Origin of the sequence: Microbulbifer rhizosphaerae, assembly GCF_014191725.1 — a bacterium.
GTDB classification, from domain to species: domain Bacteria; phylum Pseudomonadota; class Gammaproteobacteria; order Pseudomonadales; family Cellvibrionaceae; genus Microbulbifer; species Microbulbifer rhizosphaerae.
In genome coordinates this window covers 1-57,671 of record NZ_JACHWZ010000009.1, presented here as the reverse complement: position 1 = coordinate 57,671, position 57,671 = coordinate 1, and the positions used below count along the sequence as shown (strand labels likewise).

Genomic DNA, 57,671 nt, shown 5'->3' with positions numbered 1-57,671 from the left:
GTTTGAATTCCAACCACTCTGCACGATCCCAGTCGCGTATTTCCTCTTCGCGGGCGTCGGGAATATAGCGTCGAATCGACGCCTTCAGTGCCGCGTAATCCTGCGGAAAATCCCGTTCGATCCGGCGCATCCGTTCGGCTTCGAACGCCAGTTGCCTGCGCAATGTGGGGGCTTCAGCGGTTTGCAGTAATTTTTCAATCTGTACTTTGGCATGGCGGTACCGCCCGGCATCCACCAGCGCCTTTACAGCCTCGAGCCGGTCCGGATTATTCGCTTTGGCGTATAAAGCAACGCAGAGGAACAGGACCGGGGAGAGAAGGCGCAGGGAATGCATGGAAAGCTCCGGTTAAATAAATTATTCGGAATTTTTGTGCGGAGGTGAGAATAAAATATATTTACATCGCAATCACGTATTGATAAATTATTCTGAAGAGGTCGCTGCGTCAAGCGGTTGGGGCGCAGCCAAGCCCGTTCCCAACCTTCAGAGGACCGCACTAATGATAAGAAGAAACTTTAAAAGGCAGCTTCTCACCGCAACCATCGGGGCTGTAATCGGCAGCGCCTCTACTCTCGGAAACTTCGCCTACGCACAGAACAACGACGGTGCGGTGAGTGGCCTCGTCAGGGAGGGGGGCAGTGGAATTCTCGTTGGTGCACAGATCACCATCATCAACAAAGAGACCGGCGCTTCCCGCACCGTAACCGCCGGCACCGGCGGCCGTTATCGCTTTTCCCGCCTGCCTATCGGCAATTACCAGATTCGCGCGAGAAAAGAAGGCTTCGACAGCGTGCTGGTGGAAAATGTACGTGTAACCATCGGTGCCGTTACCAACGTGGACGTGGACCTGTCCACCGGCTCTCTGGAGGAAGTGGTTGTAGTTGCGGACCGGGGCTCCCATCGCATCGATCTAACTTCGTCCGAATCCGGAATGACCATCAACAGTGCGGAACTGGAATTCCTGCCGGTGGGCCGCAGCCTGGAATCCGTGGCATTGCTGGCTCCCGGAGCGGTAGGTGGTAGCAGCGCGTTTGGTGGCGTTTCGTTTGGCGGCGCCTCGGTGGGTGAAAACGCGGTTTTCATCAACGGCCTGAATGTCAGTGACGTGGAAACCGGCATCGATGCGGCCAGTGCCCCCTATGCATTCTATGAGGAATTTCAGGTAAAGACCGGCGGCTACTCGGTGGAGTATGGGCGTACCACCGGTGGGGTGGTCAATGCAGTGGTCAAGCGTGGGACCAATGAATTTCAGTTTGGTGCGGAAAGTTATTATTCCCCCGATTCCCTCCGCGGCACCGGCGAGGACTCCTATAACCGCAATGGCCAGCGGATTTTCCACAGTTCTGACGACGAGAGCGACAGCTGGTCCACCAGCCTTTACGTCTCAGGTCCGATCATCCAGGACAAGCTTTTCTTTTTCGCCCTGTACGAACCGCGCAACAATGAACAGGTTTCCTATAACAGTTCCGGTGATACCCGCAGTGAATCCAAGGACGACTCGGGATTCTGGGGCGGCAGGCTGGACTGGTTGATAGCGGAAAACCATAGCCTGGAGCTGGTTGCTTTTTCCGATAAGGGCGAAGAGGAGACCGACCGTTTCGTGGACGATGTCTTCAACGATACCGCGGTGGAGGAAACCGGAGGCGAAAACGCTATCGCCACCTATACCGGTTACTTCGGGAACAACCTGATGGCGCGGGCGCTGTACGGACACAGTGAAACCCGCTATGTGACCGACAATACCACTGGCCTGGAGTGCAACCGGGTGTACGACAACCGTGCCGATGAGGAGATCGGCTGCACCACCGATAGCCGCTTTGACGGCCGGCTGAACTCCCGCGATGCTCTGCGCCTGGACTTCGAGTATGCAGTTGGGGATCACCTGATCCGTTTTGGCCTCGACAACGAGACCCGAACCACGGAAATGAGCCGGCTGACCACCGGCCCGGACGAAGTCTACTATTCGATCTACGGCATTAATCCCGGCGATGAAGTCAACGGGGCCGTCGTTCAGGGGGACGCCTATGTGGTCGCCCGTACCCGCAATTCCATCGGAACTTTCGACCAGGATACCTCCGCTTACTACCTGGAGGATATCTGGAGCCTGAACAGCGAGATGACCCTCACTCTTGGCCTGCGCTTCGACGAGTTCGATACCAAGGACGCCGCCGGCAACTCTTTCCTGAAAATCGACGATATGATTTCCCCGCGCGCCGGTTTCGCCTGGGACATCAACGGCGACGGCCAGTCCAAACTGTTTGCCAATGCCGGTCGCTACTACTTTCCTATCGCCAACGGCCTGGCCGCCCGCGAGGGCGGCGGTACCCTGGACGTGCGCAATTACTACGAGCTGGCCGGCCTGGAGACCAACACCACCGGTGCGGGACTGACCAACGTCACACCGATTCTCGGCGACAAACTCGGGCCCACCGAGCAGTTCGGCGCCGCCGGTGACGGCCTGGAAAATACCGAGGAGTTCGTGGACAACGATCTGGAAGCCAGCTACCAGGACGAATTTATTCTCGGCTATGAGCGCCTGCTCAACGACGAGTGGAAAATCGGCGTACGGGGGATCTACCGCAAGTTCCACAACGCCATCGAGGATATGAAAATCAATGTGGACACCGCGAGCTGTGGCAATATTTCCGGCTGGGTATTCGCCAACCCGGGCCGCGAGCTGACCCTCACCCGCGACTGTGGCAACGGCCCGGAAAGAGTCACTATCGACCTGGGCGAGGCGCAGGACTTCGACGTCAACGGCAACCCCATCGGCGGGCCGGAGGCGGAGCGGGAATACAAGGCCTTGGAGCTGGTTCTGAAGCGGGAGTGGTTCGACAACTGGTCGATGGATGTTTCCTACACCCTGTCCCGCAGCGAGGGCAATTACGAGGGCGGTGTCAACTCGGATACTGAAAATAATATTCCCGGATGGACCGAAGCGGGTGACAACGTGGCCTACCTGCTCGGCAACGACGGCCGAACGCCCAACGACCGCACCCATGCCTTCAAGCTGCGCGGAGCCTATCAGGTCAATGAAAGTCTTACACTGGCGGCCAACTTCAGCCTGATTTCCGGTCGTCCGATCAACGCCCGCGCCCAGGGTAATCCGTTTACCGAGAACACCTCCTACGACTACAACTACATCTGTGTGGCCAACTGCAATGCGGACTCCAACGGCGACCGTGTGTTCGAGCGACTGGACAAGGGAGAGTACGGCGATACCGACTGGGTGACCGCCCTGAATATGAGTGCTTTCTACCGTACGCCGCTGTACGAATCTGACCTGGTGTTGGGCCTGGAAGTCTTCAACCTGCTCAACAGCCAGAGCGTCACCGGTGTGGATGAAATTGTTCGCTACGGCATGGCCACGCCCAACGACGATTTCCTGACCCCGACGGACTATCAGGAGCCCCGTCGGGTGCAGTTGAGTGCGCGGATAGACTTTTAAGTGGAGACTGGTTCGATCTGGACAAAATAAGCTGCCTTCTCCCACAGGCAATATCACCCCAATTGCCGCAGGTGTTTCGGGCCCCTCAGGGGCCCATTTTTTTCGGAGTGAACCCGGTGCGATATTATAAAGCTTTTATTCTACTGATCACCACGTTGCTGCTGGCCTGCGACGGACCGGGAAAGGAATCCCGTGGCGATATCCCCAAACACATACCGCTTCCCCATGCGGCGCTGGAAACGCTGATAGAGCGGATCATGATGGAGGAAAAAGTCCCCGGTATGGCGGTGGGCATCTGGCAGGAGGGGAAGCCACAATTCCTGCGCGGCTTCGGTATCACCAGTGTGGACCGGCCGCGGCCGGTGGATGAACACACCCTGTTTAAACTGGCCTCCACCACCAAGGCGTTTACCACCGCGGCCCTGGCGTTGCTGGTGGAGGAGGACAAACTCAAATGGGACAGCCGGGTGGTGGATTTCCTGCCCGGGTTCGCCTTGGCCGATCTCTGGGTTACGCGGGAGTTCCGGGTGGAAGACCTGCTCACCCACCGCTCCGGACTGGGCCCCGGCGCGGGAGACCTGATGCTCTGGCCCCAGCCGAATTCTTTCTCCCGTGAAGATATTCTCGCGGGATTGTCGCATCTGCCGCTGTCGGGGAAGTTTCGCGCCGACTACGCCTACGACAATCTGCTCTACATAGTCGCCGGTGAACTGATCGAATCGGTTTACGGTCAGCCCTTTGAAACCTTTGTTGAAGAGCGTTTGTTGAGACCGCTGAATTTGCGCGACTGTTACGCGGGTCCAGTACCGGAAACGGCGAGGGACAACCTGGCGGATCCCCATATATTGATTTCCGCAAAAATCACGGTGGATACCGCCAACCTGGCACCCGACACACGGATCATCTCCGCCGCCGCCGGGGGAATGCACTGCAATGCCGCGGGTATGTTGCGCTGGTTGCAGACCCTGCTTGCCGGTGGCGTGTCCCCCGAAGGTCGGCGGCTGTTCAGCGAAGAGACTCGTGATCGCCTGTGGAAGCCGGTTACCCTGATGCCCCTGTCGCAGGCGCGGACACAGCGGGACGGAGGTCATTTCTACGCCTATGCGCTGGGCTGGCGAGTGCAGGATATGTACGGCAAACGCGTGATCCATCACACCGGTTCCCTGTCGGGCATGTACGCCTGGACAGCAATGGTCCCGGAACTGGACCTGGCGATGGTGGTGCTGATGAATCGCAGCGCCGGCACCGCGCGCCAGGCGATGATCTACAGCCTGCTGATGCCTTACCTGGATGCGCCGGAGCGGGACTGGCTGGCGTATTTTCAGCGGGAAAATACCGTACAGCCTGCCAGCCCGTCACAAATCTCAATTCCCGAAAATGATTCCCCGCTCGTCGAGTCGGACCTGCCCGGCCTTTACCGCGATGCCTGGTTTGGCGATGTGGAAATTGAAATGGGTCCGGATGGCCTGTATCTGAGCGCGGTGAAATCCCCGAGGCTTTCGGGCAGCCTGCACCGGCAGGCCCCGGGGGTCTGGCAGCTCCGCTGGGGAGATCGTATCCTGGATGCGGATGCTTGGCTGGTGGCCCGCAAGTCGCAGGATGGAAAAGAAACCTTTACCCTGCAACCGCAGTCCGCGAATATCGATTTCAGCTACGATTTCGCGGATCTGTACTTTGTGCGGACAGACAAAAGTAGGGCGCGCCGCGCACACCGGTAGCCGGAGTTATTTTTGGAGGAGAGGGAATGTATAGGCGCACCTTGATCAAATCCCTGGTGGCCGCGCCATTGCTGGGCGGTCTCGCGACGGGTGCTGCGGCGGAGGAATCGCAGCCGAAAATCCAACGGCCGGCGCGGTTGCGGGCGGGGATGACCATAGGCTTGGTAAGCCCTGCCAGCAATGTCTGGGAGAACGAGGATATCCGTTTCGCCATGGATGTGGTGAAGTCGCTGGGGTTTGAGGTGAAGGAGGGCACCCACCTGTACCAGCGGGATCAGTATCTCGCCGGCAGTGATGAGGACCGGGCCGCGGATCTCAATGCCATGTTCGCCGATAGCAGGGTGGATGCGGTGTTCTGCCTGCGCGGTGGCTACGGCAGTGCGCGTATCCTGCCGTTGCTGGACTACCGGACGATCGCCGACAACCCCAAGGTGCTGCTGGGTTACAGTGATATCACTGCGCTGCTCAATGCCATTCACCGGCACACCGGCCTGATTACTTTTCACGGCCCCATCGCCGCGCAGAATTTTACCGACTATACCCTGGAGGAATTCCGCAAGGTGCTGGTCAACAGCAGAGCACCGGTACCGCTCGGCGCGCCCCCGCCATTCGACGGCGGCCCCGGGCGGGCGGAACGGAAAAACCGTATCACCCGTTTCCGCGGCGGCAAGGCCAGGGGCCGGCTGGTGGGCGGCAACCTCAGCCTGGTAGCCAGCCTGCTGGGCACACCCTACGAACCGGATTTTCGCGGCAGAATTCTGTTTCTGGAGGATGTGGAAGAGGCGCCTTACCGCATCGATCGCATGCTTACCCAATTGCGACTGGCAGGGAAACTGGAACAGGTGGCGGGCATCGTCTTTGGAAAATTCACCGAGGCGGATACCGATGAGAACACTTTCAGCGTGGAACAGGTACTGCGCGACCGCACCGCCGGCCTGGCGGTGCCGGTAGTGCGTGGACTGATGATCGGGCATGTGGAGGACCAGACAGTGGTTCCCGTCGGGGCCATGGCGGAGCTGGACGGAGACAAGGGCAGCTTGACCCTGCTAGAGTCCCCTCTTGTTTGATATTCCCACTTGTAGGAGCCTGCTTGCAGGCGAATGGCTGAAATAACAAGAAAAAAGCAGTATGAATGAACCGAGCTGGCTTTCCGTACTCCCCCCCTTCCTGGCTATCGGCCTGGCGCTGCTCACCCGCCAGGTTTACCTGGCGCTTTTTGCCGGTATCTGGCTCGGTTATTTCCTGCTGGGCGACGCCGGTATGGTCGCTTCCCTGGCCGAGGGCATAGACGGCGTTATCGCGGTGCTGGGCAACGCGGGGGATGCCCGCGTGGTGGTTTTCACCCTGGTGATCGGCGCTTTTATTTTTACCCTGGAGCGCAGTGGCGCGGTCAACGGCTTTGTGCACTTCCTTGAGCGCAGCCGCTGGGTGACCAACGGCAGACGGGCCCAGTGGCTGGCTTGGCTGGTGGGTGTGGGAATCTTTATCGAATCCAATATCACCGTGCTGGTGTCCGGCACAGTGTCGCGGCCGTTGTTCGACCGTTTCAGGGTCGCGCGGGAAAAACTGGCCTATATTATCGACTCCACCTCCGCGCCTATCTGCATGTTGATCCCGCTGAACGCCTGGGGCGCATTCAACCTGGGCCTGCTGGAGGGGTTGGGTGTGAACGATCCGCTCGCGGTACTGCTGGCGAGTATTCCGCTCAACCTCTACGCCATTGCCGCAGTGGCGATGACCGCGTTCACCATCACCCGCAACTACAATCCCGGCCCAATGGCCGCCGCCGAGGCGCGCACCGCTACTGGCGAGATCGACGGCATAGAGATTTCTACCGGTTTGGAAAAGGACAGCGCGAGACCGCGGCTGGTGAATATGCTGCTGCCGGTAACGGTATTGATTGTAGCGATGCCGGCGGGACTTTGGATTACCGGAGGAGGAGAGATCTTCGCCGGCTCCGGCTCCACCAGCGTGCTCTGGGCCAGCCTTGCGGCGCTGGCCACCATCTCGCTGCTGGTGCTGCTCCAGCGCACCATGAGCCTGGACAGACTGACCCATATGTGGATGGAAGGCGCGGGCCATATGCTGCCGATCGCGGTGATCCTGGTGCTGGCGCTTGCGCTGGGTGCAGTGGCCAAGGCGCTGGGCACCGGCATCTATGTAGCCGGCCTGGTGGGTGACACGATACCGCTGGCACTGCTGCCGGTGGTTATTTTCCTGGTTTCCGGTGTGATCGCCTTTTCCGTGGGCTCCAGTTGGGGCACCTTCTCGATCATGCTGCCGATTGCGATACCCATTGCCACTGCGCTGGGTGCGGAGCCGGCGCTGTTTGTGGCCGCGGTATTGTCCGGGGGGATTTTCGGCGATCACTCGTCCCCGATTTCTGATACCACCATCGTATCGTCGCTGGCGGCGGGTACCGAGCATATGGACCATGTGAAAACCCAGCTGCCCTACGCATTGCGCGCGGGAGCGATCAGCGCCTTGGGTTTTGTCCTCCTGGGGTTCCTGCTGTTGTAGGAGCGGCCGCTGGCCGCGATCGATGTTGGTTGAATCCACAGATTCGATCGCGGCCAGCGGCCGCTCCTACATAATGGTTACAAAGCTCAGAACTGGTAGCTGATTCCCAGTCGGGCGTGCCAGAAAGAGGGCTCCGAAACCCGTGTTTGTCCAGCCGGGTCCAGGAATTCCTCGAAAACATAGCGGCCCTGGTCGTCCACACTGGCGCTTACCGCCGCTTGGTAGCGGGGGAAGCCGGTCTGGTGCATCACCCCCCAGTCGTCGTTGAGCAGGTTGCCCAGGTTCGCCACTACAAAATAGGCCCGGGCGCGGTCGTCGGGGCGGAAACCCGGCAGCTCCTGATCGATACGGAAGTCGAACTTGGTCCACCAGTCGCTGTTCAACTCGTTGCGCTCCGTAATGCCGCCGCGGTCCAGGTCCTCGGAATCCACCCAAGCGAAGAAGGCTTCGGTATCGAAGTCCTCCCCGAACACCACATTGGGATCATCCGCGCCGCTGGGTACGTACAGCAGGTGGCGGGATACCCAGCCGGTGGAGTCGCCGAACATAAAGCCGCTGTCAAACGTATAGCTGTAGGGGCGGCCCTGGTTGGCGGATCCGAACAGGCTGAAGCGGGTCTCGTAACCGGAGAAGAACTCTCTCGCGTAGTCCAGCTTGAGGGTGAAGCGGTGGGGAATTGCGTAGTTGGAGGTCGCGACACCGGGGTCTTCCGGATCGGCGGTGGCGATATTGGTGTAGTTGGAATAGGCCACCGAACTGGTCATCGGATTGACGTCTTCAGCGTCGGTATAGGCGTAGCCCAGGGCCACGTCCAGGCCGAAGTCAAAGGACTTGCTCAGGCCCAGCGACAGGACGTTGGAGTAGCCGGAATCGCCGTCCACATTGGTCAGCATAAAGTCCTGGTCGCGGCCGTTGGCGCTGTCGTAGATCGAGCGGCCGTCGATGGCGGTGCCCACCTGTACTCGGGAGATGTCGCGGACGATCGCCGCATCCTGATAGTCGCTGTACAGCCAGTCCGCGGAAACCAGGTAGCCGTTTTCAAACTGGTAGCTGCCGCCCACTGCGTACTTCCATACCGAGGGGATTTCGAAATCCGGGTCCAGCAGGTTGACGCCGCCGGCACCGCTCTCGGCATTGGCCACCGCGTCGTACAGATGTTGGGGGACACCGTAGATGGGCTGGCCGGACCCGGTCCATTCCATATCGGACAGGGGCGTGTCGCTGGAGTCGCTCACTTCCAGCTGGGTGACACCGTTGTTGGAGTAGTTGTTGGAAATCCACACATTGGGATTGCCGCCGGAGTAGAGTCCGATACCACCGTGAACTTCCAGGTTGCCATCGATATTCCAATTGAAACCCAGGCGCGGTTGTAGCAGGTCCTGGCCGTCCATGTTGTGCTGGTTGGAGAAACCGTATAGCGCCTCTATCTCCGGGTTTTCCGTCGGCTTGTCGCCGCTGGTATACCAGTCGTAGCGCAGACCTCCCACGAGGGTCAGGTCGACATTGGCGAAGGTGTATTCGTCCTGCAGATAGACGGTATTGATGTCGTAGCTGAACTCGGCCGCTGCATCCTCCGGGTTATTGGTACCGGCGGCGCTCTCGTAGATGACGCGCGAGGCAATGCCCTGCTCGAAATCCTCGATGCTGGCGAATCGGTACTCGCCCTCGGCCTCTTGAACGAACATATTGAAGACGTCAAAGGTGTCATGCTCGTAACCGAACAGCAACTGGTGATCCTGTAGCTGCAAGCGGCCGGCCAGTTTCAGGTTGAAGGTCTCGTAGTAAAGCTTATTGGCGTGACGGGAGTCGTCAGCCCCCAGGTAAACAGTAGCACGGGAGCTATTGCCGTCGCCGTCGTGGTCGTTCTCGGTGCTGATCTGCACCTCGCCGTAGTCGGTGCCGCCCAGGGACAGCTGGCGGTTGTCCAGCTCCGAATAGCCGATTTTTACTTCGGTGGAGAAGATATCGCTCCAGTCGGAAAACAGCTGGCCCACATAGGAAGTCAGCTCGGCTCCTCGCTCGTAGTAGTGATTGGACAGTTCCAGTTCATCCGGATCTCCGTCGGACTGGGCGATATGGAAACCGTCGTTGTAGTTGTAGCTGAAGGCCGCGCGCTGGCCGTCGGCGATATTCCAGTCCAGTTTGACCAGCAGCTTCTCGTCTTCCACCGGCAGGCTGGAGGGCAGGCCGCCCGGCTCGTAGCCGTATACATCGCGGGAGATGCGCAGGATTTCATTCAGTTGTGCCTGTGATACCCCTTGTACTTCGGCGACTGCGCCGGCGCCAGCGGGGCCGCGGTCGAAGGTGTCCACGCCTTCGAGTTTTTCGTAGGAGGCGAAAAAGAACAGCTTGTCCTGAATAATCGGGCCGCCCAGGGTGGCGCTGTAGCGCTGTTCATCAAAGGATGCGATATCGAAGCTTTCGCCTTCCAGCGAGTCTCCGCTGAAGCCGTCGTCGGTGTAGTCGTAGAAAACGGAACCGTGCCAATCGTTGCTGCCGGACTTGGTTACCGCGTTGATATTGCAGGCGCTGAAGCCGCCGTACTGCACGTCAAAGGGTGCCAGTTCAACGGCTACCTGCTGAATGGCATCGTAAGAGAAGGGCATACGCTCAGTTGGATAGCCATTGCCGTTCAGGCCAAAATTGTCATTCATGCGCACGCCATCGACGGTGAGGCTGTTAAAGCGCGGATTGGCACCGGTACATTGGATAGCATCGCCGAAGGATTCGTCGATATAGATCCGCGGGTCCATGCGCACCAGAGACTTGATGTCGCGGGTGGTGGAGGGGGCGCTTTCAATATCATCCAGGTTGAAGTTCGAGGAGGGGCCCAGGGCGGTGACCCGCTCCAGCATGCGTGCCACTACGGTGACTTCCTCGAATTCGCTGGAACTGAGGTTGACGGGAAGATTCAGGGGGTCGCCCAGGGTCAGATACAAATCATCGATTACCTGCTCGCCTTCGTCAGATTTTATCGTGACGACATAAGGGCCACCCACACGCAGCCCTTTCAGGTTGAAGCGGCCGGATTCGCTGCTCAGGATTTCGCTGCGGCTGTTGGAGGGGGTATGGACGACGGTGACTCTGGCGTTGTCGATGGGATTGCCATCGGCACCAGTGACGACACCGCGAATGGCGGCGGAAGTTTCCTGTGCGTAGGCCGCGGGCGTCATGCCCATCGCCGAGATCACCGCTGCGGACAAAAGTGCACGCGGGAAAAAGCAGCGTTTCATGAAATTCTCCTCGTCTTGAAGTGGCCAAAGAGCAGGGCCATCGGTGTGGTGTATGATTTATTGTTTCCTCGGTTCTGTTCAATGCTTCCGAGAATTAGCGCCGGCGCTATTCTCAGGGAGAAAAATGACACTGGGATGAAAATTTTATTGATGTTGTTTGGTGCGGAGTTTGAGTAGGGAAAGTCGTTGTACTCAACAGTTAACCACTTTCGCTCTTTTTCTGTAACATAGAGGCAACAATTATGCCAAAAGGTTTGTGTATGGTTATGTTTTGGTTGTCGGTTTTTATGCCGCGGAAGTGCCATTCAAATTAGAACCATCTGGCACCAATATCGGGCGTCCGCTTCATTACAGTGAAGCACACTGCATCAAAATGGGCTCCCGGAAATACGCCGGAAATAATTTTTGTCTTCAAGTTCAAGTTTGTCATAAAGTCCAGATAGGATAGGCCGGGACGGAAAAATACAATGAGGCATGAAGTGAAACCAGATAGAAATATTTTTGTAAAAGTAATCTTCTGCTTTTCCATATTACTGACATCGGTCAATACAATGGCCTGGGGAGAGGACGGTCACCGGGTGGTGGGAGAGATCGCCTGGGGCTATTTGCGTCCGGAGGTCAGAACCCGGGTGGGAGAGCTGCTGGAGAGTGCCGGGGAGCCGAACCTGGCGGAGGCCACTACCTGGGCGGACCGTATTCGCAGCGACAGCCGCTACGACTGGGCGGCGTCGATGCACTACATCAGCCTGCCGCGCCAATGGGATGGATATAAGGAAGAGCGCGACTGCCCGCCGGCCGGGTGCATCCTCAAGGCCATTGACCACTTCGGGAAAATACTCGGTGACCGCAGTGCGACGAAAAGCGAGCGGGCCGAGGCATTGCTGTTTGTCGCCCACTTTGTCGGCGACCTGCACCAGCCGCTGCACACCGGCCTGTCCGAGGATCGCGGCGGCAATGATATAAAAGTCGAGTTCTTCGGTTTTCCCACCAACCTGCACGCGCTCTGGGATGTCTACCTGCCCGCGGGCTTTGTGCGCGATTGGAAGCAGTACGCCGAAGAACAGCGGCGGTCAATCGGCGAGCGGGAGCGCAAACAGTGGCTGGACAGCACGCCGGAGGACTGGGCCGCTGAATCCCAGCGCCTGGTGCACAGCCATGCCTATACCAGCCAGGTTGAGTTGGGGGAGGATTACTACCGTCGCAACCGGGAGGTTGTCGCGCAGCGCCTGCGCCGGGGCGGTGTTCGCCTGGCGGGTCTGGTCAATCAGGTACTGGGGCAGCAGTAATCATTGCTGTAACAGCTGGTGCGCGGCGCGCCCTACGATGGGTGGTGTCGTGGTAGTCCCAGTGAGAGTACCGCTGCCAGCAGCAGAAATACCGCCGATATCCACAGGCAGGCCTCCAGTCCGGCCGTCTGGTAGACCCAGCCGGACAGCACTGTCCCCGCCAGCCTTCCCATGGCATTGGCCATATAGTAGAAACCCACATCCATGGACACGCCATCCTCCCGCGCATAGCTGACGATCAGGTAGCTGTGCAGGGAGGAATTGATTGCGAAGAGTGCGCCGAACAGCATCAGCCCCCCGAGCAAACTGGCCGCGGGGTGAATGCCCCCGAGCAGGGCCATTGCTATCAGTGCGGGAACCAGCGCCAGTACTCCGGCCCAGACAAAAGCGGTTCTGCCGTCCGGCAGTTTGCCCCTGCCGGTAAAGTGCGGAGCCAGGGACTGGACAATGCCGTAGCCGATAATCCACAGCGCCAGGAAGCCGCCCACTTGCCAGTAATCCCAGCCGAAGCGGCTGGCGAGAAACACCGGCAGTGCCACCACAAACCATACATCCCGTGCGGCGAACAGGAACAGCCGCGCCGCGGACAGCAGGTTGACCGCGCGGCTCTTGGAGAAAATATCGCGGAATTTGCTTTTCGCTTTGGCCTTGCCCAAATCCCTTTTCAGCAGCAGGACGCTCGCCAGCCACACCAGCGCCAGGGCCGCTGCCATTATCCCCACGGTACCCCTGAACCCGAGTAGGGCCAGCAGAGCGCCGCCGAGAAAAAAGCCCACGCCCTTCAGGGCATTTTTCGATCCGGTGAGTATTGCCACCCATTTGTACAAGGTGCCCTGGGCTTCCGCGGGTACCAGCAGTTTGATGGCACTCTTGGCGCTCATCTTGTTGAGATCCTTGGCGATGCCGGAGAGCGCCTGGGCGGCCATCACCCAGGGAACCGTCAGCAGCGCGGCGGGAACCAGAAGCATGGCGAGGGCGATTACCTGCAGCGCCAGGCCGATATTCATGGTGCGGTTCAACCCCAGCCGCGCGCCCAGCCAGCCGCCCACCAGGTTGGTCACCACGCCGAAGAACTCGTAAAAGAGAAACAGCAGGGCGATCTGCAGCGGGCTGTAGCCCAGGTCGTGGAAATAGAGCACCACCAACATGCGCAGGGCGCCGTCGGTGAGGGTGAAGGCCCAGTAGTTGCCGGTGACCAGCAGATACTGGCGGACTTGGGATGGTAGGGAGGATAGAGAAAGCATCAGGATCTCGATGACCGATGTAGGAGCGGGCCATGCCCGCGATCAGCCGGTGGGCTTAACCTCTGCTGATCGCGGGCATGGGCGGATGGCCGCCCCGCCGCTCCTACGGGAGATTGATCAAAGCTTTTACAAATTCCGGTCCATGGAGCCAACCATTCGCGCTAACTCCGCAGTGCGGTTGGCATAGCCCCACTCGTTGTCGTACCAGGCATAGATTTTTACCTGGGTATCGTTCACCACCATGGTGGACAGGGCATCAATGATGCTGGAGCGGGGGTCTGTTTTGTAATCGATGGAAACCAGCGGGCGCTCCTCGTAACCGAGGATATCCTTCAGCTCAGTTTCCGCCGCGGCTTTCAGAAAACTGTTGACCTCGTTGACGCTGGTGGCCCGTTCCACTTCGAATACGCAGTCGGTGAGCGAGGCATTGGCCAGGGGTACGCGCACTGCATGTCCATTCAGCTTGCCCTGCAGTTCGGGAAAAATTGCCGTGATCGCGGTGGCGGAACCGGTGGTGGTGGGGATCAGGCTCATACCGCATGCGCGGGCCCGGCGCAGATCCTTGTGCGGCGCGTCGAGAATGGTCTGGGTGTTGGTGAGATCGTGGATGGTGGTGATGGAGCCGTGTTTGATCCCCAGTTTTTCATGGATTACCTTGACCACCGGCGCCAGGCAGTTGGTGGTACAGGAGGCGGCAGTCACGATACGGTGCTGATCCCTGTCGTAAAGCTGGTGGTTGACGCCCATTACGATATTGAGCACGCCCGGCTCCTTGACCGGTGCGGAGACCACCACCCGTTTGACACCCTGATCGAGATAGGCCTGTAGCAGGGCGGTGGATTTCATCTTGCCGGAGGCCTCGATCACCAGGTCGCACCCGGACCAATCGGTATCGGCGATGGCGCTATTCCGCGAGCAGGCCAGGCGTCGGCCACCGATGTCGATGGTATTGCCGTCGGCCTCGGCGGTATGCTGCCAGCGGCCGTGCACCGAGTCGAAATTCAGCAGGTGCGCCAGGGTTTCCGCATCGCCGGCGGGATCGTTGACCTGCACGAATTCCACCTCTGGCCAGTCCCAGCCTGCGCGCAGAGCCAGGCGGCCGATGCGGCCGAAGCCGTTGATACCAATTCTGATTGCCATATTTTTCCTGCTCCGTTAGCAACAGGAGCGCAGACGTTCCGGCCTGTCTCCCATGGAGGATAGCTTCTTCAGGTTTTCGTCGAGGAACTGCCGGTTGTGTTCGGCAGTTTGCTCCAGGACCGCCTTTGTCCAGAGGGGCAGGGCGGGATTGATACGGTAGAAAACCCACTGGCCCTGACGGCGGTCAAGCAGCAGGTCGCATTTGCGCAGTTGGGCCAGGTGGCGGGAGATTTTGGGTTGGATTTCTCCCAGGGCACCGGTCAGCTCGCAGACGCAGAGTTCTCTCTCCATATGGATCAGCAATATGCAGCGCAGGCGGGTTTCGTCGGCCAGGCATTTGTAGAATTGGAGAGGGTTCATTTGTGGGGCTGCTTTTGGATATGCGCTGAATCATATATATGGTTTTCCGTATGCGCAAGGTCGAAGAGCGAGCGTTGGTGGACTGGCGAGGGGCTATTGGAGGGGGAATGGGAGCGGGCCTGTGGCCCGCGGGCGGAGCTGGAGCTCCGCGGTCCCGGGGATCAGAGCTTGAATTCGGCCCACACTGGCGCGTGGTCGGAGGGGCGGTCCATGGCGCGGATCTCGTAGTCCACCCCGGTGCCCACACAGGCCTGGGCCATGGAGTCGCTGGCCAGGATCAGGTCGATGCGCAGGCCCCGCTTGGGGTCGCGTTCGAAGCCGCGGCTGCGGTAGTCGAACCAGCTGAACACATCGTTGGTGTCCGGGTTCTGTTCGCGGAAGGTATCCACCAGTCCCCAGCCCTGGATTTTTTCCAGCCACTCGCGCTCCTCGGGCAGAAAGCTGCACTTGCCGTCGCGCAGCCAGCGCTTGCGGTTGGGTTCGCCGATGCCGATATCCAGGTCCGTGGGGGAGATATTCATATCGCCGATCACCAGCAGGGGAGCGCTGGGTTTGCAGTGCTTTTGCAGGTATGTGTCCAGGTCCGCATAGTATTTGCGCTTGGCGGGGAATTTGATCGGGTGCTCGCGGCTTTCCCCCTGGGGGAAGTAGCCGTTGATCACTGTTAGCGGTTCCCCCTTGCCGATATCGAACTGGCCGATTACCGTGCGTCGCTGGGCGTCGGCGCCATCTTCGGGGAAGCCGTACTCCTCTTTAACAAACGGCAGGCGGGAGAGCAGGGCGACGCCGTAGTGGGTCTTCTGGCCGGAAAAAATAACTTCGTAACCCAGGTCGCGCACCACATCCACGGGAAAATCCTCGTCGGTGACCTTGGTTTCCTGCAGGCCGATAATCTCCGGACTGTGGCTCTGCACCAGCGCCTCCATCTGGTGCAGGCGCGCGCGGATACTGTTGACGTTGAAGGATACGACTTTCATATTTTCCCCCTGAAAATAAAAAGGTTGGGCTCAAGCCCAACCTGAAAACAATGATCGCGGCCGCGGGCCGCTTCTGCAATCTGTCCCGGGCACATGAAGCGGGCCTCCGGCCCGCAGGCGGAGCTGGCGCTCCGCGTTCCCGGGGTTTAGAAATTCGCCACCTGCGGTGGCGCCTTGGAGGCCTTTTTATTCAGGCCGATAAAATCCGCCATGATGTAGCCGGCCTCGTTCAGGATCGGATCATCTTCCAGCTTGATTTCCACTGGCCCACCCAGGGCTGCGACATCGTCCGATTCGCTTTCCTCCAAGGCCTCAAAGCTCTCGTAGGGCTCCAGGCCCTTGGCGTTGCGACGGCGGTTTTCCATGGTGAGTAGCCGCTCGTTCAGCGCTTCGCGCTCCTCTTCCCGCGCCTTTTCGTTCAGGGAAATGGACTCTTGGTCGGCCCGTTCCCGCTCGAACCGGAATTGCTCGCGCAGGTAGACAAAGTCCGGGTCGGTCGCGGTGCGCTGATTGTGTTTGCTGACCAACGCCGGCAGCAGTTCCTTCAGGTCGAAGTACTTGGCGTGCGGCACCGCGTGGATGCGATCCCAGGGCAGGGCGGTATCGTAGGCGCTCTCACCCACGCTCTCGGTATCGATCAGCTGTGGCATGGGAATATCCGGAGTCACCCCGGCATGTTGGGTGCTGTCGCCGGATACCCGGTAGAACTTGGACTGGGTGATCTTCAGCTGGCCTTCCTTGAGCGGCGCCATGGTCTGTACCGTGCCCTTACCGAAGGATTGGTTGCCCACCACCAGGCCGCGGTTGTAATCCTGGATGGCGCCGGCAAAAATTTCCGAGGCGGAGGCGGACAGGCGGTTGATCAGCACCATCAGCGGCCCGCGGTACATAGCGCGGGAGCGGGAGCGGTTATGTCTGGAAATCTGCTCGTTGGCGTGCCGGATCTGCACCACCGGGCCCTGGTCGATAAACAGGTCGGTGAGCATGGTGGCCTCCTGCAGGGAGCCGCCACCGTTGTTGCGCAGGTCCAGGATCACGCCATCGACGTTCTCCTCTTCCAGCTCGTTGAGCAGCCTGGCCACATCGCGGGTGGTGCTCTTGTAGTTCGGATCGCGGCGGCGATAGGCCTCGAAATCGATATAGAAGGTCGGCAGGTTGATCACGCCGATCTTGTAGCTCTTCTCCCCGTCGGAGAATTCGAATATCGCCTTTTTCGCCGCCTGGTCCTCGAGCTTCACCTTGCTGCGCTTGATCAGGATGGTCCGGTGGCTGCCGTCGCCGCCGGTGGGGATTGTCTCCAGGCGAACATAGGTGCCGGCGGCGCCGCGAATCAGTTCCACCACGTCATCCAGGCGCCAGCCGACAACGTCGACCATCTCGCCTTCTTTGTCCTGGCCCACGGCGACGATCTTGTCGTTGGGTTTGAGTTTGCCGGTGCGATCCGCGGGACCACCGGCGACAAGGCGGGCCACCTTGGTATATTCATCCTCCATCTGCAGCACGGCGCCGATGCCCTCCAGGGAGAGAGACATGCTCATATTGAAGTTTTCCAGTGAGCGCGGCGACAGATAGTTGCTGTGGGGATCGTACAAGCGGGTGAGTGAGTTCATATAGAGTTCGAATACATCGTCGCTGCTCTGCTGCTTCACCCGCTTCAACTGGCCCGTGTAACGGCGGGTGAGCAGATCGCGGATCTCCTCGTCCTTTTTACCGGTGAGGCGCAAGTTGAGCACACTGGATTTGAGGCGCTTACGCCACAGCTCGTCGGCGGCGCTGATGGAGACGGGCCACTGGCTGTCCTCGCGGTCCACCTCCAGGGATTCGTCTCTATCGAAGTCGAACTCGGGCAGGCCCTTATCCAGTTGGGAAAGGATATTGTTCAGGCGATCGGTTACCCGCAGGCGGTAGCGGTTGTAGATCTCGAAACCATGGTTTACCTGGCCGGTGCGTAATTCGTCGTCCAGCTTGGTGCGCCACTGGCGGAACTCGTTGATGTCGGAAGCCAGGAAATAGCTCTTGGTGGGGTCCAGGGCCTCAATATATTCGTCCCACAGCTCCTCGGACATCTCGTCGCCGAGCTTCAGCTTGTTGTAGTGCAGCATCTCGAGTTTGCCGACGATCTCCCGGGCGGTACTGCCCTGGTCCTCCTCCGGTTGCAGGGCATCCGCTTCGGCCAGGGTGGCCACGGGCAGCAGGGTCAGGGTGAGGATTAAGAGGCCGGAAAACAGGGCGGCGATCCGATTGGTCAGCATAGGGGGTCTCTTTAATACGTCCTACTTCACAGTTCACCACCGCCCGGAGTGGCGGCGGCGAGATATAGCTTAGGACAAGTATAAAGGCACAAAGCTCCAAAAGGCATGAAATGTGTCCAATCCGGGACAGTTGGTGCCCCCAAAAAGCCCTCAGAGGAACAGAATTCCTTTTCCCGGCAGCGATTTGCTTTTGCGTACCACGATTTGCGAACTGATCGAGGCGAAGCCTGGTCTGCCTCAATAGTTTTTACTTTAAGTTATTACAGTAAGTTTTTGATTTGACGATAATTCACTGCTCGGTCAGAAGGCCCGGGCAGGCGAGGGAGCTTGACAGTCCCCCCGGAGGCACGCCTCTGTCGGTCTGTTGATCCCCGGCGGCGGTATCCTGGGCAGATCCTGCCATGCTGCCGGGGAGCCCGGCGGGTCACGCCGCGACGAGCTGCCGCTCAACTTGAAATCTGGTGCAGTGTCCGCCAGTGCCTGGAAGGTACGGAAAACCCTTAGGCTGGGCTCTGCCGGCAATTGTGTAAGAAAATGGCCCTGGTGCCAGACAAACGTATTGTCGCGGCTGTGGCCCGGAAGTACCGGGGAACTGGCCCGATAGCGGATTGCGGGAAGTTGATTCCAACTTTCCACAACTTACTTTGTCACAACGTTGATTGTGCCTCTCGAGATAACCCGGGCGCAGACCTGGCGGAGTAATCTGTTTATGTTGATAAAGACCAAGAAGCGGGGGGATCTGACGGAAGGCAGTGTCACTCCCGAGACCGCCTACCTGAATCGCCGCACGCTGTTAAAAGGCATCGGCCTCGGCGGCATGCTGGCCGCGGGCGGCGCTCACGCCGGTTTGCTCGATTTCCTGTCTCCGGACTCTGAAGAACGGGAGACGGCCGAGCGCAAGGCATTGCAATTCAGTCCGCACTCTCCCGGGCCCTCACTGACCCTGACGCCAGAAGCCAAGGCCATCAATCACAACAACTTCTACGAATTCGGCACCAGCAAGACAGACCCGGCTCGCAACAGCCAGTCGCTGAAAGTGGAGCCCTGGACGCTGACCGTCGAAGGGGAGGTCGCCAAACCGGGCAAAGTGGATGTGTGGCAGCTGATGGCCGGATCGCAGCTGGAGGAGCGTATTTATCGCATGCGCTGTGTGGAGGCCTGGTCCATGGTGATCCCCTGGATCGGCTTTGAACTGGGCAAATTCCTCCAGCGTTTCGAACCCACCAGCAGGGCCAAATACGTCGCCTTTGAAACACTGTACGATCCCGGGCAGATGCCGGGACAAAAAGACCGGTACCTGGGCGGGGGTATCGATTACCCCTACGTTGAGGGCCTGCGTATCGATGAAGCGATGAATCCCCTGACCATTCTGACAGTCGGTTTGTACGGTAAGACCCTGCCACCCCAGAACGGCGCCCCGATCAGGCTGGTGGTGCCCTGGAAATACGGCTTCAAGGGAATCAAGTCCATCGTCAAAATACGTTTGCTGGAAAAAATGCCGCCCACCACCTGGAATATCCTGGCCCCGAACGAGTACGGGTTTTATGCCAATGTCAATCCGGCGGTGGACCATCCCCGGTGGTCCCAGGCCACGGAGCGGTTTATCGGCCCCGGCGGCCCGCTGTCGGTCACCCGGCAGGAAACACTGTCGTTCAATGGCTACGGCGACCAGGTAGCATCACTGTACTCACAAATGAACTTGAGAAAATACTTTTAGCGTATGGCAGTTCTCGAACAGAAATCCGGAATCCAGCCGCTCCGGTTTCGCAAAACCCTCGCAATTATTTTGCAGCTTGCGGTGCATATCGGCTCGGCGCTGCCGCTGTTGTGGCTTTTTTATGCGGTAAACGCGGGGTTGATGGGCGGCGACCCGGTAAAGGAGCTGATACATTTCCTGGGCATCGGCGCCCTGCGATTGCTGCTGCTGACCCTGCTGGTTTCCCCGCTGGCCCAGTGGCTGTCCACCGGCCAGCTGAACCGATTGCGCCGTCCGCTGGGACTATGGTGTTTTACCTGGGCTTCACTGCATTTCACCAGTTGGCTGGCCCTGGATCTCGCCTTTGACTGGTCCCTGATTGGCGGTGAGTTGATTGAGCGCACCTATATTCTGCTGGGTTTTATGGCCTGGATACTGCTGCTGTCCCTGGCGCTTACCTCGATTCCAAAACTGATGCGGCTGATGGGGAAACACTGGAAAAAACTCCACGGCTTTGCCTATGTGGTCCTGCTGTTGGGCTGCTGGCATTTCTGGTGGTCGGTAAAGAGTGGCTGGATGGAGCCGGCACTCTACCTCGCGGCTGCGGTATTTCTGCTTATATTGCGCCGGCGCAAAGTGGTCCACTGGCTCGGCAGTTTTATCCCCGCTCCCAGCCGGCCACGATAATTCCCATACAAAGAGTGCGGTGGTTTTCAGTAACAGCACGGGATGAATATCCGCTGATTGAGTTGGGGGCAGGGTAGCGCTTTGCTAAAGTCAACGCACTCTATCACCGAAAGCGATCCACATCCGCGATGAACGGGAATGAGGAGGGTTTTCATTAATCGGATGCCTGCTTCGTCAACTCCGTAAACACCACACAGTTGCGGCCCGGGCCGCCGCAGCACGCTTCCTCACACTGGTCGACGAATACCTCAAGACTTTTCTCCAACTCGTGCAATTCCGCCAGCTTCGCGCGCACATCGGCGAGATGCGCGCTGGCGATATCGCGCACCTCGATGCAGTCGCGGTCAGGGCTGATCGCAAGTCCGGAGAGCAGCCTTACCTGTTCAATCGGAAAGCCGAAGTCCCGGCATCGGCGGATGAAGATCAAGCGTTCCAGGTCGGCACCCTGGTAGACGCGCTGGCCGCTCGCGCTACGGTTCGGCGTCGGCAAGAGCCCGATCTCCTCGTAGTACCTGATGGTCGGAGCGGTAACCCCGGCGGCCTTGGCGAGGGCACCTATGCTGAGCCCGCGGACGTGAACACTCATGACTGAAATTCTCCTGTTGCCCTTCAAGTTACTTGAAGGAATAGGATGCTGTCCAGAGTGATGAGGAAGGAGTTCTTAAATGAACATAACGAACCGTACCGCGCCCGAATTCGAGAGGAAGGCATTATGAGCGAGAAACCCGGAACCATCGGCAAGGCCGTCACCACTGGCGGCTTACTGCTCACGGCTTGCGCGGTCTGCTGTGCACCGCCGGTCGCCACAGCCATGATCGCACTCTTCGCCGCAGGTGGAGTGGGCGTGGCGTCGGTAGGGAAGATCGGGCTTGGCATCGCCGTCCTTGGCGTCATCGGCGGCTACCTTTACCTGCGCCGTCGCGCAGCATTGAGAAGGGCCGCTAGTTGCAGTTTGAGAAGGGGTGCTGGTTGCAGTTGTGGCCAGGTCGGCGGATGTGCCGAAGCGGGCGTCGGTAGCCAGAGGCAACGAGATCAGAAGAGATGAGGAGCGCAAGATGATCCAGACATCCCAAACCAGACCTTCCTGGTCAAAAGCGATCAGCATCGGGATTGCCGTATCGATTCTCACCGCCATCGTGATGGTGAGCTTGCTAAAGGCTGGTGTGTCGCCTTTCCCGAAGCCACCTTCATTGGCCTTTGCCGAGACCCTGCTGGGGAGAACCCTGCCAATGCCGGTCGGCCTGCTCTTCCATACGGCCTATGTGACCTTCTGGTCGGTCGTGTTTGTGCGGTATTTCCCGCGCAAGAACCTCCTGACGGCGCTGGGCTTGGCCGCCGTGCTATGGGTAGCCATCCTGCTGGTGTTCTTCCCCGTGGTGGGCTGGGGAATCGCCGGCCTGGCGATCGGTCCCAAGCTGATTCCGGCTTCCGCCCTGCCGCACCTGCTGTTCGGTCTGCTGCTATGGGGACTGGACCGCTACTTCGGCAAGCAAGTTGGCCCATGAAACGCCATGAAAACGAAGACTGACGGTACATACCGTCGAAGTGACAGGAAGAGGAGAGATGCCCATGATGCACAAGACACTTTCGGCCCTGACGGGATATGTGGTGCTGCTGTATTCCCTGATATTGGCACCGGTAGCGATGGCGCAGGGCACCGAGTCATTCAGCATGAAAAGGTTCGAGATGTTGCAGGAGCAGGGAGAAAACGTGCTGGTACACATCAGCGCTCCATGGTGTTCGAGCTGCCGGAAGCAAAAGCAGATACTCACCGAATATCAGCAGCAGTATCCGGACGCCGGACTGCATATCCTCAACGTGGACTACGACACTCAGAAGCAGTGGGTCACCCATTTCAAGGCCCCGCATCAGTCGACGCTGGTACTGTTTTCAGGCACCGAACAGGTCTGGCTCTCCGTCGGGGAAACCCGCAAGGAGAGGATTTTCAGCCAACTTGAAGCCGTGACCGATGAGCCTTGAACTGACGGCGCTCCCCCTCGCCTTCCTGGCGGGGATGGCGGGCATTCTGTCGCCCTGTGTCTGGCCCCTGGTACCGGTGGTCATCGCCTCGTCCGCCACGACCGGCCGATTCGGCCCCCTCGCCTTGGCCGCAGGGCTGAGCTTGTCCTTCGCCGTGGCCGGCAGTGTGCTGATGTTCTTTCTGGTCAACGCGGGGCTGGACCCGGAATTGTTCCGTTACCTCGCCGCCTTCATCCTGTTGGCCGCCGGTATCGTACTGGTGATCAAAACCCTGGCCAACCGCATGACATTGAGCCTGTCGATTCTAACTTCCCGCTTGAATATCGATGCCAGCACAGAGAGCGGCTATGGCCAATTTGGCGTGGGGATACTGCTGGGCGTTGTCTGGCTTCCCTGTGTGGGCCCCACCCTGGGGCGGCGAGGGGGACTCGTGCTCACCGGCTTCGACAAGCTGCTGCAGACCTGGGCAGTGCAGATGCTTCCCGGTTGGTTGACGGGCCTGTAAGGTGTTTCCGCTTTAACTCGCCCTATCGATATTGTCAGAAACTCCATCAGGATAAGTAACGTACGCAATGCGCAAAAAACTGGAACAGCGCCAGGTCTGGATCTATCTCGTTGCCATCCTTGCCGGAATGTCCATCGGTTGGAAGTCACCAGGGCTGACCGGCGATTGGGAGCTATTGCTCTGGCCTGTTCTGGGTGTCCTCCTGTACACCACTTTCACCCAAGTGCCATTGATACACCTGGCCTCGGCGTTTCGCGACCGCCGTTTGATTAACGATATGTAAGTACTGTCGGAAATTTTACCCGTAGACCGCAAGCTCAAGCACCCTTCCAACCGGCAACGATAATCGCCATGCCCAGTAGTGCGATGGCGGCACCCAGCCAATCGTGCATCGACAGTCGCACCCCATCCACCACCCGCAACCACAGTACCGCGGTGGCCACATAGATACCGCCATAGGCGGCGTAGATGCGACCGCTGGCCGCCGGGTGCAACGTCAGCAGCCAGGCGAAAAGCGCGAGACTGGCGGCGGCCGGCAGCAACAGCCAGGGCGAGGCCCCCTTGCGCAGCCACAACCAGGGCAGGAAGCAGCCGACGATTTCCGCCAGGGCGGTAACAAAAAACAGTGCGGTGGTTTTCAGGATCAGCACAGGGGTGAATATCCGCGGGTGGCGTTGAGTATCGGGTTTCGCTTTGCTAAAGTCAGCGCCACTATATCACCCAAGCGATCCACCTCTGCAATGAACGCCTTTCGAGTTTGCTATCTGCTGATCGCACTGCTGGTCTTCCAGACCGCGGTGGCTTTCTACGATAGCCACGAGGAATTGCAGGATGTCGCCACCCATGTGCCGCCGCACCACCTGGACGGCGCCGAAAGCGTACTCGTTTCCGTGGACCTGGAATCGGGTGTAGCCAAGACCGCGCCGCACCCGGACGGACCGGACTTCTGCCATCACTGCTGTCACTGCCACGGTGTCAGTGTTATCGGTATCGTCGGCCAGGCGCCGCGTTTTTTCGATCCCGGCAGCCGCGTGCTGCTGGACGCGAATAGTTCCTCCTTTTCTTCCGGCTATTATTCCGCGCTTTTCCGACCACCCATAGCCTGAGTTACGCCTTGACCCAGCGCGCGCCCGCATTTTGGGCGCGCCTATCACGACGTAATTCGGGAGCAATCTATGTTGTCTTGTTTTGCGCGCGCAATTCGCGCGCTCCTCCAGCGTGCCGTGCTGTTTGCGCTGGCGCCACTGATAATGTGGATGCCGCAGGTTCGGGCCCAACAGCCTGAACCCGCGGCGCAACTTACCCTCACTGAGGCCATCGACCGCACTCTGGCGCAGAACCCGGAGCTGGCGGTGTTCCGCTTTCGCGATGCAGCCCTGGCGGGCAAGGTGCAGACCGCCGCCCTGCGGCCGCCGCTGGAACTCGGCGCCGAGTTGGAAAACTTCGGCGGTGAAGGAGGTTCCGACGAGGCGGAGCTGACCGTGTCCCTATCCTCGGTGATCGAACTGGGCGGGAAGCGCGCGGCTCGGATGGGCGCAGTGTCCGCCCGGCGCGACTTGCTGCTGGCGGAGGCGCAAGCTGTGGCCCTGGATCTCCTCGGCGAGGTGATCCGCCGCTATGTGGAAGTGTTGGCGGCCCAGGCGCGGCTGGCGCTGGCGCGGGACTCGGTCGCCCTCGCCGGCGACACCCTGGGCGCGGTGCAGCGCCGCGTAAAAGCGGCGGCCTCGCCCAGGGCGGAGGCCCTGCGCGCTCGCGCGGCACTGGCGCAGGCGCGCCTCGCGGTGCAGTCGGAGGAGCGCCAGGTGGAGTACCACAAGCTGGCGCTGGCCTCGCTGTGGGGCGGCGAAACCTCCGCTTTCCGCCTGGAATCCGCCGAGCTCTACCGCTTTCCCCCCTCGGCCGGCTTCGCCGAACTCTACAGCCTTGCGCAGCAGAACCCCGCCATCGCCCGCTTTGCCTCCGAAGAGCGGCTGCGTGCGGCCGAGCTGCGCCTGGCCGAAACCCAGTCGAGCCTGGATATCGGCTGGTCCGCGGGTATCCGCCGCTCCCGCGAAATCGACGAGACCACCCTGGTGGCCGGCTTCGAGCTGCCGCTGTTTCCGGCGCGCCGCAACTCCGGCGCCATCGCCACCGCCATTGCCGAGCGGGAGCGGGTGGCCGTGGAGCGCGAGGCGGCACTGCTGCGCCTGAAGAGCGGCCTGTTCCGCGCGGTCAACGGCCGCGAGCAGGCGCTGGCTTCTGTGCAGGTGCTGCGGGACAGCGTGGTACCGACCCTGCGCGAGGCACTGGTGGAGGTGGAGCGGGCCTACCGCCGCGGCCGCTACTCCTACCTGGAATGGGCCTCGGCGCGGGAGGAACTGATCGGCGCCCGCCGCGCGCAGATAGAGGCCGCCGCCGCGGCGCTGCGCTTCGGCGCCGAAATCGAACAGATGACCGCCGCGCCGCTGGTGCCAGCGGGCGCGGAACCAAGCAAGTAGCGAGACCGGATTACCAATGAATAACAGATGGCAAAATATTTTCGCGGCGCTGCCCTTTATCGCGCTGCTGCTGTGCACCGTTGGCCTGGCGATACCGGGTCCGGCCTTCGCCTCCAGTGGTGAGGGTCACGCCGACGAACACGATGAGCACAAAGAAACGCGCGGCCCCCACGGCGGCCGCCTGCTGGAGGATGGCGACCTGAAGGTGGAGCTGCTGATCTTCGAGCGCGGCGTACCGCCGGAATTCCGCGCCTGGATCAGCGACGGCGGGGAGCTGCTCACCGAAGCGGGCGACGCGAGACTGACGGTGGAATTGACCCGCCTGGGTGGCGACGTGGACCGCTTCCGGTTCGCGCCCGCGGGGGGCTTCTGGCGAGCGGAAGGCTCGGTTGAGGAACCCCATTCCTTCGATGTAAAGGTTTCACTGGCGCGCAATGCCGAGCGCGCCGAGTGGAGCTACGCATCCCACGAGGCCAGAGTGAAGATCAGCGCCGAAATGGCCGCCAAGGTGGGGATAGAAACCGCCGTCGCCGGCCCTGGCGAAATTCGCAAATCGCTCACCCTGTATGGCGAAACAGCCCTGGCCCACGGCAGCCTCAGCCACGTGCGGGCCCGCTATCCGGGACCCATCAAATCCGTGGCGGTGGAGATCGGCGACCGGGTGCGAAAGGGACAGACGCTGGCGAAAGTGGAGTCCAACGACAGCCTGCAGGTCTACCCGATCACGGCGCCCATCGACGGACTGGTGATCGACAAGCGGGCGAGTGCCGGCGAATACAGCGGAGAGCGCGAGCTGTTCACCATCGCCAACTACGACCAACTCTGGGCCGAACTGCGGGTATTCCCGGCGCAGCGGGCACAGGTGGCGCGCGGCCAGAAGGTGATCCTTAGTGCCGACGGGCAGGAGGTGGAGGCGGAGATCGCCACCCTGGTGCCGGGCGTAATGGCTCAGTCCTTCGTGGTGGCGCGCGCGCCTGTCGATAACCGCCAACTTAACTGGCCGCCGGACCTGATGCTGGAAGGCAAAGTGGAAGTGGACCGGGTGCGGGTGCCGCTGCTGGTGGAGCAGCGCGCGCTGCAACCGCTGCGCGACTGGACGGTGGTCTTCGTGAAGGTGGGCGACGTCTACGAGGCGCGCCCCTTGGAACTGGGCCGCTCCGACGGCCGTGTTACCGAGGTGCTGGACGGGCTGAAGCCCGGCGAGCGCTACGTCACCGCCAACAGCTACCTGATCAAGGCGGACATTGAGAAATCCGGCGCAGCCCACGCCCACTGACGGAGGCCAGTCATGATTGAAGCCATACTGCGCCTCTCGATAGAGCGGCGCTACCTGCTACTGTCCCTGGTACTGGTGCTGGTGGGTGCGGGACTCTGGAGTTACCAGAGGCTGCCCATCGACGCGGTGCCGGATATCACCAACGTACAGGTACAGATCAACACAGAAGCACCGGGCTATTCGCCCCTGGAGGCGGAGCAGCGCATCACCTACCCGGTGGAGACGGCGCTGGCGGGCCTGCCGAATCTGTCCTATACGCGCTCCCTGTCCCGCTACGGCCTGTCGCAGGTCACGGTGGTGTTCGAGGAGGGCACCGATATCTATTTCGCCCGCAACCTGATCGACGCGCGCCTCGGCGCCATCAAGGGCGCGCTGCCGCCGGGCCTGGAACCGGAGATGGGACCCATCGCCACCGGCCTCGGTGAGATTTACATGTATACGGTCGAGGCGCTGCCCGGTGCGACCCAGCCGGACGGCCGCCCTTACGACGCCACCGCCCTGCGGGAAATCCAGGACTGGATCATCAAACCGCAGCTGGCGCTGGTGCCGGGGGTGATCGAGGTGAATACCATCGGTGGTTTCGACAAGCAGTACCACGTGACCCCGGACCCGCGCAAAATGCTCGCCTTCGGTCTGTCGATGGAAGACGTAACCGGGGCCCTGCGGCGCAACAACGACAACCGCGGCGCCGGCTTCGTGGAGACCAACGGTCGCCGGCTGCTGGTGCGCTCGCCGGGGCAGTTGAAGGATATCGCCGATATCGAAAACGTGGTGGTCACCAACCGCGACGGCGCGCCGGTAAAGATCGCCGATATCGCCGAGGTGGCCATCGGCAAGGAGCTGCGCACCGGCGCCGCCACCCGCGACGGCAGGGAAACCGTGCTCGGCACCGCGATGATGCTGGTGGGGGAGAACTCCCGCGCGGTGGCCCGCGACGTGGCCGCGGCGCTGGAAAAAATAAAACCATCATTGCCCGAAGGGGTGCGCCTGGAGGCGGTTTACGACCGCACCACCTTGGTGGACAAGGCCATTGCCACAGTGCAGAAAAACCTGATCGAGGGCGCATTGCTGGTGATCGCGGTGCTCTTCCTGTTGCTGGGCAATTTCCGCGCGGCGCTGATCACCGCGGCGGTGATTCCGCTGTCGATGCTGGCCACCATCACCGGCATGGTACAGACCGGCGTGTCCGCCAACCTGATGAGCCTGGGCGCACTGGACTTCGGCCTGATCGTGGATGGAGCGGTGATCATTGTCGAGAACGCCATCCGCCGCCTGGCGGAGGCCCAGCGCCGTCACGGCGGCACCCTGCCACTGCAGGAGCGGCTGGAACTGGTATTCCACGCCACCAATGAAGTGATCCGCCCGAGCCTGTTCGGGGTACTGATTATCACCGTGGTGTATATCCCGCTGTTCTCGCTCACCGGGGTGGAGGGCAGGATGTTCCACCCCATGGCGGCCACAGTGGTGATGGCGCTGCTGTCGGCCCTGGTGTTGTCAATGACTGTGGTACCGGCAGCGGTGGCTGTGTTCCTCACCGGCAGGGTGAGCGAGAAGGAGAACCGCCTGATCACTGCGGTGAAGTCCGTCTACCGGCCGCTACTGCTGGCGGCGATGAAAGCGCGCTGGCTGGTGCTGTCCGCCGCCGGGTTGCTGGTGGCGCTGTGCACCTGGCTAGCCACCACCCTGGGCGCCGAGTTTATTCCCCAGCTCAACGAGGGGGATATCGCCCTGCACGCGCTGCGCATTCCAGGTACCAGCCTGGAGCAGTCGCTGGAGATGCAGGAAATCCTCGAGCAGCGTATCAAAGCCTTCCCGCAGGTGGACAAGGTGTTCGCCAAGATCGGCACGCCGAAGGTGGCCACCGACCCCATGCCGCCGAACGTGGCCGATAACTTCGTGATCCTGAAACCGCGCGACCAGTGGCCGGACCGGGACAAGCCCCGGGACCAGCTGATCGAGGAAATCGAGGCGGCGGTGCGCCAGCTGCCCGGCAACAACTACGAATTTACCCAGCCGATCGAGATGCGCTTCAACGAGCTGATTTCCGGTGTGCGCGCGGACCTGGGCATCAAGGTGTTCGGCGACGACCTGGACCAACTGGTGGCATCGGCCAACGAGGTTCTCGCGGTGCTGCGAGGCATCGACGGCGCCGCGGATGCGCGCGTCGAACAGGTGGAGGGGCTGCCGGTGCTGTCGGTGGTGCCGAAGCGCATCCAACTGGCCCGCTACGGCCTCGACCTGCAGACGCTGCAGGAGCTGGTGGCCGCCGCCATCGGCGGCGAGAGCGCCGGGCTTATCTACGAGGGCGACCGCCGTTTCCAGCTGGTGGTGCGCCTGCCGGAAAATATCCGCCGCGACCTGGACCGCCTCGGCGACCTGCCGGTGTCACTGCCGGCCGGCGGTTTTGTGCCACTGGAGGAAGTCGCCAGCCTGGAAATGGCCCCGGCCCCCAACCAGGTCAGCCGCGAGAACGGCAAGCGCCGGGTGGTGGTGACCGCCAATGTGCGCGACCGGGACCTGGGCTCCTTTGTCGACGAGGTCAAGGAGCGCATCGCCAGCGATGTGCAGCCGCCGCCGGGCTACTGGCTGGATTACGGGGGCACCTTCGAGCAGTTGGAATCCGCCAGCCGGCGCCTGTCACTGGTGGTGCCGGTAACCCTGTTGATTATCCTGGGGCTGCTGGTGACCGCCTTCGGCTCGCTGCGGGATGCGCTGATCATCTTCACCGGCGTGCCGCTGGCGCTGACCGGCGGCGTGCTGTCGCTGTGGCTGCGGGGCATGCCGCTGTCGATTTCCGCTGGGGTGGGCTTTATCGCGCTGTCCGGGGTGGCGGTGCTGAACGGGCTGGTGATGCTGTCGTTTATCCGCGAACTCTGGCGCGAGCGCGGCGAGTTGCTCTCGTCCATCGTCGATGGCGCCCTGATTCGCGTTCGACCGGTACTGATGACGGCGCTGGTGGCCAGCCTCGGTTTCGTGCCCATGGCGCTCAATACGGGTACCGGTGCCGAAGTGCAACGGCCCCTGGCCACGGTGGTGATCGGCGGGATCATCTCCTCGACATTATTGACGCTATTTGTATTGCCACTTCTCTATGGAATTGTGCATGGCAGATCGCAGAGAAATAACCCGGTTTAAATTTCTTTCAATAAATAAGCCGTTTCGCGTCAAAAGGTCCGCGGGGAAGCCGTTACTTGAAGGGGATATACACTTCAACCCGCAGCCCGCCGCTGCTGCGGTTGCGCAGAGTGAGTTGCCCGCCGTGGGCCTGGATAATATTTCGGGCGATGGACAGGCCCAGTCCCACGCCACCGGTTTTGCTGCTGCGGGACTTGTCCAGCCGATAGAAAGGTCTGAGTACCGCGGACAGCTCATTTTCGGGAATTCCCGGTCCCCGGTCTTCAACGAGAACAGAGACACCCTGCCGGTCTGCTTCCATGCGAATATGCGCCGAGCCGCCGTATTTGACGGCGTTGTCGATAATATTCTGTAGCCCGCGGCGCAGGGCCACCGGGCGGCAGTCCAGGATATGCGCGCGCTCAGTGTGTGTGCAGCTTACGGGATAGCCCTCTTCCCTCAGGTCCTCGGCGAGGCTCTCGACCAGCGCGGTGAAATCGATGCGCCGGGGTGTCTCGTTCGGCTCTATGCCCCGCACGAAATCGACCACCGACTGGATCATCGACTTCATGTCGTTGACCACCCTGAGCAGGCCCTCGCTCTCCTGTGGATCGCGCAACAGCTCCGCACGCAGCTGCAGGCGGGTTGCCGCCGATCGCAGATCGTGGGAAATGGCTGCCAGCATTTCCGTTTGTCCGTGCACCAGCCTGCGGAGGCGGTGCTGCATGCGGTTGAATGCCCGGGCCGCCGCGGCGACTTCCCGCGGGCCGCTCTCGGGCAGAGGAGGAGCGTCGATATTCATTCCGATGTCGTCCGCCGCCTGAGCCAGCTGCTCCAGCGGGGCCACAGTTCGGCGTATCAGGTACCAGGCCAGCAGCAGGGCGACCGCGCTGGAGAACAGCAGGTAGATGAGCACCGCATCGTGGATCAGGGATTCGCCTTCGGGAAGGATGGCGTGGAAGACGGCCCGCTCATCGTCCGGAAAGCTGATGGACACCAGTACATCGAAACCGCGCCGGGGATCGCCGCGGGCGAGCAGTTGTGCGGCCGCCAGACGGCGCAGGCAAACACGGGCGTCGAATCCGGGCACGTCGGCAAAGGCGCTGTCGAGGGACTCGGACATTCGCGCGGAGAAGTCGTTGTCCCGGCAGCGCTCGTCGTCCAGGCTGGCCGGTTCCGGGAACATGGTGAGAAACTGGGTTTCGGCGGCGGCGAGAATCTGTTCGCGATCCTCTTTGGGAAAGCTCCGCGCGAGGTTCACGACCCCGATAATCCGCGCGGCGAGATCCGTGGCTTCCGTGAGCAGAATGGTCTTCTCGCGATTGATTTCGTAGATCGCCAGGCTGACCGCATGGGAGAGCAGGAAGGCGGCAGAGAGCACCAGTGCAGCCCGAGACTTGATGGAGCTGGGCAGCCAGGCGGTCACATCGTCTCCACCGGGTAGGTGAATATGTAACCGGTGCCCCAGGCGGTCTTTATGATTTCCGGCTTTTTGGCGTTATCCCCCAGTTTGCGCCGCAGGCGGCTGACGTGGGAGTCGATGCTGCGGTCGAAGGGATAGCTGTTCCTGCCCTTTGTCAGGTCCAGCAGCCGGTCGCGGGAGAGGGGAACCTGCGGATTCTGCACGAACGCCAGCAGCAATTCGGTCTCGCTGGTGGAGAGGGGAATGGCGGTGGCGTCCGGGCTGTACAATTCCATCTGCGCCGGATTGAAGCGCCATCCCGCGAATCGGAACTGGTTGTGCTTGTCCCGCGGTGGGCTCTGGTGCGCGCGTCTCAGCACCGCTTTGATGCGCGCGAGCAACTCCCGACCGCTGAACGGCTTGACGATATAGTCGTCGGCGCCCAGTTCCAGCCCCACGACCCGGTCGATTTCCTCGTCCTTGGCGGTGAGCATGATCACCGGTGGCATTTCGTTGTCGGCGCGCAATTGCCGGCAGAGTTCGAAGCCGTCCCTTCCCGGTAGCATCACGTCCAGCAGAATCAGGTCCACCCGCGTCTGCGCAATGCGGGAAAACATCTCGTCACCGTCGCCCGCGGAGAGGGCGGTATAGCCCTCGGCGGTGAGCAGGGCAGACACCAGCGAACGAATATCACTGTCGTCATCCACGACGAGGACACGGGCTTTGGACGCCGACATAATCAATTTATTTTTTATACAGATTGTCGGACTGTAGCAAAGTGGGCATCCCGGGCCAAGCTAGGTGCTACAAAAATTCACATTTCCGAGCGATGCGCTCCCAAGTGGCGCTATTCAAAAATCTGTTTTTCAAGTTCTGCCACACTTTTTCACATATTTGACAATATTTATTACAACAAGAGTGCCACAGTTAACGGCAACCCGAGTATAAATTTGCGTGAACAACAATAAACACTATGTCAATAAGACCGCGACTCTCCGCCTGTATCGGCCTGCTGGGCCTGCTGGTGCTGTGCCCGCAGGCATCCGCGCTGGAGCCTCTGAGCGCGCGTGATTTCGTCGCCGCCTGCAAGGCCTACCGGGAGGGGGGACACCTGATCCCCGGAGCCACCTGCCGGGCATTTCTGCAGGGATTTCTCGCTGCGGTTCCCGCTGCGGTCTCCGAAGAATCCAGGCCTTCTCCCTTTGTGCAGCGCGCACTGCGCACCCGCGGTGTGCGCCTGTCCGAGGAGACCGAACAGCGCCTGCATAGCCCCTACTGCCTTCCCCACGACGAACCGCTGGATACCCTGGTGAACCGGGTGGCCGGTGCGGACTACGACCTGCCCGGCGGGGCCGACGCTTCCGTGGTGGTGCGGAAGCTGCTCGAGGATTTCTACCGGTGTGACCGGGAGCTGTAGAGAATGCGTCACACTGCCAGTGTATTTCTGATTCTCGCTTTTATCTGGCTGTTCAATTCCGGGCATTACACGGCGCTGCTGTTGTCCCTGGGGTTGCTGTCCGTCGCTTTCGTCGTCTGGATCGCGCACCGCATGGATATTGTGGACCACGAATCCCAACCGATTCATTTGACGCTGAAGCTGCCGGGGTATTACTGGTGGCTGTTCCGGAAAATTCTCGCAGCCAACCTGGATGTGGTGATCCGGGCCTGGCGCGGGCCGTCGGCGATCAGCCCCTGTATCGGGAGCATACCGGCAAACCAGGCAACGGAGTTGGGAAGGGTGATCTATGCAAACTCGATCACCCTGACCCCCGGCACCGTGGCGATGAGACTGGAGGGTGACACCATTATCGTACACGCCCTCACCCGGGAGGGGCTCTCGGAGCTGCACTCCGGGGAGATGGAGCGGCGTGTCAGAGGGCTGGAAGAATAGATGCTTATCGCAACGACTGTCGCACTGCTGGTTGTGATGTGCATGGCCCTGGCCAGGGCTTTGCTCGGACCGACCATTTACGACCGCATTCTCGCGCTCAATATGTTCGGCACCAAGACGGTGCTGTTGATCTCGGTAATCTGTTTTCTGTTCGGCAGGCCGGAGTTTCTCGATGTGGCCCTGGTTTACTCGCTGATCAATTTTGTCAGCGTGATCGGTGTGCTCAGGTATTTCGAATACGACGCGGCGGTGCGGGAGCGGGCGGAACATGATTGAGAATGCGGTTGCCGCGATCAGCGGCGTGTCGCTGGCTCTGGGGTGTTTGCTGATGCTCTCCGGCGCCCTTGGCCTGCTGCGCTTTCCGGATTTTTACACGCGGATGCACGCCGCCGGTATTACCGACACCCTGGCCAGCTTCCTGATTATCTGCGGCCTGATGCCAATGGCCGGCTGGTCCCTGGCGCTGGCCAAGCTGGGGATGATACTGCTGTTTATTTTCTTTACCGGCCCCACTGCCAGCCATGCTTTGGCGCGGGCGGCGCAGCTGGGCCGGCCGGCGCTGGCCGTGGACGGGCAGGTGGATGCCGGGGTTGTGGAAGAGGTCGGTTCCGCTGCCGTGGAAGTGGAGCCGGACAGCGGCCGTATTTGAGTTTTTGCGAGGCGCTTGTGATGGAATTGCTGGTTGATATCGCGTTGCTGGGCCTGCTGCTGGTGACCGCCGTGGCGATCGCCTGGGCCAGGGACCTGCTCGCCGCGGTGATGCTGGCCGGCATCTACGGCCTTTTATCGGCGAGTTTCTTTATGGTCATGGGGGCGGTGGACGTGGCCTTTACCGAGGCCGCGGTGGGCGCGGGCATTTCGCCGCTGCTGATGCTCGCGACCCTGTCGCTCACCGGGCGTTTCCAGGCCGGCACCGATACCCGTCGGGTACTTTTTTCCCTGTCGCTGGTGATACTGGTGGGCGCGCTGTTGGTGGCCGCCACCCTGGATATGCCGGCTTTCGGTTCGCCCGAGGCCCCGGCGCAACAGCATGTGGCGCCGCGGTATATCACCGAGTCGATGAATGAAATCGGCATCCCCAATATCGTCACCTCGGTACTGGCCAGTTACCGGGCCTACGACACCCTGGGCGAAGTGGTGGTGATCTTTACCGCGGGCCTGGGTGTGTTGGCCCTGCTGATGTCACTGCCGCCGCAGGGTGAACCGGTGCGAGGGGAGCTTCTGTCGCCGATGCGCGGGCACCGGATACTCCGGGTGATCGGCAAGATACTGATCCCCCCGATCCTGGTGTTCGCCCTGTATGTGCAGTTTCACGGCGAATATGGACCCGGGGGCGGTTTCCAGGCGGGAGTGATCTTCGCCGTGGGATTTATTCTCTACGCCATGCTGTTTGGTCTGGATGTGGTGGCCAGGGTGGTGAGCAACGCGGTTGTCCAGGTGATCGCGGCCGTCGGCGTGCTGCTTTACGGCACCGTGGGCCTGCTGGGAATGCTTACCGGCAACAACTACCTGGATTACCGCGACCTCGCCGGGGACCCGGTGACCGGGCAGCATATCGGCATTATCGCCATCGAACTGGGCGTGGGGATTACCGTGGCGTCGGTGATGATGCTGGTATTTTTTGTGTTCTCCGGGCAACTGGCCGGAAGGAGGGCGGGGTAGATGTTGGTTGCGGCCCTTTACAACTACTGGATTGTCATTGCACTGATGATGATCGGGCTCTTCGTGGTGATCCTCGGGGGCAACCTGGTGAAAAAAATCATCGGGCTGAATATTTTCCAGACCTCTGTTTTTATTTTCTATATCAGCGTGGGGAAGGTGGATGGCGGCAGTGCGCCCATCCTGACCGAAGGAGTGGAACTCTATTCCAATCCGCTGCCCCATGTGCTGATTCTCACCGCGATCGTCGTCGGCATTGCCACCACCGCTCTCGCCCTGGCACTGGCAATACGTATCAAGCAGGCCTACGGCACGATTGAAGAGCGGGACATCCAGACAAGGGACAGCCAGTGTTAGCCCATTTGCCCGTACTACAGGTCATATTGCCGCTGGTAGCCGCGCCCTCCTGCCTGATTATCCGCAAATCCGGGCTCGTCTGGCTGTTCACCTTTCTGGTGAGCCTGGCGGCCCTGACGGTCAGCGCGCTGTTGTTGCAACAGGTGATCGACAGCGGCGTGATCAGCTATCACCTGGGCGGCTGGGATGCTCCCTGGGGTATCGAGTACCGCATCGATATTCTCAATGCCTGGGTGCTGCTGATCGTCAGCGCGCTGGGCACAGTGGTGCTCGCCGCTGCCCACACCAGTATCCGGCGGGAGCTGGAGGAAGGGCAGCAGATACTTTTCTATACCCTCTACCTGCTGTGTTTTTCCGGGTTGCTGGGTATCGTGGCCACCGGGGACGTGTTCAACGTGTTCGTGTTCCTGGAGATCTCTTCCCTGTCCACCTACGCGCTTATCGCCCTGGGACGGGACCGCCGCGCCCTCTGGGCGGCCTTTCAGTACCTGGTGATGGGAACCGTCGGTGCCACCTTTTTGCTGATCGGCATCGGCTTCTTGTATATGGTGACCGGCACCCTGAATATGCAGGACCTGGCGGCGCGGCTGCCGGCGATAGGAACATCGACGACGGTGCTGGCCGCCTTCGCGTTTATCCTGGTGGGGATCTGCCTGAAACTGGCCCTGTTTCCCCTACACCTGTGGCTCCCCAACGCCTACGCTTACGCACCTTCGGTGGTGACGGCGTTTATCGCCGCCACCGCCACCAAGGTGGCTGTCTACCTGCTGATCCGTTTCACGGTCAGTATATTCGGCGTCGACTTCTCCCTCTCGGTACTACCGCTGCAACATTTGTTGATCGGGTTGGGATTGCTGGGCGTGCTGACCGCTTCGGTGGTGGCCGTCTACCAGATGAATATCAAGCGGATGTTCGCCTACTCCAGTGTGGCGCAGGTGGGCTATATGATCGTTGGCATCGGCCTGGGCACCGCCGCCGGCCTGCAGGCGACGCTGTTGCACCTGTTCAACCACGCGCTGATGAAAGGGGCCCTGTTCCTCGCCCTGGCCGGGGTGGTCTACCGTGTCGGCAGCGCCAATATTTCCGCTTTCCGCGGCCTGGGCCGCCGTATGCCCTGGACCATGGGGGCGATCGTCATCGGCGGTATCAGCCTGATCGGCATGCCGCTGACCGCGGGTTTTATCAGCAAGTGGTACCTGATCTCCGCGGCGGTGGACAGCAGCCACTGGCTGGTGGCGCTGCTGCTGGTCGCCGGTTCGCTGCTCGCGGTCGCCTATGTCTGGCGCCTGGTGGAGGCCGCTTATTTCCATTCGCCAGAGACGCCCGACAAACCGGCGGACGAGGCTCCGCTCAGTCTTTTGATACCCACTTGGCTGCTGGCACTGGCCAACCTGTATTTCGGGGTCGATACGCGGTTGCCGCTGGCCGTCACTGAAATGGCTTCCCGCACCCTGTTCGGAGGTGCCCTGTGATCGGCAACGAGAGCCTGCTGCAACTCGCACTTCTGTTGCCGCTGGTGGCGGTGGCGGGCATCCGGCTTCTGGGCCGCCACGAGAACCTGCGCGAGGCGGTTTCGCTGCTCGCCGGCACCGCGCTGTTCGCCACCGTCTGTTCGCTTTACGACCCGGTTTTCCGCGGTGAACTGGTGGAGATCCGCTGGCTGGAACTGATGCCGGGCCTGAGCCTGGCGTTTCGCGCGGAACCCCTGGGCCTGCTGTTTTCCCTGATCGCGAGTTTCCTGTGGAGTGTGACCACACTGTATGCGATCGGCTATATGCGCGGGCACGGGGAGGGGAACCAGACGCGCTTCTACAGCCTGTTCGCGGTTTCCATCGGCGCGGTCATGGGAATCGCTTTTGCGGAAAACCTTTTCACCCTGTTTGTCTTCTACGAGGTGCTGACGCTCAGTACCTATCCGCTGGTCACCCACGCGGGCACCGACAAGGCCAGGGCCGGGGGGCGGGTGTACCTGGGTATTCTCCTGGGCACTTCCATTGGTTTCTTCCTGCTGGCGATCGTCGCCACCTGGCTGCTCGCCGGGACGCTGTCCTTTACCCCCGGCGGTGTCTTCGACGCGGATACGCCCCGCTCGCTGCTGTCGGTGTTGTTGGCGCTCTATGTGTTCGGGGTGGGCAAGGCGGCGGTGATGCCTTTCCACCGTTGGCTGCCGGCGGCCATGGTGGCGCCGACGCCGGTGAGCGCGCTGCTGCACGCGGTGGCGGTGGTGAAGGCCGGAGTGTTCGTGCTGCTGAAAGTCTGCCTGTTGATCTTCGGCCTGGATACCTTGGGAAGTATCCCGGCCACCGAGTGGTTGCTGTACCTGGCCGGCATTTCCGTGCTGCTGGCTTCGGTGGTGGCGTTGCGGCAGCAGAATCTCAAGGCGCGCCTGGCCTATTCGACGGTGAGCCAGCTCGGCTATATCACCATGGGAGCCCTGCTGGCCACCAGTGCCGGGTTCTCCGGCAGCGCACTGCATATCGTGATGCACGCCTTTGGAAAAATTACCCTGTTTTTCTGTGCGGGCGCGATTCTGGTGGCCGCGCACAAGACCGAGATCCATCAACTGCGCGGCATAGGCCGGCAGATGCCCGTCACCATGGTTGCATTCTTTATCGCCAGTCTATCCATTATTGGTATTCCCCCCACCGGCGGCACCTGGAGTAAATGGTACCTGATGCTGGGCACCCTGGAGGCGGGCCAGTGGCTGCTGATGGCGCTGTTGATGGGCAGTTCATTGCTCAGTATTGCCTACCTACTGCCCATTCCGCTGCGGGCTTTCTTTAGCGGGAACGGGCAGGACAGCGGGGGGCCGCCTGTCGCGATTCGCGAAGCGCCCTGGCCGTCGCTGTTGGCGATAGGGGTTACTACCTTGGGTTGTATGTTGTTGCTGTTCTATCCCAATGCGTTTTATCAACTGATCAAAGTCGCGCTGTAGGATCTGTATGAGCCTGGAAAAGCATTATTTTTTTGACAATCCCAGGAACATCCAACGCCTGTTGAAGGTGTTCTATGTTGCTTGCGGCCTGCTGGTCGCGCTGGATTTTGTCGTGCACCGGCATACCGAGCATTACCTCGAACGGCTCTGGGGCTTTTATCCACTCTACGGTTTTGTGGGCTGTGTGGTTCTGGTGATCGTTGCCAAGTGGATGCGCGGTTTCCTGATGCGCGGAGAGGATTATTACGATCGGGTGGAACTCGCCGATCGGGATGAGGCAAGCGGGGGAGGGCAGGGCAGTGTTTGAGATTCCACCCTTTGTGCCGTTTTTCCTGGCAGCGCTGCTCGCGCTTTCCCTGCGTGGCTGGCCGCGCGCACTGGTGATGATCGCGGTGCCGCTGCTGAGCCTGGCCAATCTCTGGTTCACACCCGTGGGCAGTTACGGCCAGTTGGTGCTGATGGATTTTCAGCTGGAGTTTTTTCGCGCGGACAAGCTCAGCCTGTTGTTCGGTTACCTGTTCCATATCGCCGCGTTGATCTCGGTGATCTATTCACTGCATGTGCGTGACACGCTGCAGCAGAGCGTGAGCCTGCTCTACGCGGGCAGCGCACTGGGGGCGATATTCGCCGGTGACCTGTTGACCCTGTTTATTTTCTGGGAGCTGCTGGCGATCACCTCGGTGTTCCTGATCTGGGCGCGACGTAGCGGGCGTTCCTATGTGGCGGGGCTGCGCTACTTTACCATTCATATTTTTTCCGGCCTGCTGCTGCTGGCGGGGATTGTTTTCTACAGCCGCAGCCACGGTTCGCTGGAATTCACCTATATAGGCCTGGAGGGCGTGTACGGCTGGCTGATTTTCCTCGCTTTTGGGATCAAATGCGCCTTTCCGTTTTTTCACAACTGGCTTACCGACGCCTACCCGGAATCCACCCCCACGGGCACGGTATTTCTGAGTGCGTTTACCACCAAAGTGGCGGTCTACGCGCTGGCGCGATCCTATCCGGGGACCGAGTTGCTGGTTTATATCGGCGCAACCATGGCCTGCTTCCCGATTTTCTTCGCGGTGATCGAGAACGACCTGCGCAGGGTGTTGGCCTACAGCCTGATCAACCAGTTGGGCTTTATGGTGGTGGGTATCGGCATCGGCACTGCGCTGGCGATTAACGGCGCGGTGGCCCACGCGTTCAACGATGTGATTTTCAAGGGGCTGTTGTTTATGTCCATGGGGGCCGTGCTGCACGTCACCGGGAAAATCAACGGTTCGGAACTGGGCGGGCTGTATAAAACCATGCCCAAGACCACGGTGCTGTGCATCGTCGGTGCCGCATCGATTTCCGCCTTCCCGCTGTTCAGCGGTTTTGTCAGCAAGTCACTGGTGATGAGCGCGGCGATCGCGGAGGGCTACGATTGGGTGTGGCTCCTCCTGCTCTTCTCCGCGGCAGGGGTCTTCCACCACGCGGGGATCAAGATCCCGTACTTTGCTTTTTTCGCCCACGATTCCGGCATTCGCGCCCAGGAGCCGCCGACCAATATGCTGGTGGCCATGACTATCGCCGCGGTCCTGTGCCTGGCGGTGGGCATCTACCCGCAGGCGCTGTACCAGCTGCTGCCCCATGAAGTGTCCTACAGCCCCTACGATGTCACCCATGTGCTGACCCAGCTGCAACTGCTGTTCTTCTCGGCGCTGGCGTTCGTATGGCTGAACCTGCGCCGGTTGTATCCGCCGGAGCTGCCGTCGGTGAACCTGGATGTGGACTGGCTGTACCGGCGACTGCTGCCGGGCGCCGTCCGCCATGCGGTGGCCGGAGCTTTTCGCGTTGATGCGCGGCTGCGCGGCGGTGCGGTCAAAGCCGTCGAGCGGCTACTGGATAGCGTCAGCGCCCAGCAGAGGGCCGGTGGCATCCTGGCGCAGAACTGGCTGACCGGCAGTATGGTGGCGGGTGTGGCGCTGTTGCTGGGGGTTTTCCTGCTGTTGGGGTTAGTCGGCTGACAATTGTGGCTACAGGCTCTTACAGGGGCATTCTCTCAAGCCGGGAGTCATTTGTTCGAATTGGTTTTTGCACGGATCACTGCGCCGATAACGAATCCCGCCTGCGCAATGTGGGCGAGAGGCGCACCATATCGATCAGCGCGTCCATATAACGCTCCCCCAGCTCCGCCAGATCGCCGATCTGCGGCTGCAGCAGCCAGTCCTCCAGTACCCCAACCAGCGCGCCGTGCAGCATGGGCACAACCACTTCGATATCCAGGTCGGCGGGAAGCTGGCCCCTGGTGACCGCCGCGGTGACCAGTTCACGTACGCGTTCGACTCCCTCGGCGTGACCCTTGATCAGGCGCTGGTGGATCTCGCCACTCTCGGTCACCAGTTCGCAGCGGTGGAAGACAATTTCCAGGATCAGTTGCCACTGGCGGTTGCGGGACACTTCCTGGAAAAGCCACAGCCAGAGGCTGCGCAGCACACCCAACGGGTCGCGCTTCACGTCTTCGGCGGTACATTCACAGAGTTTCTCGCCGGGGAACTGCACCCGCTCGGTGAGCGCTGAGAAAAGGTCCGCCTTGTTGCGGAAATGGCCGTATACGGCCCCGCGGGTGACCCCCGCCAGTTCGGCGATTTCGGTGAGGGAGGGGCGGGCGACTCCGTGCTCGTGAAACACGGTGATGGCGGCATCCAGGATGCGCTCGCGGGTTTCCCTGGCTTCCTCTTTTCTGCGTCTGGCCATTGCTTGGAACTCTGTGTTCTGGGTACTTCTCGATTGCTCCGTTGGCCTCGGATACCCGGCTACTGGCCGACTTTCAATTGAAGTCGGTAGATTTGGCGCCGTTAATAGCGATTAACTACAGGATTTGGGCGGTGGGACCGTCCTCCTGCATCGGAGTAGGCGCATCCTAATCCATATTCACGGGTGAATAAATACTTGATATTCATTCATGCATGAATATAGAATCCGTCAATCTATCAGAACAGGACAGAGCTGTCTGTCCGTACAACCTTTGCTTAAGCGCGGCCCGCCCGGAAGGCGGGCCTTCACCGAGGTAGTCATGCTCAAGAAGAAAGCGTTCGTTAGTAGTGTGCTATTGGCATCTGTACTGCTCGCTGCCTGTGGAGAGGAATCCGCTGCTCCGCCACCGATGGCACCACAGGTAACTGTTGTGACCCTCAAGTCGGAGCCGGTGACCCTGACACGGGAACTGCCCGGCCGAACCAACCCCTACAAGGTGGCCGAGGTGCGTCCCCAAGTGAACGGCATCGTCGGACAGCAGTTGTTCCGCGAGGGTGGCCTGGTGGAGGCGGGACAGCCCCTTTATCAACTGGACGACGCCATCTATCGCGCCGATGTCGACAGCGCCAAAGCCAGTCTACAGAGCGCCCGCGCGACATTGAACGAGGCTCGCCTGAATGCCGAGCGCATCGCGAAACTGGTGAAGTCCGGCGCAGTGAGCAAACAGGAGAACGATAGCGCCCAGGCGACCCTGCAGAAGGCGGAAGCCGAAGTGGCCAGGGCCAAGGCGGCGGTGCAACAGGCCCGTATTCAACTGGACTACGCCCGTATCAGCGCGCCCATCGGCGGGCGCATCGGCAAGTCCGCGGTAACCCAGGGCGCCCTGGTCACCGCCAACCAGTCCGCCGCACTGGCCACGGTGCAGCAACTGGACCCCATTTATGTGGACCTGACCCAGTCCGCCAGTGAACTGCTGAGCCTGCGCAAGGCCCTGGATGCCGGCACCCTGGAAAACTCCGGCGACTTGCCGGTGAGCATCCTGCTGGAGGACGGCAGCACCTACGAACACAAGGGTAAACTGGAATTCGCCGAGGCCAGCGTGGACCCCTCCACCGGCAGCGTGCTGCTGCGGGTAGTGGTGCCCAACCCGGAGCACCTGCTGCTGCCGGGCATGTACGTGCGCGCGGTGGTGGGCCGCGGCGTGCGCGAGAACGCGATCCTGGTACCCCAGCAGGGCATCGCCCGGGATCCCAAGGGCAGCACCTCGGCCATGGTCGTGACCGGCGAGGGCACAGTGGCCCAGCGCTCGGTGCAGGTAAGCCGCACCATCGGCGACAAATGGCTGGTGGAAAGTGGCCTCGAGGCCGGTGACAGGGTCATCGTCGAGGGTCTGCAGAAGGTACGCCCGGGCGTGCCGGTACAGGCCGCCGAGGCACAGCCGGCCGCGACGCCCGCGGGTGTCGAGGCCACCGCCGGCGAGGACCAACCCGAAGAAGTCCCGGCGCCGACCGCGCAAGAGTCGTAAGGAGGTCCGGCAGTGGCAAGTTTCTTTATCAACCGCCCAATCTTTGCCTGGGTGATCGCGATCATGGTCATGGTCGGCGGCGGCTTGGCGATCACCCAGTTGGCGATCGAGCAATATCCGAATATCGCGCCGCCCGCAGTGACCGTCAACGCCCATTATCCCGGCGCCTCGGCGCAAGTGGTCGAGGGTTCGGTTACCCAGATCATCGAGGAAAACATGAAGGGGCTCGACGGCCTCCTGTACATGTCCGCGACCAGCCAGGCCAATGGCTCCGCCTCGATCACCCTCAATTTCTCCAGCGACACTGACGCGGACACCGCCCAGGTGCAAGTGCAGAACAAGCTGCAACTGGCCATGCCGCTGCTGCCGCAGGAGGTGCAGCGCCAGGGGGTCAACGTCAGCAAGTCGCGCAGCGGTTTCCTGATGGTGGCCGGCTTTGTATCCTCGGACGGCAGTATGTCCAAGACGGATATCTCCGACTATGTCACCTCCAGCCTGGTGGACCAGATCAGCCGGGTACAGGGAGTGGGTAATGTGCAGGTGTTCGGCTCCAAGTACGCCATGCGCATCTGGCTGGACCCCAACAAACTGAAGACCTACAACCTCACGCCGGCGGATATCTCCGCGGCAGTGCAGGCGCAGAATGCACAGGTGGCCGTGGGTAGCCTCGGCGGTACGCCGGCAGTGCGGGGGCAGCAGCTCAACGCGTCGGTCAATTCCCAGGGGCGGCTGCAGACGCCGGAGGAGTTCCGCAATGTAGTGGTGCGGGCCAATCCGGACGGCTCGGTGCTACGCCTGGGGGAGGTGGCCCGGGTGGAGCTGGGCGCCGAGGACTATTCGACCCTGACCCGCTTCAACCGCCAGCCCGCCACCGGTGTGGCCATTTCCCTGGCCAGCGGCGCCAACGCCCTGGAGACGGCGGAGGCGGTGAAGACGAAGTTGAACGAACTGGAGGCGAGCTTTCCCCCGGGGCTCAAATATGTGGTGCCCTTCGACACTACACCTTTCGTCAAGATCTCCATCGAGGGCGTGATTCACACCCTGATGGAGGCGGTGGTACTGGTGTTCCTGGTGATGTTCCTGTTCCTGCAGAACCTCCGTGCCACCCTGATCCCCACCATCGCCGTACCGGTGGTGCTGCTCGGCACCTTCGGCGTACTGGCGGCGCTGGGTTACTCCGTGAACATGCTGACCATGTTCGCCATGGTACTGGCCATCGGCCTGCTGGTGGACGACGCCATCGTGGTGGTGGAAAACGTCGAGCGGGTGATGGCGGAAGAGGGCTTGTCGCCGAAGGAGGCCACGAAAAAGTCGATGCAGCAGATCACCGGGGCCCTGGTGGGAATCGGCGTGGTGTTGTCGGCAGTGTTCGTGCCCATGGCGTTCATGAGCGGTTCCACCGGCGTCATCTACCGGCAGTTTTCCGTCACCATCGTATCGGCCATGGCGCTGTCGGTGCTGGCCGCCATTGTGTTGACGCCGGCACTCTGCGCGACCCTGCTCAAGCCGGTGAAAAAGGGCGGAGAGCACGGCACTTCCGGTTTCCTGGGGGGCTTTTTCGGCTGGTTCAACCGCAATTTTGAGCGGGGCAGTGAGCAATACCGGCGCGGCGTGCGCGGCATTCTGGCGCGCAGCGGCCGCTTCGTGGCCATTTATGCCGCCCTGTTCGCAGCCGTGGGCCTGCTGTTCCTGCACACCCCCAGTTCCTTCCTGCCGGAAGAGGACCAGGGCGTTCTCTTCTCCATGGTGCAGGCACCGGTGGGCGCCACCCAGGAGCGCACCATGGAGTCCATCCACAAGGTGGAGGACCACTTCCTGAACAACGAACAGGAGTCGGTGGCATCCGTTTTCTCCGTGCAGGGCTTCAGTTTCGCCGGCAGCGGCCAGAATGCCGGTATTGTCTTCGTCAAACTGAAGGACTGGAGTGAGCGCGAGGAGGAATCGCAAGGCGCCGGCGCCGTCGCCATGCGCGGCATGGGCGCGCTGATGCAGATCAAGGACGCCATTGCCTACGCCTTCGCGCCGCCGGCGGTGATGGAACTGGGCACCTCCAACGGCTTCAACTTCTACCTGAAGGACAACGGTGCCCTGGGTCACGAGGCGCTGCTGGCGGCCCGCAACCAGTTTCTCGGCGCCGCGGCACAGAGCGAGCTGCTGGTCAATGTGCGCCCCAACGGCCAGGAGGACACGCCCCAGTTCCAGGTGGATATCAACACCGCCAAGGCGGCGTCGCTGAGCGTGTCCCTGAGCGCCATTAACAATACCCTCAGCGCCGCCTGGGGCAGCCAGTATGTGGACGACTTTATCGATCGCGGCCGCGTGAAGCGCGTCTATATGCAGGCGGACGCCGAGTACCGCATGGATCCGGAGGACTTCAACCTCTGGTATGTGCGCAACGATGGGGGCGAGATGGTGCCCCTGTCCAGCTTTGCCAGCTACCGCTGGAAGTACGGCTCGCCGCGCCTGGAGCGCTACAACGGCGTGGCGGCCATGCAGATCAACGGTCAGGCCGCGCCCGGCGTCAGCTCCGGCGAGGCCATGGCAGAAGTGACGCGGCTGGTGGCTACCCTGCCGCAGGGAATCGGCATGGAGTGGACCGGTCTGTCCTACGAGGAGCGCGCCGCTGGCGCGCAGACACCGCTGCTGTATGCACTGTCGCTGCTGGTCGTCTTCCTGTGCCTGGCGGCGCTGTACGAGAGCTGGACGGTGCCCACCTCGGTACTGCTGATGGCCCCGCTGGGGATTCTCGGCGCGGTGCTGGCGAGCAACCTGCGCGGCATGGAACGGGATATCTATTTCCAGGTGGCCATGCTCACTACCGTGGGCCTGACCAGCAAGAACGCCATCCTGATCGTGGAGTTCGCCAAGCAGAACCTGGAGAGCGGCATGGAGCTGGTGCAGGCCACCATGCAGGCGGTGCGCGACCGCTTGCGGCCGATTATCATGACGTCGCTGGCGTTTGGCCTCGGCGTACTGCCCCTGGCCATCGCCTCCGGCGCCGGCTCCGGCGCCCAGCGCGCCATCGGCACCGGGGTGTTGGGCGGAATGATCGTGGGCACATCGCTGGGGATTTTCTTTATCCCGCTGTTTTTTGTGGTGGTGCAGAAACTGTTTGGCCGCAGACGGTCCCAGGAAGTTGTACAGGACTCCGACAGCGCGGCACAGCTTCGCGAAGAAACCGCCGAAGCCCTGTAGGAGCGGTCCGGCCGGGAGCGGCGGCTCCCGGCCGGACCGCTCCTACAGTTTTGCCGCAACAAAGCCACAACATATGCCCCGCAGTCTCAGTAGAGCACATCCCTCCAAAAAAACCGCTTTTTGTGCCAATCATAAAATCGCACAACAGGCTTATATGATTTATCTCTATATATCACGAATCCCGCGCCAACCGTCTGGTATTGGCCTGGCCACCTCTGTATAGTCCGCCGCGCAATTTTGGCATCGATGTCGCCCGTGCGACGTACCCCGCCCCCGCAGCTGATGGATGCTGGACGGCTGCGCCCGGAACAAAACGCTCCCAAGAAGAACAACTAATTAGAAGAACGGCAGTTCGCGCTTTTCCCGGTGGAAAAGCCGCGGGACCTGTTTTGCTGTTTGTGGCCGGAATCCGCCGGGTTGTCAGATGACCCCATATCTATTCAAGGATCGTGAAATGTTCGAGATAGTTCTGCTTTTCCTATTGGCCGCGGCCCTGGTGCCGCCGCTCTGCCTGTTGGGCCAGGTATCGGTACTGAAAAAACGTGTGGAGCGGGTGCTGTCAACCTCGGCTGGCCCAGAGGAGTACAGCTATGCCCTGGCGGCGGCCCAGCGCGATCTGGTGCAGTCCTTCGATGTTTTCGACAGCCTGCTCGCCTCCCTGCAATATTCACACGGAGCCCTGAGCCCTACCGCCCGTCTTTTTGTTTCCACCTTCCGCGAGCGGGCTGCCGCCTACGTGGAGCGGGGTTGTGAAGGCAGCCTCCTGAGTACGCAACTGCGCGAGGACCGCTTGAAACAGCTGGCAGTGATACTGGCGCAGAAGCACCAGGCGGATCTGGTGCGACGGGGCTACCCGCCAGTGAATCCGGATGCGCTGGATAACGGGGATTTCAGTGAATATCTCAAGCTGCTTAAATATCTTGTGCAGCGCTACCTGGCGCATATCGAAGTTGCGGAAAGCGGGCGGGCCGTCGGGGCCAGGCTCTTCCCTGCGGAGGCTCTTTGAGGCGGTGATGGAAAAGACATCGACAACTGTGCCCGCGATTATCGGTCTGTGCCGGGAATGGTGCCGGGAAACGGAAGCTATCTGGCCCCGCCTGCAGAGGTTTGTGGAGCAGATGTCCGACAGGATACGAATTCGCGAAGCGGGAGTTCAGGTTCAACGGGAGCTGCCGGAGGGTTCCCACACCGTTGCGGAGCTGGCCTATTGGCAGGTGCAGTGGGTACTGGGCATGGAGCCGGCGCAGCTTTGTGACAATACGGTTGCCATTGCGCGCTTCTGCCGGGTATTTCTCTTCGCCGGCGAACTGGACCGGAGCGCTCTCCCGCCGGGTTCGGAACAGCTTTTCGAAGAACTGCTGGAATATACCCAGTGGATGGAAACCACTCTGCTGATGGAAATACAGGGCAGCGTCAAATCTCACCGGCTGGAGCAACTGGCGGATGCGATCCACCGCAGTTGCCGGCGGCTGCCGGAACCGGCGCGGCTTTCGCGGATTTCACAGCTTTGCGGGCCACTTACAACGCTTTCAGGGAGCGGCCAGTAGTTTTAGAATCCCGGCAGGTCCAATAACACAAAAGGCACGGGAATGAGAAAAGGCACACTGGCGGCGGGATTGGTTTCACTTTTTGCCGGCAATCCGGTTACAGCCGAAGAAAACCGGCTGGAAACCATCGCGGTTACCGGCACCCGCTACGAGCAGCCGCTGCGGAATCACGCCGGCAGCCTTTCCCTGTTGAGCCGTTCCTCCCTCGAACTGATCTCCCATACTCATATCCAGCAGAGCCTGGCCCGCGTGCCCGGAGCGAATTTTGCCCGCGGCAATGGCCAGGAATATCTGCCTTCCCTGCGTTCGCCGGTGTTGAGCGGTGCCGGCGCCTGCGGCGGGCTGCTGGCCGCGGAGGACGGCATCCCGCTGCGCGCCGCCGGTTTCTGCAATATCAATGAACTCTTCGAATCCGGCAGCGAAATGGCGCGGCGCATTGAAGTGGTCCGCGGACCCGCCGGAACGCTATACGGCTCCAACGCCATGCACGGTGTAATCAATGTGATCGGCCCGGTGGTAGAAGAGGAAGCGGGAGTGACCACGGGCCTGGAGGGTGGACCCCACGATTACGCGCGTACAGGTATTTCCGGCAACAGCGGATTGTCCGGCGCTCACGGGTTGCGCGCGGATCTTTCGCTGACCCACGACGGCGGTTACCGCGATCACTCCGGTTTCGATCAGCAGAAATTCCGCCTGGCGCACCGTTACGACGGCGTTGAACTATCCGTGACCACGCGCCTGGCCGTTGCCAATCTCAATCAGGAAACCGCCGGCTATATCGAGGGGGAGGGCGCCTACCGCAGCCGGCGCCTGAGCCGCACCAATCCCAATCCGGAGGCGTTTCGCGATGCCCGGGCCCTGCGATTGTCGTCGCAGGTGGAAATGGATCTGGAGGAGGGCGCGCGACTCAGCCTGACACCCTATCTTCGCAAGACGGAAATGGAATTCCTGCAACACTATCTGCCCGGCAAGCCGCTGGAGGAAAACGGCCAGCGCAGCGCAGGTATTCGCAGCAGCTACCGGACCGATCCCAATGCACCCTGGCAGCTGATCGCGGGACTGGATGCGGAGTACACTCATGCCTTTTTGCTCGAACGCCAGGACACACCCACCGAAGGTTCGGAATTTCTGCGGGAGACGATTCCGCTGGGCCGGCACTATGATTACCAGGTGGACGCGCTGATGGCCGCGCCCTTTGCGCTGGCGAACTGGCAGGCAAGCGAGTCGCTGGCGCTAAACGCCGGCCTGCGTTACGAGACGATGGTTTACGACTATGACAACCGCATGCTCGCCGGGCGCACCGCGGAGGACGGAACGCCCTGCGGTTTCGGCGGCTGCCGTTTCAGCCGGCCGGAAAATCGCGAGGACCGCTTTGAAAACTGGTCGCCGAAAATCGGCGGTATCTATCAAATGGCTGAAAACCAGCAGCTCTTTTTCAACCTGGCCCACGGTTTCCGCGCACCACAGGCCACCGAGCTCTACCGCCTGCAACGGCAGCAGACAGTGGCGGAACTGGACCCGGAAGAAATCGCCAGTGTGGAAATCGGTTTGCGCAGCCAGTGGGAGCGGCTTGGCTATGAACTGGTGGCCTACGCTATGCACAAGGACAATGTGATTTTTCGCGATGCGGATTTTCTCAACCAGTCCAATGGCAAAACAAAGCACCGGGGAGTGGAGCTGGCCCTGGACTATGCACTGGCGGAAGACTGGCAACTGGAGATGTCCGCCAGTTACGCCGAACACCGCTACCGGGACGACCGCCTGCTGGACGGTATGTCGATAGAAAATAATTTAATGGACTCGGCCCCGCGGCATTTCGGCAGTAGCCGCCTGCTCTGGCAGCCCTCGGCGCAAGTACATGCTGAACTGGAGTGGCTGCACCGGGGGGGCTATTACACCGATCCGCAGAATCTGCACAGCTACCCGGGACACGACCTGCTCAATCTGCGCACCCGGTTTCAATTGGACGAGCGCTGGGCGCTGTCCGCGCGGCTGATCAATCTCACCGACGAAGCCTACGCGGAGCGGGCGGACTACAGCAGTTTTTCCGGCAACCGCTATTTTCCCGGCGAGCCGCGTTCCCTCTACCTGGAACTCCACGCGACTCTTTTGTAGGAGCGGCCCATGGCCGCGATCGGCCTTGCTTCGTAGTCATAAGCACTAAGATAATCAGCTTCTCTTTGTAGGATGGGCAAAGCGTAGCGTGCCCGTCTTCCGGGGCCTCAATGGGCACGCTACGCTTTGCCCATCCTACAAAAATTGCCCTGGCCCCGGCAGCTCTGCTACCGGGGCGGACACTCCATAAACATTCCCCTATATTTTTCTTTTCGATTGATCGACTTACACAGTCGTGCAATGGATTTTCCATTGATTTTACAAGAGTGCTCGTGTTAGAAGAGACGCCTCTGCTGTATAAGATCCCAATTTGAGGCCATTTCCTGATTGGCCTGGAAAAGTAAGCGCAAGCGCATTATTGCGGACATGGAGTGTGATGTGGGGGTACCAATAGCAAAAGGGAGCTACTTTTCCTGTTTGTCTGTCATTGCCAGATTTCACCAATTGGCAACTAATCCGACACAGCTGAATCGCGAATTCCCTGAATCCGAACACTTGGCGGCACACGAGGCGATAGCGGCGGCCAATTTTCTCGGCCTTAAAGCCAGGCTTGTCCAGAGAAAGGCTGAAGAGCTGAGCGAGCTGCCCTTGCCGGCAGTGGTCATTTCCGCGGAAGGTGAATGCACCATACTGGGCCGCATTCACGATGGCAAGGCGCTGCTACAGAAGGCCTGCGAGCCCAAACCCTATACAGTTCCGATTGAGGAGTTACTCGACTCCGATTCGGGTGCGATCTCCCTGCTGGTTTTTCGCAGGAAGGGTGTACTGTCCTCTATCCAGCAGAAATTCGATATCTCCTGGTTTATTCCCGCCATTCTCAAATACAAGAAGCTGCTGGGCCAGGTAATGCTGGCATCCTTCTTTATCCAGCTGTTTGCCCTGGTTACACCATTGTTCTTCCAGGTAGTCGTGGACAAAGTACTGGTGCACCAGGGGTTGACCACCCTGGATGTGCTGGCGCTGGGCTTTCTGGTGGTCTGTGTGTTCGATGTGCTGCTCAACGGCCTGCGGACCTATCTGTTCAGCCATACCTCCAATCGCATCGACGTGGTGCTCGGTGCCCGGCTGTTCCACCATCTGCTGCGTCTGCCGATCGCCTATTTCCAGAGCCGCCGAGTTGGAGACACCGTGGCGCGGGTGCGGGAGCTGGACTCCATCCGCCAGTTCATCACCGGTTCGGCGCTGACACTGTGTATCGATCTGTTCTTCACCCTGGTGTTCTTCGCGGTGATGTTTCTCTACAGCCCGACACTGACCTGGATAGTGCTGGGCTCGCTGCCGCTCTACGTAATCCTCTCCATTGCGATCACACCTGTGTTGCGCAACCGGCTCAATGAAAAGTTCAAGCTCGGCGCGGAGAACCAGGCATTCCTGGTGGAAGCCTGCAACGGTGTGGAGACGCTGAAGAGCCCGGCGGTGGAGCCGCAGATGCAGCGTCGCTGGGAGGAGCAGATGGCGGGCTACGTCAACGCCTCCTTCCGGGCCCTCAACCTGGGCAATATCGCCAACCAAGCCGCCAGCCTGATCAACAAGCTGGTGACCATCGGCATCCTGTGGGTGGGGGCGCACCTGGTGATCGCGGGCGAACTCAGTGTGGGGATGTTGATCGCCTTCAATATGATTGCCGGCCGGGTCAGCCAGCCGATTCTCAAGCTGGTGCAGCTGTGGCAGGACTTTCAGCAGGCGGGCATTTCCGTCAAACGCCTGGGCGATATCCTCAATACACCCAGGGAGGCGGGGCATGATCCCAACCGCACCACACTGCCGGACATTCGCGGCGAGATCCGCTTCGAGCATGTGAAATTCCGCTACGGGCCGGACAGGCCCCTGGTCATCGACGATATCCAGCTCGCCATCAGGCCCGGAGAAATCGTCGGCATAGTGGGCAGATCCGGCTCCGGGAAGAGCACCCTCACAAAGCTGGTGCAGCGGCTACATGTGCCAGAGGCAGGGCGCGTGCTGATCGACGGCGTCGACCTGGCACTGGTGGACCCGGCCTGGCTGCGCCAGCGGGTCGGGGTAGTGCTCCAGGAGAGTTTCCTGCTCAACCGCACCGTGCGGGAGAACATCGCCCTGGCGGACCCCGGTGCGCCCATGGAGAAAGTGATTGCCGCGGCCAAACAGTCAGGAGCCTACGACTTTATCCTGGAGCTGCCGGAGGGCTTCGATACCGTGGTCGGTGAGCAGGGCAGCTCCCTCTCCGGCGGGCAGAAGCAGCGCATTGCCATAGCCCGCGCGCTGATGGCAGACCCGAGGATACTGATCTTCGACGAAGCCACCAGCGCTCTGGACTACGAATCGGAAGCGGTGGTCCAGGCCAATATGCGTCAGATCTGTCAGGGCCGAACGGTGTTGATTATCGCCCACCGCCTCTCCGCCGTGCGCGACGCCAATCGCATCGTGGTGATGGACAAGGGGCGCATCGTGGAGCAGGGCGGGCCCAAGCAGCTGCTGCAGAAGAACGGCCACTTCGCCAAGCTGAACGCCATGCAGTCCAACCTGCGGGAGGTGGTGTGAGCAAGCTGCCTTCACTATTTTCGGCCCGCTCCGGGCGGCGCAAACGCGATTCACTATTGGACTTCGTGCCCGCGGCGCTGGAGATAGAGCAGTCACCGCCCAACCCGCTGGGCCTGTGGCTGATCAACAGCATCTGCCTGTTCTTTGTCATTGCCATCCTCTGGGCCATCTTCGGCAAGATAGACATAGTCGCCGTGGCCGAGGGCACCGTCGTTCCCGACGGCAAGGTAAAAACCATCCAGGCCAACGAACTGTCGGTAGTACGGGAAATCCATGTGCTGGAGGGTAGTCGGGTGGAAGAGGGAGATCCACTGATCACCCTGGATGCCACCAATGCCGCCGCCGACCTGGAGCGCCTGGATGGCGAACTCAAGACATCCCGCGCCCGCCTGGCGCGGGAGCGGGTGTATTCCGCCTACCTGCCGCGGCTGGGAGAGGGGAAGGTCGCGATGATGCAGGAGGCACAAGCCGGCCTGCGGGACAAGCTCGTCGGTGTGGATGCCCGGGAACAGCATCCCTTCCAGCAGAGCCTGCTGCGTGGCTACTTTACCGACTACCTGGCCGAAAGCGACCTGATCGACCAGCAGATCGACTCCAAACAGCAGGAACTCGATATGTCCCGCGCCCTGGTGCGCAAGGCGGAAAAGATCCTGCCCATACTCACCGAGCGCACCGCCTCCCTGGAAAAGCTCCTCAGCCGCGATTTGGTAGCCCGGGACAAATACCTGGAACTGGAACAACAGCGCATAGACGCGGAGGAAGGGCTGGCACTGGAACAGGAGAGGATAGAGCAGCTTCAGTCGCAGCTTCGCGAACTGGACCTGCAGCGGTCCGCACTGTTGAGCAAATCGCTGTATAACAGCCTCTCCCAGCAGGAAGAACTGGAGCGGAATATTACCTCCCTGGAAAAGGAGTACGCCAAGGCCCGGCTCAGAAACCTCCAGCAGGTGATTCGCGCCCCCATCGCCGGCACCGTCCAGGAACTGGCAATCCATACCCGCGGCGCGGTGCTCGAGCCCGCCCAGCCACTGATGCAGATAGTGCCCGCCGGCAGCACGCTGGAAGTCCAGGCCTGGGTACTGAATCAGGATATCGGCTTTGTCGAGGAAGGGCAGCCGGTCACCGTCAAGGTATCCACCTTCAACTTTACCAAGTACGGATTCATCGAAGGCACGGTCGCCAACCTGTCCGAGGATGCAGTAATGGACGAGGACAAGGGCTACCGCTACCTGTCCAGTGTCCGCCTGAACACCCAGAGCCTGCAACTGCCGGATCGGGAACTGCCGCTACGTGCCGGTATGCACGTGGTGGCGGAGGTAAAAACCGGTAAGAGAAATATCTACGAGTACTTTACCAAGCCGATTCGGGAATCGCTCGGCAACAGTTTTGGAGAGAGGTAGGTATAAATATGGATGATATCTGCATTTGGCGCAGCCTTTTGTCCAGGCAATCCAACTTGCTTTGGGCACTTATTGCTCCCATGTTGGTCGTAGCTGCCTGCACCACATCTCATGAGGATAAATCAACAGGGAGGATACAAGGAGGCTCAGGCCCGGCTAGCTGCGCAGCAGAAACAAGACCAGTTGAAGAAATGATCTGCGAAGATAGAAAACTACAAAAGCTCCACGAGGAGCTTGAAGACGTATATGTGCGCTTGAAGGCGGTACCGCAAGCCCGAGCTCCGGTTAGGGAATCTCAGCAATCCTGGCTAAGGGTCAGAAATGACTGCCTGCGCGAGCACTGTTTGGAGATGGTTTATCGCATGCGTATTGACCGTATGCAAAGAGCCCTGGAGATGTGCGAGGTGGACAGCAGGTTGACGTATTCTTCTATGGCAGCTCCTACTGAAAGATGCCAAAGATCCTTGCTGAGCCTGAAAGTATCGAAAGCCGGTGAAATAATGCCCATGCAGACCATGGAACCACAGGTGCGGAAAGTCCATGCAAACCTCCGCCCGGTGCGAGAGGTGACTGGCAATACTCTAACTCCCCGTACTCTTCACCACACTCCCGTTAGAATGGAGACTGCACGCTACGCGAAGGAGAATGATAACAGGGAGCGAATTCCTGCCCAAAACAATCGGAAAATCAGAAAAGCGATAAAGCCGGGGTTTGACTGCAGCCAAAAGCTGAACTACAGCGAAATGTCCATATGTTCGGATTCCTATTTGTCGGGCCTTGATAATCATCTAAATACCTTGTACAGAGAATATCAGAAGATAACTCCTTCTCCAGAATCCTTGAAACAAATCCAGTTGAAGTGGCTGAAAAAACGCAACTCCTGCAAGGAATATAGCTGTATAGCGGAAAGCTATAACCTGAGGATTTCCGAAATCATTCTGGGGATAGAGAATATTCATGCTCAGTTTTCTGAGCCTGCGAAAAGTGGCAATGATTATGATTAGTGAAAAAACGGAAGTAGGGTTCTGTATGTCGTGATGTTCGTTGCTAGCTAATTAAGCAGCTGAACGATCTGGGGATATAAATGATCGAGCAGAATAAGGTGGCTGTTATGAGTAAAGAGAAAAGAAAGTATGGCGTTGTCTATCTGATGAGAAAGATAGATTTACTTATAGGGTAGATCTTTACATGTATAAAAAAGTGATTGATGTTGAGAAATTGAAGAAACTTCTAAATTGTTATGACTAAAGAAGATTAGTAATGAATAGCTCAACTGCAGAAGAAGCTCTCAATCTATATCTTTATAGCACTAAAAATTGAGCTGATTCAAATAAGATATGAACAATAAACGGTAATGAATTGCTTCGCAGCAACTTTGGAGAGAGGTAGGAATGCGTATGAACAGTCCTAGGGTTGACATTCAACCGCTTTATCGAGCGGGAAGATTGGAGTTGAATATTAAACAACGATTCAGTCCTTTGATACTCCTATCTATCTTGCTTTGTGCGCTTATCGTGGCGGGATGTGGAGACAGTGTTGAAAGAACAGACAATACTGCGAAAAATAATGATCGCTGGGAATTCGAGATAAACAATACGAGCTTCAGTATCCCCCATAAATATTCGAAAGGAGGGGGTAGAACAGGAGATGGAATCCTGGAAACAGCCAACCTCTGGGCTTTGTTACCTGACTTTGAGGGTTATGACAAAGAGGTGAATCATCACGATTTTTACGGGGTTTATCACAAGGGAAGGCGTATACAGATAATGCTGATTACTCGGTATCGGAGAATGACGGTGCCACAGATTGTTGCTAAAAAAGATGCCTGGAAGGAGTATTCGGTGTTGGGTGGGCGCCATCAGGGTGGAAAGTATGATGAGATGCACTATGGGCTGGAATATTATCATTCAGATTTCAATGTTATTCGGTCAGCATATTTACATCGTAAAAATGGAATACCAATAGTGCTTTTTAGGTGTGACAAACCTTCTCAAGCACCATACCCAGGATGTCAAGGGGTGTGGGACTACAATGAAGAAATAGCTGTAAATTTTGATTTTAGTGTCGAATACCTTCCGCAATGGCGAGATATTATGGTCAATATTAAGAAGCTTTTGGATGGCGACCTGAACTGATTCGCTCAAAAATTATATCTGAGCAATAAACGACAATGAATCGCTTAGCAACAACATTTGGAAGAGGCAGGAGTGTGTATGAACAATCCTTGGGTTGACTTTCAATCGCTTTATCGAGTGGGCAGGTTTGGTTTAAATATTAAACAACAATTCAGTCCTTTGATAGCCCTATCTACCTTGCTTTGTGTGTTTATCGTGGCGGGGTGTGGAGACAGTGCTGAAAGAGCAGGCAATACTGCTAATGACCGGTGGGAGTTCGAGATAAACAATACGAATTTCAGCATCCCCAATAAATATTCGAAAGGGGGGGGGAGAACAGGAGATGGAATCTTGGAAACAGCCAACCTCTGGGCTTTGTTACCTGACTTCGAGGGTTATGACAAAGGTATGAATCATCACGATTTTTACGAGGTTTACCACAGGGGAAAGCGTATTCAGATAATGCTGATTACCCGGTATCGGCGAATGACGGTGCCGCAGTATGTTGCTAAAAAGGATGCATGGGAGGAGAATTCGGTACTGGGTGGGCGTCATCAGGGCGGAAAATATGATGAGATGCGCTATGGACTGGAATATTATCATTCAGATTTCAATGTCATTCCGTCAGTATACTTATATCGTGAAGATGGAATTCCAAAAATATTTTTTGGATGTAATAAGACCTCTCAGGTTCCATATCCGGGATGCCAAGGGCTGTGGGATTACAATGAAGAAGTAGCTGTAGAGTTCGATTTTAGTGTCGAATATCTCCCGCAATGGCGAGAGATTGTGGCCAATATTAAAAAGCTTTTGGATGGTGATCTGGAATAATGTGTTTGATATAAAACTTTGCATTAAAATGGAAAGACAAGGAGAGTGGTAATGGCTTTGGTAATTGAAGAATCTGTACTGCAGCAAGCGCAAACATTAGTAGATCAGGGTGATGTGGTTGGTGCCTGGGGAATTCTTGCCAAGGCTGGCGACAGCTACGCAGCCAAGGCGGAGTTCATTGTCGGCGAATGGCAGGATCCTCAATCTATATTCGCGATGATGGTAGATGTCCAATGGGAGAGAGCGGGAGTTAGTGAAGCGGATAAGCAGACCAACTTTATGCTGGTTGCGCAGCAGCATCTTCAAAACTACCTCAATTATATTGATCGAGATGTCAGCAACCGTCTGCCGAAAACCGATTTTATAGAGGCTAGTTATCGCCAGGCCCTTAATGATTTTGGTCTTCCTGCAGCTGCAGCCATTGACTCAATATTCAGTGCCGCGGACCTACAATTGGAGAACGAGGTTTCCTTAGGCGTGGAGGACCTGAGTTGGGGCACTATGTTAGGCATGGAGCCGGAGCGTATTGTGTATGATTCCAGGGTGTTCGAGGATCAACCTGGAGACCTTGCATGGGAAACAATACAGATTCTGAATGGCGTGGCATTGAAATTTGGATATCGATATACGCTTGCGGCTAAAGAATCTTTTGACTCGATGCTAGCAGCAGGCGGAGAAGCTCTATCGAATATTAAGGGTATAGATATAGAGGCTTTGGGGCGCGCTTATCAATTGATTTCCGCCATAGATCCAAGTATCAGCCATATCAGTTCTGTCAATATTGTTTCGGCACTGTCTAGTATTGATGATGCCAACAGCCTCGCCAAGCTGATCAATGAACTCAAATCCCTTATCTATACCTCTGAAGAGGAGTTGTTTGTTGACCGGGACCAGACTGTAGTAGCTGCAGCCGAATTGATCGGTCAGCTGGAAGGTGATGCCGGTCAGCGGTATGAAGTTATTGATTTGACGAAAAGCGTAGCACCTGATCTCGCAGAGAAAGCGCAGAGTAATATCGCCTATCGCTACGCCTTAATCAAGCTGAATCCATTTGTGGTCGATGGGAATAGCGGTATTTATGTGAATCATAACCTGAACGGTGAATTGGATTTGTATGATCCGGAGACAGGGCAGGGGACATTGACTGCTGGCTATCTTAATGACCGTGCAAATATGCTCTCCTATATGATCGAGAGAACGGTAACTGGTTCCACTCCTACTTCAAGCGAGTTGGCTGAGTATCGTGACTTATCTACTGGTGACTTGGTGTTTGTCGATGTTCCGTCCCATGTTGATGCTGCTAAGCAATTTGTATTTGGTAGTGATAATGGCGAATTATTGAGTGGGTTGGGAAATGATGATCGCCTTTATGGTATGGGAGGAAATGATACTCTTATTGGAGGTGAAGGTAGCGATTATCTAGAGGGCGGTGCCGGAAATGACAGGTATGAGTTTTCCCTGTAGTTGCATAAAAAAAGCACGTTATCCTGCAAAAATACCGAGATTTGCAGTCTCAAACGTGTCTTTCAGATAAGGTCCTGGATCTCACTA

Annotated in this window: 49 protein-coding genes (1 of these 49 running past the window's edge); 37 read left to right on the top strand and 12 right to left on the bottom strand. The window is 59.5% G+C overall.

Features of this window, described 5'->3' with window-relative positions:
• Positions 1–334, bottom strand: partial view of a transglutaminase-like domain-containing protein gene (locus tag FHS09_RS10625; RefSeq protein ID WP_183459640.1) — the start only. The gene continues 1,094 nt to the left of window position 1, outside the view; 334 of the gene's 1,428 nt are visible here — the first part of the coding sequence; it begins with the start codon at positions 332–334; the stop codon falls past the left edge of the window.
• Positions 335–497: 163 nt separating this feature from the next.
• Between FHS09_RS10625 and FHS09_RS10620 the strand changes: the two genes are divergently transcribed.
• The 4 genes from FHS09_RS10620 to FHS09_RS10605 all read left to right on the top strand — a co-directional run bounded on the left by FHS09_RS10620 (position 498) and on the right by FHS09_RS10605 (position 7,684).
• Positions 498–3,446 (top strand): TonB-dependent receptor, encoded by a 2,949-nt coding sequence (locus FHS09_RS10620; protein ID WP_183459638.1) that lies wholly within the window; start codon positions 498–500, stop codon positions 3,444–3,446.
• A 116-nt stretch (positions 3,447–3,562) separates the two neighbouring features.
• Positions 3,563–5,164, top strand: a complete 1,602-nt coding sequence (locus FHS09_RS10615) for a serine hydrolase (protein ID WP_183459636.1) — start codon at positions 3,563–3,565, stop codon at positions 5,162–5,164.
• Positions 5,165–5,190: 26 nt separating this feature from the next.
• Positions 5,191–6,231 (top strand): S66 peptidase family protein, encoded by a 1,041-nt coding sequence (locus FHS09_RS10610; protein WP_183459634.1) that lies wholly within the window; start codon positions 5,191–5,193, stop codon positions 6,229–6,231.
• Between the two features lie 61 nt (positions 6,232–6,292).
• Positions 6,293–7,684 (top strand): Na+/H+ antiporter NhaC family protein, encoded by a 1,392-nt coding sequence (locus FHS09_RS10605; RefSeq protein WP_183459632.1) that lies wholly within the window; start codon positions 6,293–6,295, stop codon positions 7,682–7,684.
• Positions 7,685–7,770: 86 nt separating this feature from the next.
• Here the strand turns inward: FHS09_RS10605 and FHS09_RS10600 are convergent, their stop codons facing one another.
• On the bottom strand, positions 7,771–10,917 hold the full coding sequence (locus FHS09_RS10600; RefSeq protein WP_183459629.1) for a TonB-dependent receptor: 3,147 nt from the start codon (positions 10,915–10,917) through the stop codon (positions 7,771–7,773).
• 479 nt (positions 10,918–11,396) lie between these two features.
• On the opposite strand from FHS09_RS10600, the gene FHS09_RS10595 reads away from it, so the two are divergent.
• A complete protein-coding gene (locus tag FHS09_RS10595; RefSeq protein WP_183459627.1) occupies positions 11,397–12,203 on the top strand; it encodes a S1/P1 nuclease in 807 nt (268 codons plus the stop codon).
• A gap of 32 nt (positions 12,204–12,235) precedes the next feature.
• Here FHS09_RS10595 and arsJ read toward each other — a convergent pair whose 3' ends face one another.
• The 5 genes from arsJ to FHS09_RS10570 all read right to left on the bottom strand — a co-directional run bounded on the left by arsJ (position 12,236) and on the right by FHS09_RS10570 (position 18,176).
• Positions 12,236–13,447 carry an organoarsenical effux MFS transporter ArsJ gene (gene arsJ / locus FHS09_RS10590; RefSeq protein ID WP_183459625.1) on the bottom strand — a complete coding sequence of 404 codons (1,212 nt, stop codon included), beginning with the start codon at positions 13,445–13,447 and terminating at the stop codon, positions 12,236–12,238.
• A 126-nt stretch (positions 13,448–13,573) separates the two neighbouring features.
• Entirely contained in the window at positions 13,574–14,587 is a 1,014-nt protein-coding gene (locus tag FHS09_RS10585) for an ArsJ-associated glyceraldehyde-3-phosphate dehydrogenase (protein WP_183459623.1), read from the bottom strand.
• A gap of 15 nt (positions 14,588–14,602) precedes the next feature.
• Positions 14,603–14,947, bottom strand: a complete 345-nt coding sequence (locus FHS09_RS10580) for a metalloregulator ArsR/SmtB family transcription factor (protein ID WP_183459621.1) — start codon at positions 14,945–14,947, stop codon at positions 14,603–14,605.
• A 161-nt stretch (positions 14,948–15,108) separates the two neighbouring features.
• Positions 15,109–15,924: an exodeoxyribonuclease III gene (gene xthA / locus FHS09_RS10575; RefSeq protein WP_183459619.1), complete on the bottom strand. Its 816-nt coding sequence runs from the start codon at positions 15,922–15,924 to the stop codon at positions 15,109–15,111.
• A gap of 146 nt (positions 15,925–16,070) precedes the next feature.
• Positions 16,071–18,176, bottom strand: a complete 2,106-nt coding sequence (locus tag FHS09_RS10570) for a carboxy terminal-processing peptidase (RefSeq protein ID WP_183459617.1) — start codon at positions 18,174–18,176, stop codon at positions 16,071–16,073.
• 709 nt (positions 18,177–18,885) lie between these two features.
• On the opposite strand from FHS09_RS10570, the gene msrP reads away from it, so the two are divergent.
• Positions 18,886–19,893, top strand: coding sequence for a protein-methionine-sulfoxide reductase catalytic subunit MsrP (gene msrP / locus FHS09_RS10565; RefSeq protein WP_183459615.1), 1,008 nt, complete (start codon positions 18,886–18,888; stop codon positions 19,891–19,893).
• A 3-nt stretch (positions 19,894–19,896) separates the two neighbouring features.
• Entirely contained in the window at positions 19,897–20,559 is a 663-nt protein-coding gene (locus FHS09_RS10560; RefSeq protein WP_183459613.1) for a protein-methionine-sulfoxide reductase heme-binding subunit MsrQ, read from the top strand.
• 154 nt (positions 20,560–20,713) lie between these two features.
• Here FHS09_RS10560 and FHS09_RS10555 read toward each other — a convergent pair whose 3' ends face one another.
• The gene (locus FHS09_RS10555) at positions 20,714–21,145 is read right to left on the bottom strand and encodes a MerR family transcriptional regulator (RefSeq protein WP_183459611.1); all 432 of its coding nucleotides are present in this window, start codon (positions 21,143–21,145) and stop codon (positions 20,714–20,716) included.
• Positions 21,146–21,271: 126 nt separating this feature from the next.
• Here FHS09_RS10555 and FHS09_RS10550 point away from each other — a divergent pair, with 126 nt between their 5' ends.
• The 5 genes from FHS09_RS10550 to FHS09_RS10530 all read left to right on the top strand — a co-directional run bounded on the left by FHS09_RS10550 (position 21,272) and on the right by FHS09_RS10530 (position 23,327).
• A complete protein-coding gene (locus tag FHS09_RS10550) occupies positions 21,272–21,604 on the top strand; it encodes a hypothetical protein (RefSeq protein WP_183459609.1) in 333 nt (110 codons plus the stop codon).
• A 10-nt stretch (positions 21,605–21,614) separates the two neighbouring features.
• On the top strand, positions 21,615–22,064 hold the full coding sequence (locus FHS09_RS10545) for a hypothetical protein (protein ID WP_183459607.1): 450 nt from the start codon (positions 21,615–21,617) through the stop codon (positions 22,062–22,064).
• Positions 22,065–22,128: 64 nt separating this feature from the next.
• Positions 22,129–22,539 (top strand): thioredoxin family protein, encoded by a 411-nt coding sequence (locus FHS09_RS10540; RefSeq protein ID WP_183459605.1) that lies wholly within the window; start codon positions 22,129–22,131, stop codon positions 22,537–22,539.
• Positions 22,529–23,044 carry a cytochrome c biogenesis CcdA family protein gene (locus FHS09_RS10535; protein ID WP_183459603.1) on the top strand — a complete coding sequence of 172 codons (516 nt, stop codon included), beginning with the start codon at positions 22,529–22,531 and terminating at the stop codon, positions 23,042–23,044. The genes FHS09_RS10540 and FHS09_RS10535 overlap by 11 nt, the downstream gene beginning before the upstream one ends.
• A 67-nt stretch (positions 23,045–23,111) precedes the next feature.
• Positions 23,112–23,327, top strand: coding sequence for a hypothetical protein (locus FHS09_RS10530; protein WP_183459601.1), 216 nt, complete (start codon positions 23,112–23,114; stop codon positions 23,325–23,327).
• A gap of 34 nt (positions 23,328–23,361) precedes the next feature.
• Here the strand turns inward: FHS09_RS10530 and FHS09_RS10525 are convergent, their stop codons facing one another.
• Positions 23,362–23,694 (bottom strand): YnfA family protein, encoded by a 333-nt coding sequence (locus FHS09_RS10525; RefSeq protein ID WP_343057467.1) that lies wholly within the window; start codon positions 23,692–23,694, stop codon positions 23,362–23,364.
• 90 nt (positions 23,695–23,784) lie between these two features.
• Here FHS09_RS10525 and FHS09_RS10520 point away from each other — a divergent pair, with 90 nt between their 5' ends.
• The 4 genes from FHS09_RS10520 to FHS09_RS10505 all read left to right on the top strand — a co-directional run bounded on the left by FHS09_RS10520 (position 23,785) and on the right by FHS09_RS10505 (position 29,932).
• Positions 23,785–24,150, top strand: a complete 366-nt coding sequence (locus tag FHS09_RS10520) for a hypothetical protein (RefSeq protein WP_183459599.1) — start codon at positions 23,785–23,787, stop codon at positions 24,148–24,150.
• Positions 24,151–24,219: 69 nt separating this feature from the next.
• Positions 24,220–25,521 (top strand): TolC family protein, encoded by a 1,302-nt coding sequence (locus FHS09_RS10515; RefSeq protein ID WP_183459597.1) that lies wholly within the window; start codon positions 24,220–24,222, stop codon positions 25,519–25,521.
• A 16-nt stretch (positions 25,522–25,537) separates the two neighbouring features.
• Positions 25,538–26,797, top strand: coding sequence for an efflux RND transporter periplasmic adaptor subunit (locus FHS09_RS10510; RefSeq protein WP_183459595.1), 1,260 nt, complete (start codon positions 25,538–25,540; stop codon positions 26,795–26,797).
• Positions 26,798–26,809: 12 nt separating this feature from the next.
• On the top strand, positions 26,810–29,932 hold the full coding sequence (locus FHS09_RS10505; RefSeq protein ID WP_183459593.1) for an efflux RND transporter permease subunit: 3,123 nt from the start codon (positions 26,810–26,812) through the stop codon (positions 29,930–29,932).
• Positions 29,933–29,984: 52 nt separating this feature from the next.
• On the opposite strand, the gene FHS09_RS22830 is transcribed toward FHS09_RS10505, so the two are convergent.
• Both FHS09_RS22830 and FHS09_RS10495 read right to left on the bottom strand, forming a co-directional pair.
• Positions 29,985–31,337, bottom strand: a complete 1,353-nt coding sequence (locus tag FHS09_RS22830; RefSeq protein WP_183459591.1) for an ATP-binding protein — start codon at positions 31,335–31,337, stop codon at positions 29,985–29,987.
• Positions 31,334–32,050 (bottom strand): response regulator, encoded by a 717-nt coding sequence (locus tag FHS09_RS10495; RefSeq protein ID WP_183459589.1) that lies wholly within the window; start codon positions 32,048–32,050, stop codon positions 31,334–31,336. Before FHS09_RS10495 ends, FHS09_RS22830 begins: the two co-directional genes overlap by 4 nt.
• A gap of 236 nt (positions 32,051–32,286) precedes the next feature.
• Between FHS09_RS10495 and FHS09_RS10490 the strand changes: the two genes are divergently transcribed.
• From FHS09_RS10490 to FHS09_RS10445, 10 genes are read left to right on the top strand one after another with little or no spacing between them, the layout of a single operon-like run.
• Positions 32,287–32,730, top strand: coding sequence for a hypothetical protein (locus FHS09_RS10490; RefSeq protein WP_183459587.1), 444 nt, complete (start codon positions 32,287–32,289; stop codon positions 32,728–32,730).
• 3 nt (positions 32,731–32,733) lie between these two features.
• The gene (locus FHS09_RS10485) at positions 32,734–33,204 is read left to right on the top strand and encodes a Na+/H+ antiporter subunit E (protein WP_183459585.1); all 471 of its coding nucleotides are present in this window, start codon (positions 32,734–32,736) and stop codon (positions 33,202–33,204) included.
• Positions 33,205–33,480, top strand: a complete 276-nt coding sequence (locus FHS09_RS10480) for an MrpF/PhaF family protein (protein WP_183459584.1) — start codon at positions 33,205–33,207, stop codon at positions 33,478–33,480. It begins immediately after the preceding gene.
• Positions 33,473–33,853 (top strand): monovalent cation/H(+) antiporter subunit G, encoded by a 381-nt coding sequence (gene mnhG / locus FHS09_RS10475; protein ID WP_183459582.1) that lies wholly within the window; start codon positions 33,473–33,475, stop codon positions 33,851–33,853. Before FHS09_RS10480 ends, mnhG begins: the two co-directional genes overlap by 8 nt.
• Before the next feature lie 20 nt (positions 33,854–33,873).
• Positions 33,874–34,866, top strand: coding sequence for a DUF4040 domain-containing protein (locus tag FHS09_RS10470; protein WP_183459580.1), 993 nt, complete (start codon positions 33,874–33,876; stop codon positions 34,864–34,866).
• Positions 34,867–35,220, top strand: coding sequence for a cation:proton antiporter subunit C (locus FHS09_RS10465; protein WP_183459578.1), 354 nt, complete (start codon positions 34,867–34,869; stop codon positions 35,218–35,220).
• Positions 35,214–36,692 carry a proton-conducting transporter transmembrane domain-containing protein gene (locus FHS09_RS10460; RefSeq protein WP_183459576.1) on the top strand — a complete coding sequence of 493 codons (1,479 nt, stop codon included), beginning with the start codon at positions 35,214–35,216 and terminating at the stop codon, positions 36,690–36,692. The genes FHS09_RS10465 and FHS09_RS10460 overlap by 7 nt, the downstream gene beginning before the upstream one ends.
• Entirely contained in the window at positions 36,689–38,155 is a 1,467-nt protein-coding gene (locus tag FHS09_RS10455) for a proton-conducting transporter transmembrane domain-containing protein (RefSeq protein ID WP_343057465.1), read from the top strand. Before FHS09_RS10460 ends, FHS09_RS10455 begins: the two co-directional genes overlap by 4 nt.
• Positions 38,156–38,162: 7 nt before the next feature.
• Positions 38,163–38,462 carry a hypothetical protein gene (locus FHS09_RS10450; RefSeq protein WP_183459574.1) on the top strand — a complete coding sequence of 100 codons (300 nt, stop codon included), beginning with the start codon at positions 38,163–38,165 and terminating at the stop codon, positions 38,460–38,462.
• Positions 38,455–40,146 carry a Na(+)/H(+) antiporter subunit D gene (locus FHS09_RS10445; protein ID WP_343057464.1) on the top strand — a complete coding sequence of 564 codons (1,692 nt, stop codon included), beginning with the start codon at positions 38,455–38,457 and terminating at the stop codon, positions 40,144–40,146. Before FHS09_RS10450 ends, FHS09_RS10445 begins: the two co-directional genes overlap by 8 nt.
• Before the next feature lie 76 nt (positions 40,147–40,222).
• On the opposite strand, the gene FHS09_RS10440 is transcribed toward FHS09_RS10445, so the two are convergent.
• Entirely contained in the window at positions 40,223–40,876 is a 654-nt protein-coding gene (locus FHS09_RS10440; RefSeq protein ID WP_183459570.1) for a TetR family transcriptional regulator, read from the bottom strand.
• Positions 40,877–41,195: 319 nt separating this feature from the next.
• Here FHS09_RS10440 and FHS09_RS10435 point away from each other — a divergent pair, with 319 nt between their 5' ends.
• The 11 genes from FHS09_RS10435 to FHS09_RS22555 all read left to right on the top strand — a co-directional run bounded on the left by FHS09_RS10435 (position 41,196) and on the right by FHS09_RS22555 (position 57,584).
• Entirely contained in the window at positions 41,196–42,401 is a 1,206-nt protein-coding gene (locus FHS09_RS10435; protein ID WP_183459568.1) for an efflux RND transporter periplasmic adaptor subunit, read from the top strand.
• A 12-nt stretch (positions 42,402–42,413) separates the two neighbouring features.
• On the top strand, positions 42,414–45,596 hold the full coding sequence (locus FHS09_RS10430) for an efflux RND transporter permease subunit (protein WP_183459566.1): 3,183 nt from the start codon (positions 42,414–42,416) through the stop codon (positions 45,594–45,596).
• Between the two features lie 454 nt (positions 45,597–46,050).
• A complete protein-coding gene (locus tag FHS09_RS10425) occupies positions 46,051–46,602 on the top strand; it encodes a hypothetical protein (RefSeq protein ID WP_183459564.1) in 552 nt (183 codons plus the stop codon).
• 7 nt (positions 46,603–46,609) lie between these two features.
• Positions 46,610–47,143, top strand: a complete 534-nt coding sequence (locus FHS09_RS10420) for a hypothetical protein (protein ID WP_183459562.1) — start codon at positions 46,610–46,612, stop codon at positions 47,141–47,143.
• A 42-nt stretch (positions 47,144–47,185) separates the two neighbouring features.
• Positions 47,186–49,258 (top strand): TonB-dependent receptor, encoded by a 2,073-nt coding sequence (locus tag FHS09_RS10415; RefSeq protein WP_183459560.1) that lies wholly within the window; start codon positions 47,186–47,188, stop codon positions 49,256–49,258.
• Between the two features lie 366 nt (positions 49,259–49,624).
• On the top strand, positions 49,625–51,775 hold the full coding sequence (locus tag FHS09_RS10410) for a type I secretion system permease/ATPase (protein ID WP_183459899.1): 2,151 nt from the start codon (positions 49,625–49,627) through the stop codon (positions 51,773–51,775).
• On the top strand, positions 51,772–53,175 hold the full coding sequence (locus tag FHS09_RS10405) for an HlyD family type I secretion periplasmic adaptor subunit (protein WP_183459558.1): 1,404 nt from the start codon (positions 51,772–51,774) through the stop codon (positions 53,173–53,175). The genes FHS09_RS10410 and FHS09_RS10405 overlap by 4 nt, the downstream gene beginning before the upstream one ends.
• 8 nt (positions 53,176–53,183) lie before the next feature.
• On the top strand, positions 53,184–54,179 hold the full coding sequence (locus FHS09_RS10400; RefSeq protein WP_183459556.1) for a lysozyme inhibitor LprI family protein: 996 nt from the start codon (positions 53,184–53,186) through the stop codon (positions 54,177–54,179).
• A 387-nt stretch (positions 54,180–54,566) separates the two neighbouring features.
• Positions 54,567–55,310 (top strand): hypothetical protein, encoded by a 744-nt coding sequence (locus FHS09_RS10395; RefSeq protein ID WP_183459554.1) that lies wholly within the window; start codon positions 54,567–54,569, stop codon positions 55,308–55,310.
• Between the two features lie 78 nt (positions 55,311–55,388).
• Positions 55,389–56,120, top strand: a complete 732-nt coding sequence (locus tag FHS09_RS10390) for a hypothetical protein (RefSeq protein ID WP_183459552.1) — start codon at positions 55,389–55,391, stop codon at positions 56,118–56,120.
• Between the two features lie 51 nt (positions 56,121–56,171).
• Entirely contained in the window at positions 56,172–57,584 is a 1,413-nt protein-coding gene (locus tag FHS09_RS22555) for a calcium-binding protein (RefSeq protein ID WP_221191938.1), read from the top strand.
• Positions 57,585–57,671 lie beyond the last annotated feature (87 nt).

What these genes read in the sequence shown, in the direction of transcription:
- FHS09_RS10520 (WP_183459599.1), top strand. Translation starts at nt 23,785, where the DNA reads ATGAACGCCTTTCGAGTTTGCTATCTGCTGATCGCACTGCTGGTCTTC.
- FHS09_RS10470 (WP_183459580.1), top strand. Translation starts at nt 33,874, where the DNA reads ATGGAATTGCTGGTTGATATCGCGTTGCTGGGCCTGCTGCTGGTGACC.
- FHS09_RS10585 (WP_183459623.1), bottom strand. Translation starts at nt 14,587, where the DNA reads ATGGCAATCAGAATTGGTATCAACGGCTTCGGCCGCATCGGCCGCCTG.
- FHS09_RS10540 (WP_183459605.1), top strand. Translation starts at nt 22,129, where the DNA reads ATGATGCACAAGACACTTTCGGCCCTGACGGGATATGTGGTGCTGCTG.
- FHS09_RS10390 (WP_183459552.1), top strand. Translation starts at nt 55,389, where the DNA reads ATGAACAATCCTTGGGTTGACTTTCAATCGCTTTATCGAGTGGGCAGG.
- FHS09_RS10550 (WP_183459609.1), top strand. Translation starts at nt 21,272, where the DNA reads ATGAGCGAGAAACCCGGAACCATCGGCAAGGCCGTCACCACTGGCGGC.
- FHS09_RS10465 (WP_183459578.1), top strand. Translation starts at nt 34,867, where the DNA reads ATGTTGGTTGCGGCCCTTTACAACTACTGGATTGTCATTGCACTGATG.
- xthA (WP_183459619.1), bottom strand. Translation starts at nt 15,924, where the DNA reads ATGAAAGTCGTATCCTTCAACGTCAACAGTATCCGCGCGCGCCTGCAC.
- FHS09_RS10440 (WP_183459570.1), bottom strand. Translation starts at nt 40,876, where the DNA reads ATGGCCAGACGCAGAAAAGAGGAAGCCAGGGAAACCCGCGAGCGCATC.
- FHS09_RS10620 (WP_183459638.1), top strand. Translation starts at nt 498, where the DNA reads ATGATAAGAAGAAACTTTAAAAGGCAGCTTCTCACCGCAACCATCGGG.
- FHS09_RS10555 (WP_183459611.1), bottom strand. Translation starts at nt 21,145, where the DNA reads ATGAGTGTTCACGTCCGCGGGCTCAGCATAGGTGCCCTCGCCAAGGCC.
- FHS09_RS10410 (WP_183459899.1), top strand. Translation starts at nt 49,625, where the DNA reads ATGGAGTGTGATGTGGGGGTACCAATAGCAAAAGGGAGCTACTTTTCC.
- FHS09_RS10450 (WP_183459574.1), top strand. Translation starts at nt 38,163, where the DNA reads ATGAGCCTGGAAAAGCATTATTTTTTTGACAATCCCAGGAACATCCAA.
- arsJ (WP_183459625.1), bottom strand. Translation starts at nt 13,447, where the DNA reads ATGCTTTCTCTATCCTCCCTACCATCCCAAGTCCGCCAGTATCTGCTG.
- FHS09_RS10580 (WP_183459621.1), bottom strand. Translation starts at nt 14,947, where the DNA reads ATGAACCCTCTCCAATTCTACAAATGCCTGGCCGACGAAACCCGCCTG.
- mnhG (WP_183459582.1), top strand. Translation starts at nt 33,473, where the DNA reads ATGATTGAGAATGCGGTTGCCGCGATCAGCGGCGTGTCGCTGGCTCTG.
- FHS09_RS10395 (WP_183459554.1), top strand. Translation starts at nt 54,567, where the DNA reads ATGCGTATGAACAGTCCTAGGGTTGACATTCAACCGCTTTATCGAGCG.
- FHS09_RS10560 (WP_183459613.1), top strand. Translation starts at nt 19,897, where the DNA reads ATGGCAGTTCTCGAACAGAAATCCGGAATCCAGCCGCTCCGGTTTCGC.
- FHS09_RS10420 (WP_183459562.1), top strand. Translation starts at nt 46,610, where the DNA reads ATGGAAAAGACATCGACAACTGTGCCCGCGATTATCGGTCTGTGCCGG.
- FHS09_RS10510 (WP_183459595.1), top strand. Translation starts at nt 25,538, where the DNA reads ATGAATAACAGATGGCAAAATATTTTCGCGGCGCTGCCCTTTATCGCG.
- FHS09_RS10515 (WP_183459597.1), top strand. Translation starts at nt 24,220, where the DNA reads ATGTTGTCTTGTTTTGCGCGCGCAATTCGCGCGCTCCTCCAGCGTGCC.
- FHS09_RS22555 (WP_221191938.1), top strand. Translation starts at nt 56,172, where the DNA reads ATGGCTTTGGTAATTGAAGAATCTGTACTGCAGCAAGCGCAAACATTA.
- FHS09_RS10425 (WP_183459564.1), top strand. Translation starts at nt 46,051, where the DNA reads ATGTTCGAGATAGTTCTGCTTTTCCTATTGGCCGCGGCCCTGGTGCCG.
- FHS09_RS10495 (WP_183459589.1), bottom strand. Translation starts at nt 32,050, where the DNA reads ATGTCGGCGTCCAAAGCCCGTGTCCTCGTCGTGGATGACGACAGTGAT.
- FHS09_RS10545 (WP_183459607.1), top strand. Translation starts at nt 21,615, where the DNA reads ATGATCCAGACATCCCAAACCAGACCTTCCTGGTCAAAAGCGATCAGC.
- FHS09_RS10415 (WP_183459560.1), top strand. Translation starts at nt 47,186, where the DNA reads ATGAGAAAAGGCACACTGGCGGCGGGATTGGTTTCACTTTTTGCCGGC.
- msrP (WP_183459615.1), top strand. Translation starts at nt 18,886, where the DNA reads ATGTTGATAAAGACCAAGAAGCGGGGGGATCTGACGGAAGGCAGTGTC.
- FHS09_RS10400 (WP_183459556.1), top strand. Translation starts at nt 53,184, where the DNA reads ATGGATGATATCTGCATTTGGCGCAGCCTTTTGTCCAGGCAATCCAAC.
- FHS09_RS10485 (WP_183459585.1), top strand. Translation starts at nt 32,734, where the DNA reads ATGCGTCACACTGCCAGTGTATTTCTGATTCTCGCTTTTATCTGGCTG.
- FHS09_RS10530 (WP_183459601.1), top strand. Translation starts at nt 23,112, where the DNA reads ATGCGCAAAAAACTGGAACAGCGCCAGGTCTGGATCTATCTCGTTGCC.
- FHS09_RS10490 (WP_183459587.1), top strand. Translation starts at nt 32,287, where the DNA reads ATGTCAATAAGACCGCGACTCTCCGCCTGTATCGGCCTGCTGGGCCTG.
- FHS09_RS10480 (WP_183459584.1), top strand. Translation starts at nt 33,205, where the DNA reads ATGCTTATCGCAACGACTGTCGCACTGCTGGTTGTGATGTGCATGGCC.
- FHS09_RS10600 (WP_183459629.1), bottom strand. Translation starts at nt 10,917, where the DNA reads ATGAAACGCTGCTTTTTCCCGCGTGCACTTTTGTCCGCAGCGGTGATC.
- FHS09_RS10570 (WP_183459617.1), bottom strand. Translation starts at nt 18,176, where the DNA reads ATGCTGACCAATCGGATCGCCGCCCTGTTTTCCGGCCTCTTAATCCTC.
- FHS09_RS10505 (WP_183459593.1), top strand. Translation starts at nt 26,810, where the DNA reads ATGATTGAAGCCATACTGCGCCTCTCGATAGAGCGGCGCTACCTGCTA.
- FHS09_RS10610 (WP_183459634.1), top strand. Translation starts at nt 5,191, where the DNA reads ATGTATAGGCGCACCTTGATCAAATCCCTGGTGGCCGCGCCATTGCTG.
- FHS09_RS10535 (WP_183459603.1), top strand. Translation starts at nt 22,529, where the DNA reads ATGAGCCTTGAACTGACGGCGCTCCCCCTCGCCTTCCTGGCGGGGATG.
- FHS09_RS10605 (WP_183459632.1), top strand. Translation starts at nt 6,293, where the DNA reads ATGAATGAACCGAGCTGGCTTTCCGTACTCCCCCCCTTCCTGGCTATC.
- FHS09_RS10435 (WP_183459568.1), top strand. Translation starts at nt 41,196, where the DNA reads ATGCTCAAGAAGAAAGCGTTCGTTAGTAGTGTGCTATTGGCATCTGTA.